46 protein-coding genes and 7 pseudogenes (2 of these 53 cut by a window edge) are annotated in these 57,400 nt (G+C 70.5%); 29 read left to right on the top strand and 24 right to left on the bottom strand.

The features are described from left to right. Both KHP12_RS49540 and KHP12_RS49545 read right to left on the bottom strand, forming a co-directional pair. Window positions 1-1,201, bottom strand: the 5' portion of a protein-coding gene (locus KHP12_RS49540; RefSeq protein ID WP_143678353.1) for a sensor histidine kinase. It extends 203 nt beyond the left edge of the window; the window shows 1,201 of its 1,404 coding nt (coding positions 1-1,201); it begins with the start codon at window positions 1,199-1,201; the stop codon falls past the left edge of the window. Window positions 1,202-1,264: 63 nt separating this feature from the next. After that, entirely contained in the window at window positions 1,265-1,942 is a 678-nt protein-coding gene (locus tag KHP12_RS49545) for a response regulator transcription factor (RefSeq protein WP_086884860.1), read from the bottom strand. Between the two features lie 237 nt (window positions 1,943-2,179). Between KHP12_RS49545 and KHP12_RS49550 the strand changes: the two genes are divergently transcribed. The 5 genes from KHP12_RS49550 (at window position 2,180) to KHP12_RS49570 (ending at window position 6,994) form a co-directional block, all read left to right on the top strand. Then, window positions 2,180-3,370, top strand: coding sequence for an AbrB family transcriptional regulator (locus tag KHP12_RS49550; RefSeq protein WP_086884859.1), 1,191 nt, complete (start codon window positions 2,180-2,182; stop codon window positions 3,368-3,370). A 170-nt stretch (window positions 3,371-3,540) separates the two neighbouring features. After that, complete coding sequence (locus KHP12_RS49555; protein ID WP_086884864.1) at window positions 3,541-4,209, top strand: DedA family protein; 669 nt, start codon at window positions 3,541-3,543, stop codon at window positions 4,207-4,209. 28 nt (window positions 4,210-4,237) lie between these two features. Next, the gene (locus KHP12_RS49560; protein ID WP_244203258.1) at window positions 4,238-4,975 is read left to right on the top strand and encodes a phosphatase PAP2 family protein; all 738 of its coding nucleotides are present in this window, start codon (window positions 4,238-4,240) and stop codon (window positions 4,973-4,975) included. Next, the gene (locus KHP12_RS49565; protein WP_086884858.1) at window positions 4,944-5,606 is read left to right on the top strand and encodes a response regulator transcription factor; all 663 of its coding nucleotides are present in this window, start codon (window positions 4,944-4,946) and stop codon (window positions 5,604-5,606) included. The genes KHP12_RS49560 and KHP12_RS49565 overlap by 32 nt, the downstream gene beginning before the upstream one ends. Then, entirely contained in the window at window positions 5,603-6,994 is a 1,392-nt protein-coding gene (locus tag KHP12_RS49570; protein WP_086884857.1) for a sensor histidine kinase, read from the top strand. Before KHP12_RS49565 ends, KHP12_RS49570 begins: the two co-directional genes overlap by 4 nt. On the opposite strand, the gene KHP12_RS49575 is transcribed toward KHP12_RS49570, so the two are convergent. The 5 genes and pseudogenes from KHP12_RS49575 to KHP12_RS49595 form a co-directional block, all read right to left on the bottom strand. Continuing rightward, a complete protein-coding gene (locus KHP12_RS49575) occupies window positions 6,975-7,301 on the bottom strand; it encodes a COG4705 family protein (protein ID WP_244203257.1) in 327 nt (108 codons plus the stop codon). The two genes, KHP12_RS49570 and KHP12_RS49575, sit on opposite strands and share 20 nt — an antisense overlap. 35 nt (window positions 7,302-7,336) lie before the next feature. Continuing rightward, window positions 7,337-7,723: pseudogene (locus tag KHP12_RS49580) on the bottom strand (hypothetical protein); the annotation flags it as partial. A 52-nt stretch (window positions 7,724-7,775) separates the two neighbouring features. After that, window positions 7,776-9,062 carry a TRAP transporter large permease subunit gene (locus KHP12_RS49585; RefSeq protein ID WP_086884855.1) on the bottom strand — a complete coding sequence of 429 codons (1,287 nt, stop codon included), beginning with the start codon at window positions 9,060-9,062 and terminating at the stop codon, window positions 7,776-7,778. Beyond that, window positions 9,050-9,675 (bottom strand): annotated as a pseudogene (locus KHP12_RS49590) (hypothetical protein). The gene KHP12_RS49585 and the pseudogene KHP12_RS49590 overlap by 13 nt, the downstream one beginning before the upstream one ends. Further along, a pseudogene (locus KHP12_RS49595) lies at window positions 9,676-10,692 on the bottom strand (hydantoinase/oxoprolinase family protein); the annotation flags it as partial. It lies immediately after the preceding pseudogene. 212 nt (window positions 10,693-10,904) lie between these two features. Here KHP12_RS49595 and KHP12_RS49600 point away from each other — a divergent pair. Beyond that, the gene (locus tag KHP12_RS49600; RefSeq protein WP_086884854.1) at window positions 10,905-11,711 is read left to right on the top strand and encodes an IclR family transcriptional regulator; all 807 of its coding nucleotides are present in this window, start codon (window positions 10,905-10,907) and stop codon (window positions 11,709-11,711) included. A gap of 42 nt (window positions 11,712-11,753) precedes the next feature. Here the strand turns inward: KHP12_RS49600 and KHP12_RS49605 are convergent, their stop codons facing one another. Then, window positions 11,754-13,112: an MFS transporter gene (locus tag KHP12_RS49605; RefSeq protein ID WP_245009937.1), complete on the bottom strand. Its 1,359-nt coding sequence runs from the start codon at window positions 13,110-13,112 to the stop codon at window positions 11,754-11,756. A gap of 235 nt (window positions 13,113-13,347) precedes the next feature. On the opposite strand from KHP12_RS49605, the gene KHP12_RS49610 reads away from it, so the two are divergent. The 6 genes from KHP12_RS49610 to KHP12_RS49635 are packed head-to-tail and all read left to right on the top strand — an operon-like array spanning window position 13,348 to window position 18,615. Next, window positions 13,348-14,238: a DUF6282 family protein gene (locus KHP12_RS49610; protein WP_086884852.1), complete on the top strand. Its 891-nt coding sequence runs from the start codon at window positions 13,348-13,350 to the stop codon at window positions 14,236-14,238. Further along, window positions 14,239-15,174, top strand: coding sequence for a cupin domain-containing protein (locus KHP12_RS49615; RefSeq protein ID WP_244203256.1), 936 nt, complete (start codon window positions 14,239-14,241; stop codon window positions 15,172-15,174). Beyond that, window positions 15,171-15,959, top strand: coding sequence for an HpcH/HpaI aldolase family protein (locus KHP12_RS49620; protein WP_211834778.1), 789 nt, complete (start codon window positions 15,171-15,173; stop codon window positions 15,957-15,959). The genes KHP12_RS49615 and KHP12_RS49620 overlap by 4 nt, the downstream gene beginning before the upstream one ends. Before the next feature lie 37 nt (window positions 15,960-15,996). After that, window positions 15,997-16,896 carry an LLM class flavin-dependent oxidoreductase gene (locus KHP12_RS49625; RefSeq protein WP_167442708.1) on the top strand — a complete coding sequence of 300 codons (900 nt, stop codon included), beginning with the start codon at window positions 15,997-15,999 and terminating at the stop codon, window positions 16,894-16,896. A 22-nt stretch (window positions 16,897-16,918) separates the two neighbouring features. After that, window positions 16,919-17,860 (top strand): 3,5-dioxohexanoate:acetyl-CoA acetone transferase, encoded by a 942-nt coding sequence (kce, locus tag KHP12_RS49630; protein ID WP_086884848.1) that lies wholly within the window; start codon window positions 16,919-16,921, stop codon window positions 17,858-17,860. Next, the gene (locus tag KHP12_RS49635) at window positions 17,857-18,615 is read left to right on the top strand and encodes an SDR family NAD(P)-dependent oxidoreductase (RefSeq protein ID WP_037951895.1); all 759 of its coding nucleotides are present in this window, start codon (window positions 17,857-17,859) and stop codon (window positions 18,613-18,615) included. The genes kce and KHP12_RS49635 overlap by 4 nt, the downstream gene beginning before the upstream one ends. Before the next feature lie 81 nt (window positions 18,616-18,696). Here KHP12_RS49635 and KHP12_RS52185 read toward each other — a convergent pair whose 3' ends face one another. From KHP12_RS52185 to KHP12_RS52195, 3 genes and pseudogenes are all read right to left on the bottom strand, one after another. Then, window positions 18,697-19,920: a hypothetical protein gene (locus KHP12_RS52185; RefSeq protein WP_276328669.1), complete on the bottom strand. Its 1,224-nt coding sequence runs from the start codon at window positions 19,918-19,920 to the stop codon at window positions 18,697-18,699. Then, the gene (locus KHP12_RS52190; RefSeq protein ID WP_246644182.1) at window positions 19,917-20,177 is read right to left on the bottom strand and encodes a hypothetical protein; all 261 of its coding nucleotides are present in this window, start codon (window positions 20,175-20,177) and stop codon (window positions 19,917-19,919) included. The genes KHP12_RS52185 and KHP12_RS52190 overlap by 4 nt, the downstream gene beginning before the upstream one ends. Before the next feature lie 33 nt (window positions 20,178-20,210). After that, window positions 20,211-21,457 (bottom strand): annotated as a pseudogene (locus tag KHP12_RS52195) (alpha-glucuronidase family glycosyl hydrolase); the annotation flags it as partial. A 461-nt stretch (window positions 21,458-21,918) separates the two neighbouring features. On the opposite strand from KHP12_RS52195, the pseudogene KHP12_RS49645 reads away from it, so the two are divergent. Both KHP12_RS49645 and ltrA read left to right on the top strand, forming a co-directional pair. Then, a pseudogene (locus KHP12_RS49645) lies at window positions 21,919-23,121 on the top strand (IS110 family RNA-guided transposase). A gap of 601 nt (window positions 23,122-23,722) precedes the next feature. Next, a complete protein-coding gene (gene ltrA / locus KHP12_RS49650) occupies window positions 23,723-25,189 on the top strand; it encodes a group II intron reverse transcriptase/maturase (protein WP_086885609.1) in 1,467 nt (488 codons plus the stop codon). A 346-nt stretch (window positions 25,190-25,535) separates the two neighbouring features. Here the strand turns inward: ltrA and KHP12_RS49655 are convergent, their stop codons facing one another. The 3 genes and pseudogenes from KHP12_RS49655 to KHP12_RS49665 form a co-directional block, all read right to left on the bottom strand. Beyond that, window positions 25,536-27,071: a carboxylesterase/lipase family protein gene (locus tag KHP12_RS49655; RefSeq protein ID WP_167442573.1), complete on the bottom strand. Its 1,536-nt coding sequence runs from the start codon at window positions 27,069-27,071 to the stop codon at window positions 25,536-25,538. 582 nt (window positions 27,072-27,653) lie between these two features. Next, window positions 27,654-28,960, bottom strand: a pseudogene (locus KHP12_RS49660) (IS701 family transposase). Between the two features lie 155 nt (window positions 28,961-29,115). Then, the gene (locus KHP12_RS49665; protein WP_211834779.1) at window positions 29,116-30,729 is read right to left on the bottom strand and encodes a PucR family transcriptional regulator; all 1,614 of its coding nucleotides are present in this window, start codon (window positions 30,727-30,729) and stop codon (window positions 29,116-29,118) included. 330 nt (window positions 30,730-31,059) lie between these two features. On the opposite strand from KHP12_RS49665, the gene hisD reads away from it, so the two are divergent. Next, complete coding sequence (gene hisD, locus KHP12_RS49670; RefSeq protein WP_086882800.1) at window positions 31,060-32,388, top strand: histidinol dehydrogenase; 1,329 nt, start codon at window positions 31,060-31,062, stop codon at window positions 32,386-32,388. Between the two features lie 213 nt (window positions 32,389-32,601). Here the strand turns inward: hisD and KHP12_RS49675 are convergent, their stop codons facing one another. Continuing rightward, on the bottom strand, window positions 32,602-33,339 hold the full coding sequence (locus tag KHP12_RS49675) for a putative quinol monooxygenase (protein ID WP_211834781.1): 738 nt from the start codon (window positions 33,337-33,339) through the stop codon (window positions 32,602-32,604). 136 nt (window positions 33,340-33,475) lie between these two features. Here KHP12_RS49675 and KHP12_RS49680 point away from each other — a divergent pair, with 136 nt between their 5' ends. Beyond that, window positions 33,476-34,453 (top strand): helix-turn-helix transcriptional regulator, encoded by a 978-nt coding sequence (locus tag KHP12_RS49680; RefSeq protein ID WP_086882798.1) that lies wholly within the window; start codon window positions 33,476-33,478, stop codon window positions 34,451-34,453. 60 nt (window positions 34,454-34,513) lie between these two features. Here KHP12_RS49680 and KHP12_RS49685 read toward each other — a convergent pair whose 3' ends face one another. Then, on the bottom strand, window positions 34,514-34,780 hold the full coding sequence (locus KHP12_RS49685) for a dihydrofolate reductase family protein (RefSeq protein ID WP_086882797.1): 267 nt from the start codon (window positions 34,778-34,780) through the stop codon (window positions 34,514-34,516). Between the two features lie 294 nt (window positions 34,781-35,074). On the opposite strand from KHP12_RS49685, the gene KHP12_RS49690 reads away from it, so the two are divergent. The 6 genes from KHP12_RS49690 to KHP12_RS49715 all read left to right on the top strand — a co-directional run bounded on the left by KHP12_RS49690 (window position 35,075) and on the right by KHP12_RS49715 (window position 42,812). Then, window positions 35,075-36,127, top strand: coding sequence for a fatty acid desaturase family protein (locus tag KHP12_RS49690; protein WP_086882796.1), 1,053 nt, complete (start codon window positions 35,075-35,077; stop codon window positions 36,125-36,127). Between the two features lie 252 nt (window positions 36,128-36,379). After that, a complete protein-coding gene (locus KHP12_RS49695; protein WP_086882795.1) occupies window positions 36,380-37,387 on the top strand; it encodes an Lrp/AsnC family transcriptional regulator in 1,008 nt (335 codons plus the stop codon). 106 nt (window positions 37,388-37,493) lie between these two features. After that, window positions 37,494-38,450, top strand: coding sequence for a polysaccharide deacetylase family protein (locus KHP12_RS49700; RefSeq protein WP_086882794.1), 957 nt, complete (start codon window positions 37,494-37,496; stop codon window positions 38,448-38,450). After that, window positions 38,447-39,772, top strand: coding sequence for an MFS transporter (locus KHP12_RS49705; RefSeq protein WP_086882793.1), 1,326 nt, complete (start codon window positions 38,447-38,449; stop codon window positions 39,770-39,772). The genes KHP12_RS49700 and KHP12_RS49705 overlap by 4 nt, the downstream gene beginning before the upstream one ends. Then, entirely contained in the window at window positions 39,772-40,593 is an 822-nt protein-coding gene (locus KHP12_RS49710; RefSeq protein ID WP_086882792.1) for an SDR family NAD(P)-dependent oxidoreductase, read from the top strand. Before KHP12_RS49705 ends, KHP12_RS49710 begins: the two co-directional genes overlap by 1 nt. Then, window positions 40,590-42,812, top strand: coding sequence for a M20/M25/M40 family metallo-hydrolase (locus KHP12_RS49715; protein ID WP_086882791.1), 2,223 nt, complete (start codon window positions 40,590-40,592; stop codon window positions 42,810-42,812). Before KHP12_RS49710 ends, KHP12_RS49715 begins: the two co-directional genes overlap by 4 nt. A 116-nt stretch (window positions 42,813-42,928) precedes the next feature. On the opposite strand, the gene KHP12_RS49720 is transcribed toward KHP12_RS49715, so the two are convergent. The 4 genes from KHP12_RS49720 to KHP12_RS49735 all read right to left on the bottom strand — a co-directional run bounded on the left by KHP12_RS49720 (window position 42,929) and on the right by KHP12_RS49735 (window position 46,649). Continuing rightward, window positions 42,929-43,939 carry a hypothetical protein gene (locus tag KHP12_RS49720; protein ID WP_211834782.1) on the bottom strand — a complete coding sequence of 337 codons (1,011 nt, stop codon included), beginning with the start codon at window positions 43,937-43,939 and terminating at the stop codon, window positions 42,929-42,931. A gap of 305 nt (window positions 43,940-44,244) precedes the next feature. Further along, a complete protein-coding gene (locus tag KHP12_RS49725; RefSeq protein ID WP_211834783.1) occupies window positions 44,245-44,694 on the bottom strand; it encodes a leucine-rich repeat domain-containing protein in 450 nt (149 codons plus the stop codon). A 430-nt stretch (window positions 44,695-45,124) separates the two neighbouring features. Continuing rightward, window positions 45,125-45,643: a ribonuclease FAU-1 family protein gene (locus KHP12_RS49730; RefSeq protein WP_208653032.1), complete on the bottom strand. Its 519-nt coding sequence runs from the start codon at window positions 45,641-45,643 to the stop codon at window positions 45,125-45,127. 55 nt (window positions 45,644-45,698) lie between these two features. Continuing rightward, window positions 45,699-46,649 carry a GlxA family transcriptional regulator gene (locus tag KHP12_RS49735; RefSeq protein ID WP_086882293.1) on the bottom strand — a complete coding sequence of 317 codons (951 nt, stop codon included), beginning with the start codon at window positions 46,647-46,649 and terminating at the stop codon, window positions 45,699-45,701. Between the two features lie 71 nt (window positions 46,650-46,720). Between KHP12_RS49735 and KHP12_RS49740 the strand changes: the two genes are divergently transcribed. The 7 genes and pseudogenes from KHP12_RS49740 to KHP12_RS49770 all read left to right on the top strand — a co-directional run. After that, window positions 46,721-47,548 carry an alpha/beta fold hydrolase gene (locus tag KHP12_RS49740; RefSeq protein ID WP_211834784.1) on the top strand — a complete coding sequence of 276 codons (828 nt, stop codon included), beginning with the start codon at window positions 46,721-46,723 and terminating at the stop codon, window positions 47,546-47,548. A gap of 77 nt (window positions 47,549-47,625) precedes the next feature. Next, a complete protein-coding gene (locus KHP12_RS49745) occupies window positions 47,626-48,984 on the top strand; it encodes an IS4 family transposase (RefSeq protein ID WP_246643314.1) in 1,359 nt (452 codons plus the stop codon). Between the two features lie 158 nt (window positions 48,985-49,142). After that, window positions 49,143-49,406, top strand: coding sequence for a hypothetical protein (locus KHP12_RS49750; RefSeq protein ID WP_037952080.1), 264 nt, complete (start codon window positions 49,143-49,145; stop codon window positions 49,404-49,406). After that, entirely contained in the window at window positions 49,378-49,902 is a 525-nt protein-coding gene (locus KHP12_RS49755) for a DUF6879 family protein (RefSeq protein ID WP_037951916.1), read from the top strand. The genes KHP12_RS49750 and KHP12_RS49755 overlap by 29 nt, the downstream gene beginning before the upstream one ends. Window positions 49,903-49,920: 18 nt before the next feature. Beyond that, the gene (locus tag KHP12_RS49760) at window positions 49,921-50,769 is read left to right on the top strand and encodes a helix-turn-helix domain-containing protein (protein WP_086882295.1); all 849 of its coding nucleotides are present in this window, start codon (window positions 49,921-49,923) and stop codon (window positions 50,767-50,769) included. A 222-nt stretch (window positions 50,770-50,991) separates the two neighbouring features. Continuing rightward, the gene (locus tag KHP12_RS49765) at window positions 50,992-51,423 is read left to right on the top strand and encodes a DUF6415 family natural product biosynthesis protein (RefSeq protein ID WP_086882296.1); all 432 of its coding nucleotides are present in this window, start codon (window positions 50,992-50,994) and stop codon (window positions 51,421-51,423) included. Window positions 51,424-51,441: 18 nt separating this feature from the next. Continuing rightward, window positions 51,442-51,939: pseudogene (locus KHP12_RS49770) on the top strand (LuxR C-terminal-related transcriptional regulator); the annotation flags it as partial. A gap of 161 nt (window positions 51,940-52,100) precedes the next feature. On the opposite strand, the gene KHP12_RS49775 reads toward KHP12_RS49770, so the two are convergent. The 4 genes from KHP12_RS49775 to KHP12_RS49790 all read right to left on the bottom strand — a co-directional run. After that, the gene (locus tag KHP12_RS49775; protein ID WP_086882298.1) at window positions 52,101-55,352 is read right to left on the bottom strand and encodes a bifunctional [glutamine synthetase] adenylyltransferase/[glutamine synthetase]-adenylyl-L-tyrosine phosphorylase; all 3,252 of its coding nucleotides are present in this window, start codon (window positions 55,350-55,352) and stop codon (window positions 52,101-52,103) included. A gap of 822 nt (window positions 55,353-56,174) precedes the next feature. Beyond that, the gene (locus KHP12_RS49780) at window positions 56,175-56,501 is read right to left on the bottom strand and encodes a hypothetical protein (protein ID WP_143678033.1); all 327 of its coding nucleotides are present in this window, start codon (window positions 56,499-56,501) and stop codon (window positions 56,175-56,177) included. A 45-nt stretch (window positions 56,502-56,546) separates the two neighbouring features. Further along, entirely contained in the window at window positions 56,547-56,981 is a 435-nt protein-coding gene (locus tag KHP12_RS49785; RefSeq protein WP_086882300.1) for a nuclear transport factor 2 family protein, read from the bottom strand. Further along, window positions 56,978-57,400: the 3' end of an aldo/keto reductase gene (locus KHP12_RS49790; RefSeq protein ID WP_372455289.1), read on the bottom strand. 546 nt of this gene lie beyond the right edge of the window; only the last 423 of its 969 coding nucleotides appear in the window; its start codon lies beyond the right edge, outside the window — the gene reads right to left on this strand; its stop codon occupies window positions 56,978-56,980. The genes KHP12_RS49785 and KHP12_RS49790 overlap by 4 nt, the downstream gene beginning before the upstream one ends.

Genomic DNA, 57,400 nt, shown 5'->3' on the forward strand with positions numbered 1-57,400 from the left:
AGCGCTCGAAGATCCGCAGCCGGTCCGCGGCCGGGATGCCCGATCCGTCGTCGCTGACGGTGAGTTCGACGGTGCCTCCGCGTTCGCCCAGGGTGACCCGTACCCGCTGGTCGGCGTGGCGGTGGGCGTTGTCCAGCAGGTTGCGTATGACACGGCGCAGTGCCTCGGCGTCGCCCCGCACCCGTCCGCCCGAGACGCGTCGGGCGTCGATGTCCGCCCTGGCCAGGGAGCGCTGCCTGCGGACTTCGGTCAGGACCACCTCGTCCAGGTCGATGATGGGCGCGGCCTGGGACCGCGGCCGGGCGGGATCCTCACTGCGGGCCAGTGCCAGTAGCCCCTCGACCAGATCGTGCAGCCGTACCGTGTCCTCCAGCAGGGCGGCGGCCATCCGCGGGTCCCGGTCGGGGTCGGGGTAGCTGGACATGACCTCGAGCTGGGCCCGCAGGGCGGTCAGCGGGCTGCGCAGTTCGTGCGCGGCGTCGGCGATGAAGCGGCGCTGTGCGGCGGAGGCGTCGTCGAGGCGGGTGAGCATGTCGTTGAGGGTGACGCCGAGCGCGTGGATCTCGTCCTGGCAGGCGGGCAGGTCCAGGCGGCGGTGCAGATCGGTCGCGGTGATGTCGGCGGCCTGGCGGCGCAGGGTTTCCACCGGGCGCAGGGTGCGGCCGGCGGTGAGCGAGATCGTCCACGCCACCAGCGCGGTCAGCGCGGGCACCCCGATCACCAGGCCGGTGGTCAGGCTGGACAGGGTGTGCTCGGCCTGGGCCAGAGACACCCCCACGACGATGGTGGAGGGGCGGCCGTCGACGCGGATCGGCCGGGCCAGTACGCGGAAGTCGCCCCCGTCTCCGATGTCGAGATCGCGGAGGGTGGTGGGGTGCCCCGCGAGCACCTGCCGGGGGAGGGGGGTCGGGAAGCCGCTGGGACTGCCCGGGCGCGTGTCGAAGTCGGAGCTGGCCCGCACCTTCCCATGGGCGTTGAGCACTTCGACGACATCGGCGTCCCCGCCGTTGGAGGGAATGAGGGAGCCCAGCCGGTCGTGCCGGATGAGGGATGTGACGTCGGCCAGCCGCTGGTGGCCGGTGCTGTCCCGGTCGCGCCACATGGACTGCTGGAGACCGAGCAGCAGACCGAGGCCGGCCGCGACCATCGCGATCGCGACGACCATCGTGGCCCACATGGTGACCCGGGTTCGCAGGCTCATCTTCCGGGTGACCTGCCGCAGCCGGCCGGATGCCGGCGGCCGGATGGGAAGGCGCCGGGACACTCAGCCGCCCTTCGCGTCCAGCCGGTAGCCGATGCCGCGCACGGTCTCGATGGCCGACCGTCCGAAGGGGGTGTCGATCTTGCGCCGGAGGTAGCCGACGTAGACCTCGACGATGTTGGGGTCGCCCTCGAACCAGGTGTCCCAGACTTCCGCGAGCAGATTCGCCTTGCTCACCACCGTGTCGGGGTGGCGCAGCATGAATTCCAGCAGTCCGAACTCGCGCGGCGTCAGGTCCAGGCGCTCGTTGCCCCGGCCGCATCGGTGGGCGGCAGGATCCAGCCAGAGATCACCCGCACAGAGTACCGGTGACTGCTGTGGGTCGGTGCGGCGCAACAGCGCGCGGATATGGGCCAGCAGCACCACGAACGAGAACGGCTTCGTCAGATAGTCGTCCGCGCCGAGGTCGAGAGCGTCCGCCTCGTCGTACTCCCCGTCCTTGGCGGTCAGGATGAGCACCGGGGTGGTGATGCCAGCGGCGCGCAGGGTCCGGCAGACGTCATAGCCGTTGCGGCCCGGCAGCATCAGGTCGAGCACGATCACCGCGTAGCCGTTGTGCCTGATCAGGCCGAGGGCCTTCGCGCCGTCCTCGGCGATGTCCACACTGAACCCCTCGGCGCGCAGACCGCGGTCCACGGCGGCGGCGATGTTCTGCTCGTCCTCGACAACCAGCACCCGCATGCGACATCACCCCATGATCGTACCGACGGGTCGGCCGGACGACTGATCCTCGGTTGCGAGTCTAGAGGCCGGACCGCAGGTCGGCCGCGCGTCTCTCAGCGGGCTCTCAGGGGCCTCTCAGCGCTCACTCAGCGCTCTCAGCGTGTGCACAGGCCGTACCCGACACAGTGGAGAGTGCCTGCTTCGCGCAGGCGTCGAGTTCAACGGACCCGCACCATCCGACGAAAGGCGCCCATCGTGGCACCGACTTCCGCGCCGCTGCGCACGGACGTACGTCCGTCCCCCACCGCCGGTAGCGCGCCGAAGCCTGCCCCGCGCATCTTCGGGCCCCGCGTCCCCCGCCCAGCTCCCACCGGACTCTGGGCCCTGATCGTCGCCGGGGGATTCGCCGCGGGCCTCGCGGCAGACGCCTTCGGTGTTCCCGCTCCCTACCTGCTGTCCTCGCTCCTGGTCGGCGCCGTCCTGGCGTTGTGCGGAGTGGTCCGCGACCGGCTCCCGGCACCGGCCCACCGGGCCTCGCAGGCGCTGGTGGGCGCGCTCATGGGTAGCTACCTCACCCCGTCCGCCCTCGTCTCCGCCGCGCCCGTCGCGCTGCCGCTGACCGTGGTCACCGCGGCCACCATCGCGCTGAGCGTCGCGGTTGCCTGGTTCCTGGCCCGCGGTGGCCGTATCAGCCGGCCCAGCGCCGTTCTCGGCATGGTGCCCGGCGGTTCGGCCGCGATCGTCACCTGTGCCGATGAGCTGAAGGCCGATGTGCGGCTCGTCGCCTTCACCCAGTACCTGCGCGTCGGTCTCGTCGCCACCACAGCCCCGCTGGCGGCCCACTGGCTGACCTCCGCGTCCTCGGCGGCCGGCGGTCACCCGGCCGCGGGTGGCGGCGCCGGAACCGGCCTCCTCCCCGTGGTCGCCGGGTCGGACCAGCTCACCGGCCTGTTCACCCTCGCCGTCATCGCCGTCGTCGGCTCCTGGGCCGGTCGGCGGCTGCGGGTGCCCACGCCGTTGCTGATCGGGCCGATGCTGGTCGCCCTGGCCGCGACGCTCAGTGGCGCCGTGCCCGGCTTCGCGCCCGTCGGGGTGCTCCAGAACGCCGTCTTCGTCCTCGTCGGTCTCGACGTGGGCGTACGGTTCACCCGCCGGACGCTCGTCAGCGTGCGGCGCCTCCTGCCCCCGATCCTGGTCTGCATGGCGGTCGTCTGCCTCGGCTGCGCCGGGCTGGCGTGGGTTTTCGCCGGGGTGACGGGCACTCCGATCATGGACGCCTACCTCGCCACGACCCCCGGGGGAATCAACGCGGTCCTCGCCACCGCGGTCTCCTCCCACGCGGACGTCGCGCTGGTCTCGACCGTGCAGAGCCTGCGGCTCCTGGCGGTCATCCTGGTCACGCCGGTGATCGCCCGCCTGCTGGCGTCGCGGTGGTCACAGCCGTGACCACGGTGCTCGCCCGCCGGTCGTTGGCGCGGGATCGGCAGGGTGGGGGGAACGACCTCCGCACTGCGAGCGTCTACAGTAATGTAGATCGTCTACGGGCTTGTAGTCGGATGTGGGGTTATGCGCCCGGTCGTCCGTAAGAAGTCGTCCCGGAGAAAGGGCTCATGCCGATGACCACACCCGCATGGCTGTCATCCCCGTTGGCCGTCAACGTGCTCGACGCGCGGTCTCTGCTGGCCGCTTTCGGCGTGCTGGGCGTCGGCATGGTGATGTTCGCCGAGACGGGGCTGCTGATCGGCTTCTTCCTGCCGGGTGACTCCCTGCTGTTCACCGCGGGCCTGCTGTGCACGGGCAGTGGCGGACACGGCGTACGGTTGTCGCTGGGGCCGCTGCTGGTCGCCGCGGCGGTGGGTGCGCTGGCCGGCTCACAGTGCGGCTATCTGATCGGCCGCAGGGCAGGTGGCGCGCTGCTTGCCCCCGGTCGTTCCGTCCGGCTGCACGAGGGGATGCGGCGGGCGGAGGATCTGCTGGGGCGATACGGGTATGCGAAGGCGATCGTGCTGGCGAGATTCGTGCCGGTGGTCCGGACCGTGCTGAACCCCCTGGCCGGGGCGCTGAACGTGCCGGTCCGGCTCTTCACCGTATGGCAGGTGATCGGCGGGCTGGTGTGGAGCGTCGGGCTGACGCTCGCGGGGTACGCCCTGGGCTCCTCGATCCCGAATGTGGACCGCTATCTGCTGCCCTTGGTCGCGCTGATCGTGGCGGTGTCGCTGATTCCGCTCGGCGTGGAGCTGCACCGGAGTCGCAGGCACACGAAAGCGGAGGAGGCCGGTGGATGATCCCGTCTTTCGGCGGAGCGGTGGCTTCGTGAACCGCGAGGACGCCACCGGACTGGCCGGAAGCGCCGCTCTGGGCGCGTGGACGGGCCTGGGGGCGCTGACCATGGTCGTCGTGGCCGCCGCCGGTGCTCCGCTGTGGCTGGACAACGGCCTCCTCGGATGGTCCGTCGGCCACCGCCCGGATGTGATGCGGACCCTCGCCCGCGGAGTGACCGACACCGGGACCGGCGTCATCCCGTATATGCTCGCCGCACTTGCCGGCCTTCTGGCGGCACGAGCCGTGCGGCACCGGCTGCTCGCCGCCGCGTTCTGTCTCGCCTGTCTCGGTGTGGGGCAGGCACTGCGGAGCGGAATGATGGAACTTGTCCACCGCTCCCGCCCCCCGCGGGGCGACTGGGCGGCGCACGCGAGCGGCTGGGCGTTCCCCTCGGGACACGCCACCACGGGAGCCCTGGCCGCCGGGCTGCTGATGGTCGCGCTGACCCTGCGCGCCCCGCGCGGAGCGACACCGTTCAGGGTCGTCATCGGCTGCTGGGGCGTGCTGGTCGGGCTGACCCGTGTCTACCTCGGGGTGCACTGGTTCACGGACGTTCTCGGCGGCTGGCTGTTCGCCGTGGGCTGGCTGGGGGCGTGCCTGTATGCCGCGGGCCGATGGCTGCCCGCCCCCTTCCTCACCGACACCGCTTCCTTCCCCACCAACACGGGCCCCACCGCCAAGAGACCGCCGGAGGACCATGCGCCGCAAGATCCTGATCGTCGAGGATGACCACGCCCTGCGTGACGTGCTCCGCCGCGGTCTGTACGACGAGGACTTCGACCCCGTCCCGGCCACCGACGGCGCCACCGCCCTACGCCTGGTCAGCACCGAGATCGCCGCGGTCGTCCTGGACATCGGCCTGCCCGACGCGGACGGACGGGACGTATGCCAGGCCATACGCGCGGGCGGGTTCCACGCCCCGGTCATCTTCCTGACCGCACGGCACCACCTCACCGACCGGCTGTCAGGCTTCTCGGCCGGGGGCGACGACTACTTGCCGAAGCCGTTCCACCTCGCCGAGCTCGCCGCCCGGCTGCGGGCGGCGCTCAAGCGGGCCGCGCCCCCGTCGGCCGCCTCGGCCGGGGCTCTGGCCCTGGACGCGGTCCGGCACAGCGCGACGGTGCACGGCACCCGGGTCGCCCTGTCCCCGACGGAGTTCCGGCTGCTCGCCACGCTCGTCGCCGCGGACGGGGACCTGGTGCGCCGCCGTGATCTGGTCAGGGCGGGCTGGCCCGAAGGCGGACACGTCAGTGACAACACCCTGGATCAGTATCTGACCAGGCTGCGCCGGAAACTACGCGAGACGGGCAGCGGCCTGACCATCGCCACCGTGCGCGGGATCGGGCACCGTCTGTCATGAGATCGGTCCGGCACCGACCGGTGCTTCGCGCCCTGGCTCCCCGTACCCTGCGCGGACGGCTCTCGCTCGTCGCGCTGACCACCGCCGCGCTGCTGATCACGGCGCTGACCGTCGTATTCAACACCGTGGTGGAACGACACCTGCGGCACCAGGCGGACGACGAGCTGCGGGCCCGGGCGACCGCCGTCGCCGCGACCGTCGACACCAGCGGCCCACAGGCGCGCGTCCTGGAGACCGCCAACGACCAGCTGCTGGACACGAACGTGTGGATCTACGCGGACAAGCGCCTGCTGGAGAAGCCGCCCGCCACCGCGGACGGCAGCCCTCTCACCCGGACCGCCGGCCGGCTCGCCGCGCGGGGGGCGCCCGACTGCGCGACCGTCCACGCCGAGGGCCAACGGTCCGTCCGCCTGTGCGCCCGGCCCGTGTCCGGTGGCGATGTCACCGCCACCGTCGTCACGGCCCTCGACCTCGCCCCGTACCAGAGTTCGGCCGACACGCTGCTCATGGGATCGCTGATCCTGGACGCGGTCATGCTCGTCTGCGCCTACGCGCTGACACGTCTCGCGGTCGGCCGGGCCCTGCGCCCGGTGCGGACGATGACCGACCAGGCCACCCAGTGGAGTGCCGTGGCCTCCGAGACACGCTTCAGCACCGGGGGAGGCCCGGTCGAACTGGCCCGTCTGGGCACCTCGCTGGACGCGCTGCTGGACCGCATACGCGCCGTGCTGCGTCATGAGCAGCAACTGACGGGGGAGCTGTCCCACGAGCTGCGCACGCCGCTCACCCGGATCATCGCCGAACTCGACTGGTGGCGATCCAGGCCCCGCTCGGCCGCCGAGACCCGCGCCACTCACGAGGTGATCGACGAGGCCGCCCAGTCCATGCGAACCATCTGCGACACGCTCCTCCTCGACGCCCGCGAGAACGTGGCCGAGACTTCGACAGCTCCCGGCACGGCCGCTGTCGCACCCGTCCTGCGCCACATGACCCAGCGCCTCGCCACACCGGCCCAGGTGAATGCCACGGTCGAGATCGGGGACGCACGACTGGAGGCAGGAGTGACACCGGCCTTTCTCGAACGTGTCGTCAGCCCGCTGCTCGCCAACGCCGTCCGCTACGCCTGCTCCACCGTCACCGTGACGGGACGGCGCACGCCCGGTGGTGTGGCGATCGACATCACCGACGACGGATCGGGCGTACCGGAGGCGTTCGTCGGCGAGCTCTTCCAGCCGGGGCGGCGCGCCGACCCCGACGACGGCCACCACGGAGCGGGCCTCGGACTGCCGCTCGCGCGCCGCCTGGCCCGCTCCGCGGGTGGCGAGGTGTCCTACGACGCCGGGCACGCGCCCGGGGCGCGATTCACCGTCACCCTGCCCGCTGGCTGACCGGCTCCTGCTCCGCGGTCCGCGAGCCGGAGGTCCGGCGCTCCTGCACGTGGGCGTAGGCCATCAGCCCGAAGAGGATGGCCAGCACTCCGATGACCAGGAGCGCGCCACCCGCGTAGCCCAGGCCGGAGCTGTCGGACAGGAAATCCCCCATCGATGTGCCGAGCGTGTTCGACACGAGGATCGCCGACCAGAACAGGGCCTCACCCCGGAAGGTGACGATGTCGCGGATCTGGAAGGTCATTCCGCTCGCCTTCCACGCCAGGAAGATCGCCAGCAGGATCGAGATCAGGATCGCCGCGCCCACTGGATAGCCCAGGCCGAGGCCCTGCGGGCCCCAGCCGAGCAGTGCGGGGCCCACTTGTTGGACACGATCGGGTTCGCCGGGTACTCCGTGAACGGGCCCTCCAGAGAGTTGCCGTAGGCGAGGCAGATGCCGCCGGGTGCGTCGTGCGGCGCGTAGTAGAGGTAGTAACGGCCGAGCGGCGACACCAACTTGTCGTAGACACCGCGCACGGTCGGGAAGATGATCTCGCCCGTCTGGTTGTACGTCAGCTGTGACGGCGTCAGCAGCGTCCGTACGTAGGTGTAGTCGGGGAAGCCTCCGGGCGCGGCCGACGCTACCTGCGCTACCTGCGTCGACAGGCCGCCGAGGGTGAGCGCGGCGCCGGTGACGGCGGTGGCGCGCAGAAACATACGACGATCCGGGCCGGACTGCGGCTCTTGCATGATCGGCTCCTGAGGTCGGTTGCTGTTCGGAGGGGTTGATGCCGGAAGGACGTCACAGTTGGGTCGCGGCGGTGACACACAGGCCACCGAGCGCCACGGCCCACACATACGGAAGCGTCCGCACCATCACCTGTTGCGGTGAGACGCCCGCGTACTGGGCGGCCCACACGGTCTGGGTGCCGGTCGGGTCGGCGACTCCGAAGACCTGGTTGTACGAGGTGGCCATGCCGAGAACGGCGGCGGCCGGATAGATGCCGATGGCGATGAGGACGCCCGCGATACCGGCGCCGAGGCCGAAGACATTGAGCGGGCCGCGGTACAGGCACAGCGGCACCAGCAGCGTGAAGACCAGCACGAACAGCACCGCGTTCTGCGGGCTGACCGCCTTGACCAGCGGCTCCAGCGCGTCGACGGCACCGGGCAGCTTCACCGCGGCGAGCAGGATGCCGATCGCCACGAACAGCGTGATCGGGGGCGCCGCCACCTCGAAGCCGCCGTACAGGGTGCGCAGCAGGCGGCGGTTCATCTCGCGCGGCCGTGTCGTCGTCACCAGCGCGTACAGCACGCCCGCCAGCAGCGAGGGAATGATGGCCAGTTCGAAGCCGAGGGCCAGGACCAGCGGTACCACCGGCGTCAGCAGCGCGTACCACGGGGCGTCGCCGAGCAGCTGCCGTCGGCCGCGTGATGTCGGCCCGCCCTCGAGCGACTTGAGCGACCAGGTGTGCTCCACACCGCGCCGCCGCGACTCCACCAGGACATACGCGACCGCCGCCACCAGCGCGAACGGGAAGAGCTTCACCATGAAGCCGCGCACGATGTCCACCGGCAGTTCCAGCGCCGTGGAGAAGAACTGCCACACCGGGAGCTCGAACGGGACACCCACCGCGATGCCCATGAGGATCGTGCCGGCGGCCGTCACCTTGGGGATGCCCACCGCGATCATGGCCGGGATCCCGATGAGCCTCGCGAGCATCGCCGCGGGCGCGGACCCCGTGACCGTGCCCACGAGGGCCGACACCGCGAGGACGCCGAGCGCCACGAACACCGGCCGGTCGCCGCCGAATTCCACGATCTTGCGGACCAGGGTGGCCGCGATGCCGGTCTCCTCCAGGAGCTTGCCGAGCCACGAACCGAGCAGGATCGCGACCATCGTGGCGGCCAGCGCGGGCGCGCCCTCCTGGAGCACCGTGTCGAGCACGCTGTTCTTTCCGGTCAGCGGCGCGCCCGCGGCGAACGCGATCGCCACGGCGGGCAGCACCAGCGCGAACGCGGTGGGCAGCCTGCGGGTGAGCATGGCGGCGACGCCCGCCGCCATGAGGAGCAGAATCACGACACCCATCGATCCGTCTCGCTTTCGGAACACGCGGTGGCCAGCGCCTCGGTGAGCAGCAGGGGGCTGCGGCCGAGGCCGCAGGCAGCGCGGGCGTAGGCATGCGCGGCGAGTTCGTCGGCGCCCGCGACATGCGCGTACAGAGGACGCGGCCCGAGCCGCAGCGCGGTGTGGCCGAGCGCCCGCTTGAACTCGGCCCGGACATGCGTGTGATGGAGCCAGGCATGCGCCCGCTCGTGGGCGAGGGCCGCGGCCAGCACCGACCCCGGGGGAAACCAGTTCCGCCAGCCGACTCGGTGCCGAGCCGTTCGGCGCGGTCGACCGTGTCGACGTACACCTCGACCACCGGTGGCCGCGACCGGTACCGGGCCAGCAGCCCGGCGGCGAGCCCGCCGTCCCGCTCGACCACCCGGACCGGCAGCGGACCGGGACTCATGCGGCGTCCGAACTCCTCGGCCGCCTCGGCCCATCGGCGCAGGACCAGCGGATCGCGACCCTCGTGCGTGGGCGTCCCCGCGAGCAGCCGCACGGCGAGGTCCAGGTCGTGGCCGAGACCGTGGTCGAGACCCGTGGGCGTGGGCGTGGGCGCGGCCGATGTCGTGGCCGTGGCCGTGGTCGCCACTCATGCGCGGGACTCCACGACCGCGACCATCGGCTCGCCGGCCGCGCGCGTACGCAACTCGCTGCGGGCCAGCGCCGGCAGCGCCTCGGGTTCGAGCACTCCGGACAGATCCGCGATCCGGCCGCCCACCAGCAGGCGCACCGCGGGCGCCCGCATCCCGCCGTCGCCGTACGAGGTGGCCTCCCGCACCAGCGAGGCGAGCGCCTCGCCGGCCGCGCCCACGGTCGTCGTCCGCACCCGCGCGTCGGAGACCCCGAGCCGCACCACCCCGTCCGCGTCCACAACCCGCACCGGCTGCCGCCCCGCGCGCAGCCGGCGCCGCACCTCCGTGCCGTACACCGTGTACGCGTCCGTGCCGGCCAGGATCCGCACCCGCGCCTCCTGCGCCCTGAGGCTGGCGGCGGCCGCGCGCAGCCGCTCGGCGTCATCGGCCCGGTGCGCCCGGTCCCGCGTGCGCAGTTCGGTCGCGCCGGTGGCGACGGCCCGTACGGTGCTGGTCTGCGGGTCGACCGTCACCTCGACCTCCACACCGTCGGCCGCGGCACCCTGCGCGACGACCGCCCGCTCGGCTTCGGCGCGCACGGCGAGGATGTGCTCCTGGGTGGCGCCGGGGATGATCCGCTCGACCTGCTCGCGGACCAGCGCGAGCGCCACCCCGATCGGGCTGATGACCTCATGGTGACGGGCGACGCGCCCCTCCAGACCGGCGGCCCGGGCCAGATGCGGGGTCACGGCCGCCGCTCCGCCGCCCCCGCCCACCAGGACGGCGGTCTCCCGGCCGAACCGGTAGTCGCGGATCATGGTGTCCACGACCGCCCGCACCGACGCGGTCCCCGCGTCCAGCACGGCCCGCGCCGCGCCCGCCACATCCAGGCCGAGCAGGGCCGCGAGCGGGGCGAGCGCCGCCCGCGCCACCTCCGGGTCGCAGCGCGCGAAGTCGCCCTCGGGGACCCGGACGAGCGCGTTCGCCGCACACGTCATCGTCACGGCGAACCGGCCGCCCGCCGCGTCCTGAACTCGGGCGTGAGCTTCACCCACCGTCAAGAGCCAGGACGGAACCATTCCCACGGAACGCACACCCCACGGAGCACGCGGCGATCACCGCCGCGCCAAGCCGACGCCCGGTCAGGCGGGCCGTGGCGGGCCAGTCGACTCGGGTAGTCTGACCATCAGGTTCACTTCGTGAACATGCGTGTCAGCTCCTCGATCACCATCCGGCGGAGGCTCCCATGAGCAAGTCGACGAGGCCGTCCGATGCCGCGCGCGCGGACCGGGGCGACCAGGCCGATATCCAGGCGGTGAGCCGGGTCAGCCAGATCCTGTCGCTGTTCGAGCCCGCCACTCCGGAAGTGACCGCCGTCGAGGTCGCCGAGCGGCTCGGCCTGAACCGCACCACCGCATACCGGTACTGCACGTCCCTGGTCGCGGCGGGGCTGCTCGAGCGCAATGCCGAGGGCAGCTATGTGCCCGGCGGTCTGCTGCTGCAACTCGGCGCCTTCGCCATCGGCCACCGCAGTGTCATCAATCTCGCCCCGCGCCATATGAGGGCGCTCGCGCGCGCCACGCAGTCGACCGTGGTGCTCAGCCTCTGGGGCCTCACCGGGCCGGTGGTCTCCCGGGTCGAGGAGAACATCTCCGCCGTGGTCGTGGTGTCCGTGCGGGTGGGCAGCCATCTGCCGCTGGATTCGGCGCAGAGCAAGGTCTTCCTCGCCTACCACGCCGACCAGTTGTCGATGGAACGGCTGATGGCGAATCTGTCGGGCCAGGCGCGGGAGGAACTGCGCGCCGACGTCGAGCGGGTTCGCACTGTGGGCCACTGCTCCGCGATGAGCACTCCCGGTGTCGTCGCGGTGGGGGCGCCCGTGTTCGACGAGGACGGCATCTGTGCCACGATCGCGATCGTCGGCCCGGACAACACCCTGTCGATGTCCGACGACACCCCCGAGCTGAGTGTCGTCGTCGACACCGCGCGTGCGCTCACCCACGAACTCGGCGGCCACTACCGGCCCGACGACCTCGGCCGGCGGGCGGTGTAGGGCCGCGGCGGGGCGCACGGGGCCGGGCCGGGTGGCGCCGGGTCAGGCCAGTTTCGGGATCGTGCTGTCGTCGGCCATGTCGACGTCCCTGGTCTCCGGGCCGAGGAAGCCACCGAACGCGATCAGTGCGCCGGCGAGCGCGATCAGGACGGCAGGGGCGAGGTGCGAGGGCATGAAGCCGTCGAATTGCCGCAGATAGAACTGGTAGAACGCGGGCGCGATGAGCGCGAGGCTGTACCCGACGCCATAGCCCGTGGAGCGGATGCTCGTCGGGAACCGCTCGGTCAGATACGCGGCGATCGGGCCGAACGTGCCGACGGTGAAGACGCCGATCATGACACCCCAGCCGAGGGCGGCCCCCAGGCCACCGTCGGAAACCATGAGCAACGCGTATGAACCGGCGCCGATCACCATGACCGACAGACCGTAGCCGATGTAGAACCGCCGCCTCCCGACGCGCTGGGAGAGCAGTCCGAACAGGGGGTAGGACAGCGCGGCGGAGGCGTTGATCACGAGCATGGTCAGTGTGACCTGCTTGCTCGACAGCAGAAGGTGCTCCTTGAGCTGCCCGGGGGTCACGGCGGCCTCCATATTGGTGGCCAGCCAGGTGCCGGTCATCAGCACGAACACCTGGGCCAGCGATTTCGGGTAGCGCACCAGCAGCCGCGCCAACGGCAGTTTGTGCCGCGCCCCGGTGTACTCGGGCGGCGGCTCGTGCACCTGCGTGAGGTAGTAACGGAACAACAGGGCCGCCAGCAGCGCGCCGGCCACGAAGGGTATCCGCCAGCCCCACTGCACATAAGCGCTGTGCAGTCCGGCGGACGGCAGCGCTTGCAGCAACAGCAGGGTGAGCGCGGCGATCATCGCGTACGCGGCGGGGGAGGTCGCGGTGATGAGCGAGGCGTTGAGGCCGCGCTTGTGCCGTGGGCTCCACTCCATCGCCAGGGGCACCGCGGTGGTGTACTCACCGCCGAGGAAGATCCCGTCGATGAATCTCAGCGCGATCAGCAGGCCGACCGACCATGTCCCGATCGTCTCGTGGCCCGGCAGACACGCGGTGATCAGCGTGATGATGCCGAAGCCGCCGACCGCGACGAGTGTGGTGCGCTTGCGGCCGACCGTGTCGGCGAAGTGGCCGAAGATGATCGCGCCGAGCGGACGGCCGATGAGCGTCGAGGCGAACACCAGCGATGCGAGCAGGGCCGTGGTGCTCGCACTCAGATGCGCCGACTGGAAGTAGTCCGTCGCGGGCGCGAGCACGACGATCGGCAGATAGATGTCGAACTGGTCGACGAAGTAGGCGAACGCCCCGCCACGCACCGCGGCGCGCGCCTTGGCGGTGTCCGGACCGTGCGGGGTGTTCGGACCGTGCGGGGCGTTCGGGCGAGCGTCGTCGTCCAAGGCCGCCGAATGCTGCTCTGCGGGGGGCAGTGGGGACATCGCGTCCTCCGGGATCGATTGCTGGCTGCCCGCAGCTCTGAGGTGCCACATGCGGCGCGCTGCGAACTGCGTGTTCACGAAGCGAACTGATGGCTACCCTAAAGTTGTGACTTGCGTCGCACAAGACTGCTGCAAGGGGTTGACTCGCGGTCTACAGTGAAACAGGAATTCACAATGCGAACCGAGGTGGTCTCCTATGAGGGAACGTCCTGCCATCGCCGCCGTCCTGGACGGACTGGTCGACATGCATGTCCACTCCGGCCCCAGCCCGTTTCCCCGTCGCTTCGACCACGTCGAAGCCGCGCAGGACGGTGCCCGGATCGGGATGCGCGCCATGGTCGCCAAGTCCCACCACCACAACACCCAGATGGACATCCTGGCGATGAGGGGACGCCTGGACGGAGTCGCCGCGTCCGCCTACGGTGGCATCGCGCTCAACAGCACCGTCGGCGGTCTCAATGTGCACGCGGTGCGCATGTGTCTGCGCATGGGCGGCAAGGTCGTCTGGTTCCCGACCATCTCCTCGGGCCGGCACATCGACTGCCACCCCGAGGACGGGGCGTTCCCGACCACCACCGTGCCCCTGACCCTCGAACGCATCGACATCGTCGACGAGAGGGGTGAACTGAAGCCCGAGGCGGCCGAGATACTCGACGAGATCAAGGAGCAGGAAGCCGTCGTCAACGGCGGCCATATGTACCCCGAGTACATCCGTACGCTGTTCCGGGCCGCGAAGGACCGCGGCATGACGCGGATGGTCGTCAGCCACCCCGACTATGTGATCGGCGCCGACCCCGAGCTGTGCCGCGAGCTCATCGCACTCGGCGCGTTCATCGAGCACGAGGTCGGCATGTACGACCCCGAGGGGACGCAGAAGAGGGATCCGAAGCGGCTGCTGACCTGGATCGAGGCGCTCGGCCCGGAGCACACCGTACTGGCCTCGGACTTCGGGCAGGCGATCAACCCGAAACCGGTGGACGCCTGGTTGCGGGTCGCCGGGGCGCTGCTCGACCTCGGCCTGCCGGAGAAGGACCTGCGGCGCATGGTCCGCGACAACCCGGCCCATCTGCTCAACCTCGACAGCTGAGTGACAGCCGAGCGAAAGGACACCACGGTGTACGAGAAGGACGACCCCCGCTCCTCGCTCGCGACGGCGACCGCGCCACGGCCGGACAGCGGCGCCGCGATAGCCGCCGCGCAATACTTCGATCTGCACCGCCTCGCCCCGCCCGGCGCCGCGACACCGGACGCCCGTACCGCGGTCGTCCGCGCTCAGAACGTGGTGCTGGTGCACACCGAGGCGCGGGCCGGAGACGACCTCGACAACGGGACGCTCGACGGTGAGCTCGCCGTGGTGGTCACCGGCGCCTCTCCCGCCTTCACGGTGGTCACCGGCGGCGGCACCACACGCATCGACGCGCCCGGGCTCGTCGTGGTCCCACCCGGTGGCTCGCGGATCACTGTGCACGGCGACGGCCCGCTGATCCGCCTGGTCGAGGCCGGCGAGCCGGCGTGGCGGGACCGGGCCGCCAACGCCGAAGCGTACGCGGAAGACCACCCGCGCGTCGCACCGCTTGAGCGGTGGCCGGAGCCCGTCGGCGGACCCGCCGTGCGATTTTACCCGCTGGCCGAGGTTCCGGATGACCCGGCACGGTTCGGCCGCATCTTCCGCACCCGGTCGTTCATGGTCAACTTCCTGCCCGAACTGGACGGTCCGCGTGACCCGCGCAAGCTCTCACCGCACACCCACGACGACTTCGAGCAGCTGTCGCTGGCCGTACGGGGCCAATATCTGCACCACATCCGCACCCCCTGGCTGAGCGACAGCTCCCAGTGGCGCGACGACGAGCATGTGCGGCTCGGTAGCCCGTCCCTCGCGATCATTCCGCCGCCCACCGTGCACACCTCCGAAGCCGCCGATCCCGATGTGAACCAGCTGATCGACATCTTCAGCCCGCCACGCACCGACTTCTCGGAGAAACCCGGCTGGGTGCTCAACGCCCACGACTACCCGATGCCATGAGCGCGCCACGACGCACCGGCGCCGGGCTGTTCGCACAGGACCGCGCCACCACCCCGCTCGGCACCTGGCTGAAGATCGCCTCGGGTGAGCCGGTCGAGATCATGGCGTACGCCGGGTTCGACTTCGTCGTGATCGACCTGGAGCACGCGCCGCTGGACCTCCAGACCGCGTACCGGCTGATCAACTCGGCCGCCGCGCTGGGCACGGTGCCCCTGGTACGGGTGCCGGACACGACGGCCTCGACGATCCAGAAGATCCTCGACGCGGGGGCCATGGGCATCCTCGTACCCCACGTCGACACCGTCGAGGAGGCCGCCGCCGTCGGGCGGGCATGCCGGTTCCCGCCCCACGGTGTGCGCGGCGCCGGCGCCACCAGCCGTGCCGGAGCGTGGGGGCTCCGCCCCGGCGCCGACTACCTGGCCACCGGCAACGACGACGTGCTGTGCATTCCGCAGCTCGAAAGCGTCGAGGCCATCAGGGCCGCACCGCGGATCCTGGCTCTCGACTCCGTCGACGCGGTGTTCGTGGGCGCCGCGGACCTTTCGATGTCGATGGGTTCCACGCCCGCCTCGCCGGAGGTGCTCGAACTCATCGCCTCCGCGCGGGAAGCCGCGCACACCGCGGGAAAGCCCTGCGGGCTCGCGTTCGGCGGCGCGCCCGAGCGTGCCGCGCGGGCGGTGCTCGACGGCTGTGACTTCGTCCTGCTCAGCAATGACACATCGATGCTGGCGGAGACCGCGCGCGGGCTGGTCACGGCGTTCCGGGAAGCGGAGGGTCGCCCATGACGCTCTCCTTGCCATGCTCGGGTTCGGAGGGTCACCGATGACACTCTCCTTGCCGCGCTCGGCGCTGTCGATCGCCGAGCTGGACGACCTCGACCACGGGGGAGCGGTGCGCTTCCTCCGCCTACTGGAGGAGGCCGGCCATCCTATGGTATGGATCCCCGAGGTCGCCGGGCGCGAAGCGTTCACCACCGCCGCGCTCGCGCTCGGTTCGACACGACGGATGGTCGTGGGCAACGGCGTCGCCCGCGCACTCGAACGCGTGCCGAAGTCCGCGGCCTCGGCGGCGCGGGACCTCGCTGCCGGCTATCCCGGGCGCTATGTGCTGGGGCTCGGGGTCAGCGGCGCGGTCCGCGAGCGGGGTGTCGGCCCGTTGCCGTTCCTCCGCCACTACCTTGACGAAGTCGACGCGACCCTCGCCCGCCGCGGCGGCGGGGTGGCGGTGCCGCGGGTGCTCGGCGCGTACTCGCCCCGGATAACCCGCCTCGCCTCCGAACGTGCCGACGGCCTCATCACCTTCCTCGTCACACCGGAGCACACCCGCTGGGCGCGCGAGACGATCGGGGACGATCCGTTCCTGTCGGTCGTCCAGTGGGCGGTGGTGGGCCGCGACCGCGCCGCCGCCCGCGAGGTGGCACGCAGGCGTCTCGCCTACTACCTGACGCTGCCGCACCAGATCGCGAAGCTGACCCGGCTCGGGTTCACCGAGGCCGACCTCACCCCGCCAGGGTCCGACCGGCTCGTCGACGCCCTCGTCGTCCGCGGCACACCGGAGCAGGTGCGCCAGGCGGTACGGCGGCAGTACGACGCGGGCGCCACGCAGGTCGCCATCAGCCTGGTCGGAAGGCTGGACGACGCCAAGCTCGACGCCTACCGGGCGCTCGCCCCCGCACACCATCCGCCCCCGCACACCAACCGAACGACGGGAGAGGACACATGACCACCACCGAGGAGAACAACTGATGCGGGCGGCCGAGAAGGTCATCATCACCACCGCGGTGACGGGCTCCGTACACGTGCCGTCCCAGAGCCCCTACCTCCCGCTGTCCGCCGAGCAGGTGGCCGAGGCAGCGCTCGAGGCGGTCGAGGCCGGATCCGCCGTCGTGCATCTGCACGCCCGGCAACCGGACGGGCGGCCCACGTTCGAGCCCGAGGTCTTCGAGCGGATCGTCGGGCGGATCACCGCGCGGACCGACGCCGTCATCAACATCACGACCGGTGGTTCGCCGGCGATGACGATGGAGCAACGCCTGGCGGCGGCCGTCCGGCTCCGGCCCGAGCTCGCGTCGATGAACATGGGCTCGATGAACTTCGTGTACTCGGGGATGGCCGACCGGGTGACCGACTGGAAGCACGACTGGGAGCGGCCCCATGTGCTCACGTCCTACTCCCGGCCGTTCATCAACACCTTCGAGACGATCGAACACGCCTTGCGCACGCTCGGCGAGTCCGGCACCCGGTTCGAGTACGAGTGCTACGACATCGGACACCTCTACTCGCTCGCCCACTTCGCCGATAGGGGCCTGGCCAAGCCACCCCTGCTGATCCAGGGCGTGTTCGGCGTCCTCGGCGGCATCGGCGCCGATCACGAGAACCTGGACCACATGGTGCGCGTCGCGGACAAGCTCTTCGGCGACGACTACTCCTTCTCCGCCTTCGCGGCCGGCCGCGACCAGATGCGGTTCGCCACCCACAGCGCCCTGCTCGGCGGCCATGTGCGCGTGGGGCTCGAGGACAGCCTGTGGATCGGCAAGGGGCGACTCGCGGGGAGCAACGCCCAGCAGGTCAGGAAGATCCGCTCGCTCGTCGAGGACGCGGACCGACAGATCGCCACACCGGCCGACGCCCGGGCGATGCTCGCGCTGCGCGGCGTCACGGACATCGACAGGAGCACGGTCTCATGAGCACTCCGCCACTCGCCGGCAAAGTCATCCTCCTCGTCGGGGCGAGCGCGGGAATCGGAGCCGACGCCGCACGCGTCCTCGCGGAAGACGGCGCCGCGCTCATGCTCGTCGCACGCACCAAGGAACCGCTTGCCGCGCTCACGGAGGAACTCGCCTCCGCCGGACACGACGTGGCCTTCACGATCGGAGATGTCTCCGACGTGGCGAGCGTGACCCGCTTTGTCGACAACACCGTCGCACGGTTCGGCCGTCTCGACGGGGCGTTCAACAACGCCGCGATGACCCAGGGCGGGCGCCTCGACGCGGTCCCGGAAGCGGACTTCGACCGGATCATGGCCGTGAACGTGAAGGGCACCTGGCTGTGCGTCCGCGAAGAGGTGCGCGTCATGGAGCGGCAGGGCTTCGGCTCGATCGTCAACGTGAGCAGCATCGGCGGTCTCCGCGGCAGCTCCGGCATGGGCGCGTACCAGGCCACCAAACACGCGGTCATCGGCCTGACCCGCACCGCCGCCCATGACTTCGGACCCCTCGGAATCCGGGTCAACGCGCTGGCCCCCGGCCCGACCGAGACCCCGATGCTCGCCGAGACACGGCGTGCGATCCCCGGCGGCGTGGAGGCCCGGATCGCCGCCACTCCCTTGCGCAAGGTCGGCACGGGACGGGAGGTCGGAGCGAGCGCGGCATTCCTCCTGAGCGACCGCGCCAGCCACATCAGCGGAGCCGTCCTGCCGATCGACGGAGGGCTCTGCGCCTGAACCGCCCGCAACCCCCGAACCGCCCGGAACCCCTGTGCCCACGCGGGCGCGCCCGGACACGCACCCGGTGCACGATCGCGGCTAGACCCCTTCCCGGCCGTCCGCCAGTACCACGCAGGCGCTGAGATGCCAGGTCTCGTCCTCCTTGGAGGACAGCTCCAGGTCCACCTCGCGTCCGGAGGCTCCGCCGTCCAACGGGATCCGGAGCCAGGTGAACTCCCGGCCGTCGAGCCGCTCGCTCCGGGCCTTCTCGACCCCGTCCACCCGGACGATCAGCGACCTGTTGAAGGTGTTGGGGCCGCCGGTGAGCAGATGCGCGGTGCAGCGCCCGGCCGGCAGCGTCAACCGCAGTACGGCCGGTGCGCTGTCCCGTACGTAGTCCCGGCGGACCACATCGAACAGTCCGGTGTCCGTGGCGTCGGGCGCGTTGCCGACCCAGCCGAACCCGGCGCCCTCGTGCCAGCCGGTGGCCGGCGACAGACGGGTGTAGTCCTTCAGCACCGGCGCCGAGGCGGGCCCGGCGTCCAGCGCGTGGACGCAACGCGCGGCGGGTGGGACGACCACGACCCTGGCCAGGCTGCGCAGCGAGGAGTCCAGCACCGGCACCGCGCCCGACCTCGGGAGCGCGTGCAGGGTGGCGAGCGCGGGGGCCGGGGGCGGCACCACGGTCATCCTCACCGTCTCGCCCTCTCGCGAGGCCACGTAAGCGGTCGCCTCCTCGGACCGCCAGCCCTCGGGAACGTCCAGCGTGGTCACCGTGCGCAGCCCGGAGCCCGTCGCGTTGACCACCCGCACCGGAAGCTCGTTGCGCTCCCCGCCCAGCAGCGCCGTGTCGGCCGGGGCGACGATCGCCTGGAGCCAGCCGCCGCGGTGCTCATCGCGGATCCGGCTCAGCTCGAACCAGTAGGCGGTCAGGGTGTCCCGCCACTTGGCGGCCTCGGTGAGCTGCTCCCCGAACTGGCGGTGCACCTGGGTGAACCGCCGGTGGTCGACCCGGCGGCGCAGCCCCTCCCAGTCCGTGCGCATCTCCGCCACCCGCGCCGCGCCGGAGAAGTGCGTGTCGTAGATGTGCTGGATCACGGTTTTGCCGCTGTCCAGCCGGTGGCTGTACGGGACGTGGTGAAGGAAGAGGAGCAGCTCCTCGGGGCAGTTCGCCAGCGACTCGTAGGCGTCCCGGGTCGCCGGAGCGTACAGCTCGGTGAAACCGTCGCCGGTGGCGGCGGTGCGGTCGTAGCCGATGCCCTCGCGGTCCGACTTGTGGAACTGGGTGGTCGTCGTCGGGCTGGGGTCGAAGTGCCCGGTCACCGAGCCGTCCGGCGGATGGGTGAGATATCCCGTGCCCAGCGGCGAGGTGTAGTCCTCTCGTAGGTGCGCCAGGAGCCCAGCAGCAGGGCGGAGACGGTCTCGACGACGTACGGGTCGTTGCCGAAGGTCATCCGGGTCCACTCGTCGGCCAGATCCCGCGCGGACAGGTCCGGGTTCCAGGAGAGCCGTCCGTAGCCGTGGGTGTTGGCGGCGGCCAGGTGTGAGCCGGTCCAGTTCCTGGCATCGCCGAAGTTCATCACACCGGCGAATCCGAAGTGCGCGTTGGAGTGCACCCGGCCGGTCACGACCCGGGCCACGGTGCTGCCCTCGCCCGCCTTGAGCGTGTCGAAGTCCAGGACTTCCCGCCACTGCGGGACCAGATAGCACAGATGGGTGGCGTGCCCGGTGTACTCCTGCGTCACCTGGAGCTCGATCATCGAGTTGGTACGCGGCAGCGAGCCGAAGAGAGGGTGGGCGGGCTCGCGGACCTGGAAGTCGATCGGCCCGTTCTTGATCTGGACAATGGTGTTGTCCGCGAACTTCCCGTCCAGCGGTGTGAAGTCGAGGTACGCCTGCCGGTCCCACTTCGCGTCACTGTCGTGTACGAAGGCCCGCCACATCACGACCCCGCCGTACGGTCTCAGCGCGTCCGCCAGCAGGTTGGCACCGTCGGCGTGGGTGCTCCATAGTCCAACGGCCCGGGGCGGCCCTCGGAGTTGGCCTTCACCAGGAAGCCGCCGAAGTCCTCGATCCTGCCGTAGATCTCCTCGGCCTTCCTCGTCCACCAGCCGCGCACCCCCGGGTCGAAGGGGTCGGCGGTGTCCAGCCCGCCCAGGTCGATGGGGGCGGCGAAGTTCGCCGTGACATACAGCGCCACTCCGTAGCGGCGCAGGACACCGGCCAGCGCGGCCAGTTTGGTCAGGAACGGCTCGGCGAGGTAGTCCGCGGGCGTGTTGACATTGTTGATCACGGCGCCGTTGATGCCGAGCGAGGCCAGGACACGTGCGTAGTCCGTGTACCGGTCGTCGAGCCGCGGCAGCTCCTCCCAGTCGAAGAAGGACCGGCCCGCATAGCCGCGCTCGATCGAACCGTCGTCGTTGTCCCAGCGGTTGGCCATGCGCAGCGGGGCGGCCGGGCGCTCCGTGAGGTCGACACGCTCCAGCGGCCGTCGGGTCTGTACGAGGCGCAGCAGATGGAACGCGCCGTAGAGCACACCCCGGTCCGCGTGGGCCGCCACCACGGTGACGTCCGTGCCGCGCCGGGTGACCCGGCGGACGACGTAGCCCTCGTCGCCCAGCTCGGCCAGGTCGGCCGCGGGGACGAGCTCGCGGATCAGGGCGGAACTCGCCGGGGTGCCCACCACGAGTGCCGCGCGTGCGGGGGCGCTGGTGCGTGGCCTCACCCGGGTGCCGAGCAGCCCGCTGAGCCCGCGTACCAACTCGTCCACCGCCGACTGCTGTAGTGGACCGCCGCCTCCCTGCCAGACCAGGGTTTCTAACCCGGCCCGGTACCGCTTGAGTTGAGCGGGATCCGCCACCTGCCGGTACCGAAGCCACAGTTCGTACCCGTCCTCGGCGGGCAGCGCCCCCGCCGGCGCCTCGGTGTTTGGAATTCGCCTAATACTCCAGTCTGACTTCGTGATCTATCCAGTGGGTTCGTTGGCGGTGCGGCGTCGGTAGTGGCTGCGGCGGGCTGTTGCCTGGTGGCGTCTGCGCCAGAGGGACCAGCTCAGCAGCCAAGTCGCCTTCGCGGTCCTGCGAGAGGGCCGCTGGCCTCCGGGTCCGGTATGGCTGTTGCCCCCTGTCGAACCGATGACCTGGGGGGTGGTGCCGCCGGGCCCGAGAGGCGCCGTGGGAGACGCTGATGAGAGGCCCGACCACCGCCTGGCCCGGCGCAATGCCCGGCCGCTTGCGGGCGGAAGGTCTGCATAACGTGGATGCGCGCACACGGCGCCGATGCCCTGGCCAGCACCGCACGAACCCCGTTCGGGAGGATGGGTTGGATGACATCGACGACGTGGGCGTCTTCCTCGGCCTGGACGTCGGCAAGAGCGCCCATCACGGCCACGGCCTCACCCCGGCCGGCAAGAAAGTCTTCGACAAGCAACCGCCCAACACCGAACCGAAGCTGCGGGACGTCTTCGAGAAACTGTAGGCCAAGTTCGGCACCGTCCTGGTGATCGTCGACCAGCCCGCCTCCATCGGCGCCCTCCCGTTGACGGTCGCGCAGGACACCGGCTGCAAGGTCGCCTACCTGCCCGGACTCTCGATGCGGCGGATCGCCGACCTCTGCCCGGGCGAGGCGAAGACCGACGCCCGCGACGCGGCCGTGATCGCGGACGCGGCCCGGACCATGCCGCACACCCTGCGCTCGCTGGAACTGACCGACGAGATCACCGCCGCGCTGACCGCACTGGTGGGCTTCGACCAGGACCTGGCGGCCGAGGCCACCCGCACCTCCAACCGGATCCGCGGCCTGCTCACCCAGTTCCCCCCAGCCCTGAGCGCGTCCTCGGCCCGCGCCTGGACCACCCGGCCGTGACCTGGCTGCTGGAACGCTACGGATCCCCCTCCGCCCTGCGAAAAGCCGGACGCCGCAGACTGGTCGAGGTGGTGCGCCCCAAGGCCCCGCGCATGGCACAGCGGCTGATCGACGACGTTTTCGACGCCCTCGGACGAGCAGACCGTCGTGGTCCCGGGAACCGGCGCCCTCGATATCGTGATCCCGTCCCTGGCCCGATCGCCCGGCGCCGTCCACGAACAACGCCGGGCCACAGAAGCCCAGATCAGCGCCCTGCTGGAGGCTCACCCTCTTTTCAAGGTCCTGACCTCGATGCCGGGGATCGCGGTCAGGACCGCAGCCACCTTGCTGGTCACCGTCGGCGACGGCACCAGCTTCCCCACCGCCGCCCACCTCGCCTCCTACGCCGGCCTCGCCCCAACCACGAAATCCTCCGGGACCTCGATCCACGGCGAACACGCACCCAGAGGCGGAAACCGGCAACTCAAACGCGCGATGTTCCTGTCCGCGTTCGCCGCCCTGCACGATCCCGCCTCCCGCACCTACTACGACCGCTGCCGAGCACACGGCAAGACCCACACACAGGCACTTCTCCGCCTCGCCCGACAACGGATCAACGTGCTGTTCGCGATGCTCCGCGACGGCACCTTCTACGAACCCCGCACCCCACGCCTCGCTTGACGAAACACATAGGTGCGCCGTGAAGCGTGTGCTGTTCGAGTGGCGGTGAAAGGACGCCACCGCCGTCCTGTCGCAGCAGGGCGGTTGAAGCTGAGGGCAGCCCGACCCGGGAGGTGCCGGGGAGGGTGGCAAGCGGCCCTGACAAAGCCGGGACGTATCAGCACTGCCAGATGGTGCGGGTCCGGCAAGCGAGACGGAAAGGAGTACGCGAGGAACCGGCGTTGACGCCTCCTTACTCGTCACCAGCTCGAACCTGGCGGATCTGGGCTGGATGCGGTGCGTCCCTGTCTCCATGGAGATGGGGAACTTCCCGGGCGGTTGCTATGTGTCGTTCGGGGAGGCCACGGCGAAGTGCTGCGGGGTAGTCGTGGTGATGCCGCGGGGGTATAGCCGGGCTCCTACTCCGTCGATCGAACAGCATGTGAACACGGGAACCGTTCCGGCCCTGACCTGCAACAACGCATCCAGCGAGGATGCAGGCTTGGCCCACCGTCGGCCGAACGGGCCGGGACGGGGCGGAGCCGCCGTAGTACTCCGCGCCGGGGAGAGCCCGGCACATGGGGAAGGGCGGCAGCGGAATCGAGAAGGGAAGGAGGCTGCAATGCCGAAAGAAGCGCCGCTGAACAGTGGTGCACCGGAGACCCCGGTGGGGTCTCACCAGCGGGTATCGGGGATGCAGGCCAAACTTCACCGTTGGGCGGCGGCCGATCACGGCCGCAGGTTCGACGATCTGTTCAACCTCGTGTGCGACCCAGCGACGCTGCTCGTGGCGTTCGAACGGGTCGCGGGAAACAAAGGGGCCAAAACGCCCGGAGTGGACGGCCTCACCGCCGTCAACGTCGAGCACGAGATTGGCCCTCACGGGTTCCTGGAGGATCTTCGACACGCACTTAAATCGGGTGAGTTCCGCCCGCTGCCGGTACGCGAACGCAAGATCCCCAAGCTCGGCGGCAGCGGGAAGGTGCGCAAGCTCGGCGTCCCGACCATCGCCGACCGGGTGGTCCAGGCGGCCCTCAAGCTGGTGCTGGAGCCGATTTACGAGGCCGACTTCAAGCCGGTCTCCTACGGCTTCCGGCCCCTGCGGCGGGCACATGACGCGATCGCCGAGATCCACTTCTACGGCACCCACGGCTACCGCTGGGTCCTGGACGCGGACATCGAGGCGTGCTTCGACTCGATCGACCACACGGCCCTGATGGACCGGGTGCGAGGACGAGTCAAGGACAAGCGCGTGCTGCGGCTGGTCAAGGCGTTCCTCAAGGCCGGCGTCCTCACCGAGGACAACAACCGCGAGGACACCCTCACTGGCACCCCTCAGGGCGGCATCCTCTCCCCGCTCCTGGCGAACATCGCCCTGTCGGCGCTCGACGAGCACCTGACCAGGCCATGGGAACCGGACGGGGAGATGGCCACCAGCCACCTGCGCAGGCGTCGCCGCGCAACCGGACGTCCGAACTGGCGAATCGTCCGCTACGCGGACGATTTCGTCGTACTGACCGACGGTGAACGCGACGACGTCGAAACGCTACGCGAGGACATCGCCGAAGTGCTGCAACCACTCGGCCTTCGCCTCTCCGAGGCCAAGACTCGGGTGGTGCACATGTCGGACGGGTTCGACTTCCTTGGGTTCCGCATCCAGTGGCGCCGCAAGCGAGGAACGGACAAGTGGCACGTCTACACCTTCATCGCTGATCGGCCCATCCGGCAGCTGAAGGACAAGATCCGTGCTCTGACGAACAGAACGTCGCAGCAGAACCCCAGGGACGTGCTGATCAGGCTCAACCAGATCATGCGCGGCTGGGCCAACTACTTCAAGCACGCGGTCTGCAAAGCCACCCTGAGCTCCCTGGCCAGCTTCACATGGCACCGGGTGATCAGCTGGTGGATGGCGCTGCACCGCTGGAAGTGGAAGGAAGTCCGCCGACGCCTCACCGACCACACCGGACGGTGGCAAAGGCCCTCGGCTGATGGGATCGAACTGTTCGACCTCCAGGCGGTGACGGTCACCCGCTACCGCTACAGAGGCAACAGGATCCCCAACCCCTGGACACGTCTCAACCACGCCTGAACGGCAGAGTCTGTGGAGAGCCCGGTACTCGGAGACGGGTACGCCGGGTTCGGCGAGCGGCACGGAGAAACGGACCGGTGGCAACACCGGCACCGCGCTCCGTGCCGACTCAACAGGCACCCCCCCACTGCACGGCGTCACGCGGTCCACCTGACGCATCACGCTCATCGACCTCACGGAGACCGCCCCTTTTTCGCCGCGTCGCCGACCAGGCGCGCTCGGCAGCCGATCTTCATACAGGAAGGGCCTTCCGTCACGGGCCGGCAGGAGTCTTGGTAACCCCGTCTCGTGACCGGAAGGCCATTCTGCTTGCCAAAACCCTTTGCGGTGTCAGATTCCTACCGGGTCACCTGGCTCCCAGGGAATCCCAGAAGTCGCATTGGTTTGCGGCTGCATATTGCTTGTCGGAGATCACGGTCTGGCCATGTGTATCGACGAGCGCGACAGCCTTGGGGTGCGACTGACTGTATGCGGGCCACGTTGTGCCTTTGGGGCCGTTCGGATTTCCCGTGCGGGCGAAATTGGTCCAGGCCGTCATCAGCCGGCGAGAAAGGGCGGCCTGTTGCTGGTTGAGTGGATGGCTCATTCCGAGCGATCCGCCGTGAAATCCGGGGAATAGGTACTGGATGTCCGCAGTGTGGTCGGCCAGCGGTTCGAAACCGGGCATTGCCGGCAGCAAGGAAGGTGCCGTGCGATCGTCGAACTGATAGGCGTAGACGGTGGCCGCCTTTGATATCGGGGCAAGCCGCTTACGCGTTGCACACTGGAAGAGAATTCCACCCTGCGTCCCGATGGCTGCAATGGCACGCTGAGGCGTCGCATAGTCTGCGAGCGGATAGCGTGCTCGAATCTCGGTGATCAGATGAGGATCGCCGTTGGCGCGGTCCGCGACGAACGCGTCGTAATCGGATTCGGTCAGGGGCGTCGTACGGCCTGAGGTGTAGTACTGGACACCCGTCAGGAAGTTCCACTCATCACGCGTGGAACTGCTCAGCACTGGAACGGCCGTGAAGCGTCCCGCTCGGAACGACGCCAGCAGCCCCGCCGACGGAACGATCTTCCCGTCGGCGACCACCCCGTCCGTGGTGGGGTACTCACCTGCCACGCCCTGTACCGCCATGAGACGCTCGACCGGCAGCTTGCGAAGACAGGCAGCCGATTGTGCGTTGTTACCACAGCCAGCGTCCGTCGAGAACCGTACTCCCAGGGCTTCAGCTTGCGTCAGCGGCGCGGGCTCTTCGACCCCGCTTTCCATGATTGCGCGCTGGAACAGGCCCCGGGCCAAGGGTGACACCATGTGTGCCTGCACGTCGAAAGAACCGGCCGACTGCCCGCCGATCGTCACGTTTCCCGGATCGCCTCCGAAAGCGGCGATGTTGGCCCTCACCCAGCGCAGTGCCATCTGCTGGTCCAAGAGGCCGTAATTAGCGAACAGGTGGCCTTCGCGGTCGAGGCCCGGGTGAGCTAGCCAGCCGAGTACGCCGAGGCGGTAGTTCAGTGTGACGACAATCGTGTCGCCCGTTTTGACGAGGCCGCTGCCGTCGTATGCATCGCCGGCACCGGTGAAGTTGCCACCGCCGTGAAACCAGACGATCACCGGACGCCGGTGATCGGGCCTGGAAGTCTCCGGTGCGAACACGTTCAGGTAGAGGCAGTCCTCATTGTTGTTCGGCGGCCCCGCGAAGGTTCCCAGAGTGTTGATCTGGGCGCACGCCGGACCGAACCGGCTGGCGTCCCGGAGGCCGGTCCAGGCTGGCTGTGCTACTGGAGGCCGCCATCGCAGGTTCCCCACCGGCGGCTTGGCATAGGGGATGCCGCGAAACTGGACCGTGTCGTTGGCTCGGACCCCGTGCAACGAACCCGCGGGCGCATCGACACGCACGTGGTCGCCCGTCCGTGCCTGTACCGACGTCGGAGGGCCGACACACATCGCCAGCACGCAGAGTCCTATACCGACTACTCTCCGAACAGTAATTCTTAGCACACGCAATTCCCTTCTGATGGAGCTTCCTGCTGAATCATCAGGCGCGGCGAGGAAGGCACGGCGGGACGCCCTGAAAATTGCACTTCGTATTTTCCGATCCCGGACGGCTCGCCGTGGCGCGCACTACCCCGCCCAGGCCGGTCTTCGGTCGCATACATGCGGGTCGCAGGCACAAGCGAAGCGACAGCATTCTGGATTCCGTCCGGACTGTCGTAACGGTCGAAATGCACACCATGCAGGTGTTGTTCTCGCCCGCTTTGCGGAGTCGGCCCGCGGAGGCAGGCGTCAGGATTCACACCCCCTGGGTGCAGGAGTACCGGCCCGCATCGGTGAATTCGACGGGCGCACTCCACGGTAGGGCCGGCCATCCATAGAAACAAATTAATAATATGACTGCTAGGCATTGGCAGTGTCTATGGTGAGCCCCCAAAGGCCCCGAACGGGTCCGCGTCACGCGTCGGCGCGCCACCGCTTGTTCGCCTAGTACTCCAGTGCGGTTTCGTGATCTATCCAGTCGGTTCGTCGCTGGAGCATCGTCGGTAGTGGCTGCGCCGGGCTGTCGCTTGGTGTTGTCGCCGCCAGTCGGACCAGTGCAACAGCGTGGCCGCTGACACGGCTGGTGGGTTGAAGAAGGCGAGTAGGTGTCGGATCTCCGGGACGGTCAGCTTGATCGCGGGGTGATCGCTGGTGAGATGGGCCGGCTGGGCGGGTCGCGCGTGGGCTGAGCTGGCGGCGACGGCGGTGAGGAAGGCCAGGGCGAGCATGACGAGGGTGATGTGCCGGTGCCACGAAGTCCAGTTGCGGACTTGGTAGTGGTCGAGTCCGACCTGGCTCTTGGCGGCCTGGAAGCACTCCTCGACGCTCCAGCGGACACCGGCGACGCGGACGAGTTCCGCAAGGGTGACGGTGGTGGTTGACCAGCACAGGTAGAAGGCGAGTTCACCGGTCGTGCGGTTGCGGCGGATCAGCAGGTGGCGGTGGCCGCCGGTGCCGATGTGGATCCAGGCCCAGTCGTAGTAGCGCGGCCCTTTCGCACCAGCCCCGGCGCTGTGCCGCTGCCAGGCCGTGGCGGGCAGACGTTCGGCGACGGTGTCCGCGCGGATGGCGGTGCGGCCTGCGTTGATCCGTACCCGCGCCGAGCAGGCAACGGCCATGACGTAGCCGGTGCCGCGCGTTTCCAGGGCGGCGCGAAGCTGCGGGTCCTGCCCGTAGGCTTCGTCCCCGGTCACCCACCGCGCCTCCACCCCGGCCTCCAGCGCGGCGGCGATCATCTCCCAGGCCAGGCGGGGTTTGGTCCGGAACTGTACTTCCTGGGGTATCCCGGCAGCGTGGCGGCGCTCGGAGTCGGCGCACCACGAGTGCTCAGGCAGGTAGAGCCGGCGGTCGATCAGCGTCCGCCCCCGGCTGGTGGCATAGGCGAGAAAGACCCCGACCTGGGCGTTCTCGATGCGTCCTGCGGTGCCGGTGTACTGGCGCTGCACCCCCGCCGAGGCGTGGCCCTTCTTCACGAAACCGGTCTCGTCCATGATGAGCACGCCGCCGTCGGTGCCGAGGTGCTCGACGGCATAGGCGCGGAGGTCGTCACGGACGGCATCGGCGTCCCAGCGGGCGTAGCGCAGCAGCCGCTGCATCGACCCCGGCCGCGCGTGACCAGCCTGTTCCGCCAGCTGCCAGCAGTTCTTCCGTTCCGCCGTCGACAGCAGCCCGAGCAGATAGGCACGGGCACTCGCCCTCGGCTCAACCCGGCCGAAACGTCCCGCGATCCGGGCCATGGCCTGGTCGAACATCTCCCGCCAGTGAGCAGGGTCTACGCTATGGCCCGCGGCCACCGCACGATCTTCGTTTGTCCACACACCAACCGATGATCACGCGGTGGCCGTACCCGTGCCCAGCCGCGTCCGCGACAAGATCGCGAAACCAGACTGGAGTACTAACCGAGCGATCAGGTCCTCCGCGTCGGGCCGGGAGGCTGGAGCTGCTGGCCGGACTCCACGAGATCCAGTGCTCGTAGCGCGAGTGAGAGGCCCCCGCGGACCTCGGGGTCGTCCACTGATCTGCCGAGCAGGCTGTTGAGTCGCTCGATGCGGTAGTAGAGCGTGCGGCGCTGGATGAAGAGGGTCTCCGCCGCGCGGGACTTGTTGCCGTCCGCGGCGAGGTAGGCCCGCAGGGTCGGCAACAGGGGGTTCGCCTCGGTCGCGTCATGGCGCAGGAGCGGCCCGAGTTCGTCGTCGACGTATCGCCTGAGCTCCGGGCCTTCGGCGAGCGCGACGAGCAGACGCAGGACGCCGAGCCGGTCGAAGTGCAGCGCTGTGGGCTTCTCGCGGGTGGCGGCGACGGAGGCTGCGGTACGCGCTTGCCGTGCCGCATCCGCGAGCCGACGGGCCGGACCGCTGCGACTGACGCCGGCTCGGGCCCCGCGGGTGTCCAGTTCGTCGGCGAGCTGTTGCGCAGACAACTGTTTCGTCAGACCGACCACGGCGAGGACGTGATCGCCGATGTCTGCTACGACGGCGGGCGCCTTCAGGGATTTCAGCGCGGGTTCCAGCGCGGCCTCCGCCACGCCGTCCGAGTCGGGCTCCTTGCACAGTACGACGACGGCGAGAGGCCGGTCCCGCAGGTCACGGCCCACCCGCAGCGCCCGGTCGACGAACTGCTCACCGGTGATGTCGCCAAGGAGCAGCCGATTGATCAACGAGCTCTGCCGGTGCGAGGCCCGGACACCGCTCTCCCGGTCTCCGAGCAGCGCGATGGCGATCGTGTCGGCGGCCCGGTCGAGGGCGTAGGCATGCACACCGGTCAGCTCGCCATCGCCGTGGAAGACATGGATCCAGCCCCATGCCTCGCCCCTGAGCACGATCATGCGTCGGGTGCAGCCCGGCTCGTCGTGGGACTGGACCATGGAGGACTTGTTGTGCTGACCCCCAGGGGTACCGGCCTGGTGGGCCATCCTGGCGTGCAGGCCCCAGTTCCGCATCAGCAGATCGGTTTCGGTCGTTCCGCCGGCGTAGGCCACGACCTGGTGATCGGTGTCCTCCAGAACCACGGGGGAGCCGACGTTATGGGCGAGCGCCTCGGCGAACGAAACATGGTTGCGGCTGGCGAGCAGGAGCTGGATGAAGTCCGCGTTGAGACGCTCGAACGCGACAAGATCGGAGTTCCGTTCATCCGCGATCAGCTCGTGTACCTGGGCGGACACCTCGACGAACGGCAGTTCGTCCGCCAGGCCGATGAGGGGGAAGCCGAGCCGCTCGGCCTCGTCGATCATTGCTGGGGGCATCGTGGTGAAGGCGCGACCGCTGAGCTCGATGACGAGTGCCGAGGCGCCCGCCGCACTCACCTCGCGGATGTAGCGCCGCTGCTCACTCGCGGTCCGGCCGGCACCCAGGCCGGCGGTCAAGAGCAGCTCGCCACCGGTCAGGAACTGACCGATGTCGGGGATTTCCACCGGGTGGACCCAGCGGATCGTATGGCCCAGGTTCTTCTCGCCCGCGTATACGCGGACGGTGGTGCGGCTGAATACCTCCAGCTGCAAGGCGGCTGCTACTGACAGAGCCATGACTGACCTCTTTGGAACCAAGGGGGAGATTGCCCGCTGCGCGGACCGATCAGCCGTTACACGGATCATGCATTCTGGTGGCGCAGTCTTGCACATGCTGTGTCCGCCTTGTAGGCCCGCGGTCGACCATGCCAGGGAGCCGCCGCCAGGAGTGATCTTCCGTGGTCGTGAACACAGTGTGCAGAGCACCTGGGATCTCATTCTCATTGTGTGTCTGTGATGCGGTGGCGCGCCACGGCGAGACTTGCTCTCGACAGCGCTACCGGTGCCTCATGGCGGCAGTGCGGGAGCGCCGAGAATCCGTTGAACCACCTGCGAGGAGACCCAGCCGTGCCCGTCGTACTCAAGTCCGCGGCGTCCAAGAACACTGTGCGCAGCAGTCGTCCCGATGTCGTCGACACCGTGGCTGAGGTCATCGCGGACGTGCGCGCCCATGGTGACGAGGCCGTCCGCCGCTACTCGATGAAATTCGACGCCTGGGACCGGGCCTCGTACCGGCTCGGTCCCGACGAGATCAGGTCGATCGTGTCCGGGGTCCCCACGAGCGTCCTGGAGGATCTGCGGTTTGTGCAGCGGCAGGTCCAGAATTTCGCTCAGGCGCAGCGCGACTCCGTGCATGATTTCGAGATTGAGTCGCTTCCGGGTGTTTACCTCGGCCAGCGCAATATTCCCGTGACCGCGGCAGGCGCTTATGTCCCCGGTGGCCGGTACCCGCTCACGGCGTCGGCCCACATGACCATCGTCACGGCGAAGGTCGCCGGTGTGGAACGGGTGGCCGCCACGACCCCGCCCAATGAGGGAGCCCCGCCGCCCATCAGCGTCACCGCGATGCACCTGGCCGGCGCCGAGGAGATCTATGTGCTCGGCGGTGTGCAGGCCGTGGCCGCTCTCGCGCTGGGGACCGAGACGATCGACCCGGTCAACATGGTGGCCGGTCCCGGCAACGCGTATGTGGCAGAGGCCAAGCGGCAGCTGTTCGGCGAGGTCGGCATCGATCTGTTCGCGGGCCCCACCGAGGTGCTGATCGTCGCGGACGAGACCGCGGACCCGTTCACCATCGCCGTGGACCTGCTCAGCCAGGCCGAGCACGGCCCCGATTCCCCCGCGGTGCTCATCACCACATCGCGCGAGGTCGGCCTGGGCGCCATCGAGCACATCGACGCGCTGCTGCCCGGTCTGCCGACCGGCAGGGTCGCCGGCGCGGCCTGGCGTGACCACGGTGAGGTGCTGCTGGTGGAGAACCAGGAGGAGGCATTCGCCCTGGCCGACACCTACGCCAGCGAGCATGTGCAGATCTTCACCGCCGAGCCACGGGACGCGCTCGCGGGGATGCGGGACTACGGGGCGCTGTTCCTCGGCCAGGACACGTGCGTCCCGTATGGCGACAAGGTCATCGGTACCAATCATGTCCTGCCGACGCTGGGTGCCGCCCGCTACACGGGCGGTCTGTGGGTCGGGAAGTATCTCAAGACCGTCACCTACCAGGAGATCCGCGACAAGGACAGCAGCGCGATGCTCGGTGAGCTCTGCGGGCGGGCCTCGCGGCTGGAGAACTTCGAGGGACACGCCCGCTCCGGCGATCTGCGCGCCGCACGCCACGGCGGTGCCGCCCTGCCCTGGGCCGACCACGACGTACGCCTCGGCGACGCAAGGGCGTAAAGCCGTGACCGCCTCCCGCTTGTCCGCCTTCCCGCGCACCGGATCTCCAGCGAGCAGAGCTGGGATGCCGGAACCCGATCAGTTCGACGATCCGGCCCTGGAGCGGTTCGAACCCTTCCCTGCCCCGCGATCGGCCACGAACCCTCCGTCCGGGAAGCGGCCGACGCCCGTGAGGTACTGAGAAGCTGCCCCCGTGCTGCCCGCTTACCCGGGTCAGGGGAGGAGCGAGCGGCTGGTGGGTGCCAGTCTCAGTGTCCGGGGGACCGCCGTCTGTTCTCTCCCGATGCTCGTCAGGATTTCCCGGGCGCGGGGGTGGACCCGCATCTCGGCCATGTGCCGGCGATGCGCCCTTTCGTCGGGGTAGGAGGTGAAGACGACGGCGGCGTTCTCTCCGGTGCGGACCGGCAGCCTGGCGAAGGTGTTGTGCGCCGTCTCGGTGGTGAGGGCGGCCAGTGGCGCGGGTCCGGTCTCGTGGAGGACGGGCAGAAGGCCGTGCCGGATGAGTGCGATGCCCTCGGGCTGTCCGGGAGGGAAGGACCACACGGTGGCGGACACGAATCCCTCCGGTGCCGGCGCCCCGGGTCGGGTCCGGTGGGAGGGGCGGACGGTGAAGCCGCTCCCGGCCGTCAGGGGCCGTAGCAGCAGCACATTGTCGGAGTCGGCCATGGTGGCGTTGGCCTGGGGGCCGTGTTCTGCCCAGACGGGTCCGTCGTAGAAGGCGGTCAGCGCATGGTGCCGTACCGTCATGTCCTCGAACCCGCGCAGCCAGACGAAGCGGTCCGGCTCGTCCAGGTCCCGGAACTGGCCGAGTACGAGCATCCCGGTCTCTTCCTGGGTTTCGATGAACTCCCGGTCGAAGAGTTCGATGAGTTCCTCACGCCGGCCGGGGCGCAGCGTGTACTGGCGAAGCTCGATCACAGCAGGGCTGCTGACGGCGTCGATGGGGGTCATGTGGGGACTCCTGCCCGGGCGTCTTTCTCCAGGTGTGCCACGTCCGGCCGGTTCGGTCGGTCGGGGCCGGACACCGGCTGACGCTAGGGGAGTGGTGTGCCACGTGCTGTCAGGGTTTCCGGGCAGAATTGCGTCCATGTCCGCCGGCCGGTTGCTGTCGCTGTTGTTGTTGCTGCAATCCCGCGGCCGCGTCTCCGCACGCGCCGTCGCCAGTGAGCTGGGGGTGTCCGTGCGGACCGCCTACCGCGATCTGGCACGCCTCCAGGCCGCCGGTATCCCGGTCTACGCCGAGCCGGGCCGTGGGGGCGGCTATCAGCTGCTCGAGGGCTATCGCACGCGCCTGACCGGAATGAGCGAGGGCGAGGCGAGGGCGCTGTTCTTCGCCGGACTGCCCGGCCCGGCCGCTGACTTGGGCCTGACGGCGGAGGTGAGCGCCGCGCGGCTGAAGCTCCTGGCCGCGCTGCCGGCCGGGCTGCGTGAGGAGGCGGCGCGGACCGCGGCGGTGTTCCACCTGGACGCCCCCGCCTGGTACCGGGAACCCGAACCGACCCCGCACTTGGCCGTGTTCGTCGACGCGCTGCTCACCGGGCGTACGGTGGAGGTGCGCTACCGTCGCTGGCGCGCACCGCAGGAGGTCGGCCGCCGCCTGCGTCCCTACGGCCTGGTGCTCAAATCGGGTATCTGGTACCTCGTGGCCGCCGGGGAGAGCCGGATCGCCACCTACCGGGTCGCCCAAGTCCTCGACGCGGTCCCGAGCGAGGAGCGGTTCGACCGGCCGCAAGGATTCGACCTGGGCGCGTACTGGACCTCCTACCTCGAGGATTTCCAGGCACGCCGCTACACCGGCACCGCCACCGTCCGCCTGTCCCCGCGGGGACGCCGGCGCCTGCCCGACAATGTCCCCCCGGAGGTGATCCGGGCAGTGGACTCCACCGCGGTCCCCGTCGGCGACGACGGATGGGTCGAGGCCGTCATCCCGACCGAGAGCACCGACCACGCCTGCGGCGAGCTGCTGCGCCTCGGTACCGACATCGAGGTCCTCGCACCGGCCGGACTGCGCCAGGCCATGACGGCCACTGTGGGCGCACTCGCCCGGACGTACGGACTCCACTGACCGTGGGCCCCGCTGCGGCGGGGAAGATGGGGCCGGGCCGCGGCGGTTGCGCTCGTGCGGCTAGCTTCTCGGCTCGTACCGCATCGCCACCGCGCCCGAGCCGAACTCCAGCCGGCTCACGAGCTTCAAGTCGACATGCTTCGACAGTCCGGCGAACAACGTCGGCCCGTGGCCCGCGAGCCTGGGCTGAACCACGAACTCGTACTCATCGATCAATCCCAGCTCCGTCAACGGCGGCCGCCACGCCTCCTCCATCATTTCGTACGTCACCCGGCCGAAGAGAAGCGCATCGGCCTGGTCGAGGTTCCCGGCGTGGTGACGATGCATCTCTTCGTCCGGAACGATCGCACGGTGATCGCAGCACCCGTCCAATGTGACGTATTGATGGAGTACCGAAGGGGCCGCATTTCGCAAGAGTACCGCCGCTGCCGGCACCTGACACGATCGTGGCCGGTGGCGGCCGGGGCGTAGGTGTCGCTGAGGTGTCGCCAACCCCCCTTCGGGATCCTGGGGCTGGCCCCCGTGCGGCCGGGGTGTTGACACCATGGCGCCGCATGGCCCCCGGTCCGTACGTTTAAGCAGGTCAGAGCCCTGCTGACCGATTCAGGACCGGAGCCCTTCATGTCTCAGGCCACCGCGCCGTCCCTATCCACCGCACCCGTCGGCGCCACCGCGCAGCAGGGGAGCGAGTTCACCCCCCTGCTGCGGAAGGTCAGGGGACGGGGGCTGCTGGAGCGTCGCAAGGGCTGGTACGCGCGGATGATCAGCGTGAACCTCCTCGCCCTGGCGGCCGTGGTGACAGGGTTCGTCCTCGCCGGGGACACCTGGTGGACGCTGCTGCTCGCCGTGCCGCTCGCCATCCTGTCCGCCCGTACCGCCTACGTCGGCCACGACGCCGGGCACGCCCAGATCGCCGTCGGCCGCCGGGCGAACCGCGCCATCGGACTCCTCCACGGCAATCTGCTCCTGGGCATGAGTTACGCGTGGTGGAACGACAAGCACAACCGGCACCACGCCAACCCCAACCACATCGAGAAGGACCCGGACGTCGGCGCCGGCGCACTCGTGTGGACCACGGAGCAGGCCGCCGTGCGCCGCGGATTCGCCCGGTGGGTCACCCGCCACCAGGCCTGGCTGTTCTTCCCGATGCTGCTGCTCGAAGGCATCGCCCTGAAGGTGAGCAGTGTCCAGGACCTGCGGCGGCAGCCGGTGCGCGAGCGGGCCGTCGAGGGCGCGCTGCTGGCGCTGCACATGGCCGGTTACGCCGCCCTGCTGCTCACCTGCCTGCCGGTGGGCAAGGCCGTCGCGTTCGCACTGCTCCATCAGGCGCTCTTCGGGCTCCACCTGGGCATGGCCTTCGCGCCCAACCACAAGGGCATGGATATGCCCGACCCGGCGGGCGAGCGCTGGGGCCATCTGCGCCGCCAGGTCCTGACCTCGCGGAACGTCCGGGGCGGGCCGGTCACGGACTGGCTCCTCGGCGGGCTGAACTACCAGATCGAACACCACCTCTTCCCGAACATGCCCAGGCCCCACCTCAGGCTCGTACAGCCCCTGGTCCGGGAACACTGCCGCGACCTCGGCCTCCCGTACGCCGAGACCGGGCTGCTCGACTCGTACCGGCAAGGGCTGCGGCACATGCACACGGTCGGCGGTGCGGCCCGGCCGGAGTGAGAACGCCGTCGGCCGCGGGTCCACGGAACCGTTTCCCCGGCCCGGAGGCTCTCCGGGCCGGGGAACGGTGAACTTTTTCGGATGCTCGTGTGCCGTAATCCGTCACGCTCGACGCCATCCGCGCATGCGTACCGGAACTGCGGGCGTTACCCCTTCGTAATCCCGGGCGGTGCCGGATCACCTGGCTGTGACCAGGAGAGATGCAGGATTCCGTCATTGACGGGCGGAAAAGCGCTGATTAGCGTCCGCCCCATGACCCACCGAGCTCCCGCGGACACCATCGACGACCTGGACCGCCGTGTCATCGCGGCGCTCCAGCTCAACGGTCGCGCCCCGTGGAGCGCGGTGGCTCGTTGGGTGGGTACGAGCGAGACGACCGCCCAGCGGCGCTACAAGGCCCTGCGCGAGCGGGGAGTGCTGCGGGTCGTCGGCAGTCTGGAGCTGGACCGCACGCGGGAGGGCTCTTCCATGCTGGTCCGGGTGCAGGCCAGGCCCGGCCGCGGGCTGGACCTCGCGGATCAGCTCGCCGTCAGCCCGGACGTGCGCTTCCTGGCCGTCGTCACCGGTGCCGCCGATCTCATCGTCGATTTCGTTGCCCGCGACAACGAGGAGATGATGCGGATGCTCTTCACCGACCTGCCCGGGGCCGACCTGATCACCAGCACCGAGGCGGTCGCCGTCATCCGTGCGTTCACCTCCGCGTCGATGTGGGACACCGGGCTGCTGCCCGCTGAGGCGGCGGCGGACCTGCGGCCCGCCACCCTCGCGTCGTCCTGCGACCGCGCCGACTGGGACCAGGCGCCAAAAGCGCTGACCGGTCTGGAGCAGGAGGTCGCCGCGGCTCTCAAGGAGGACGGCCGCGCCCAGGTCAGCACCCTGGCCCGGCACCTGGGCCACACCGAGTCCGGAGTCGCACGGGCCATGGACCGGCTCATCTCCCGCGGCATCCTGCAATTCCGCACTCTCGTCGAACCGACCCTGCTCGGGTACGACGCGGAGTTCATGGTGTGGCTGTCGATCGAGCCCGACCGGCTCGACGCCGCGGGGCGGCAGCTCGCGCGGCATCCGGGAACCAAGTTCCTGGGCGCGGCGACCGGGCGCTTCAACCTCGTCGGACACATGGTGCTGCCCCGCCGCACCGATCTGTTGCGCTACACCAGCGACGTCATCGGGGCACTGCCCGGGCTGATCGCCTCCGACGTGACATTGCACCTGGCCACCCTGAAGTACTCCTGGCACCGGATGGTCCGCCCCGTCTGACCCCGGCCGGTTGTCGGGCACACCGCCCGGTGGTGGCCCCGCCGTACCGTCGACCGCCCTCTTCCCACCGTCTCCTTCCCGTCCCCCGATCCTTGTGGAGACCACCATGCCCACAGACGACTTCGGCCTGCCCTCGGAGAGCTGGCGCTGGCCCGAACACACCTGGCGCGGCCATGTCGACGCGGTCCGCGCCGGACGGCGGCTGGTCCCCGACCGCTGGCCGGGCGGTGCCCGGGTCGCGGTCGCCCTCTCCTTCGACTCCGACCACGAGACGATCCCGCTGCGCGACGGCGAGACCAGCCCCGGACGGCTCGCCCAGGGCGAGTACGGCGCCCGCGTCGGCGCTCCACGGATCCTGGACCTCCTGGCCCGCTACGGCGTCCCGGCGACCTTCTTCATGCCGGCCGTCTCCGCCCTCGTCCACCCCGAGGAGTCCCGCGCCTACACCCGTGACGGGCACGAACTGGCCGTCCACGGATGGATCCACGAGCGCAACATGCTGCTGGGCCGCGAGGATGAGAAGGAACTCACGGCGCGCGCCCTCGACACCCTCACCACGCTGACCGGCCGGCGCCCCGTCGGCATCCGCACCCCGTCCTGGGACTTCTCGGACTCGACCCTCGACATCATGCTCGAGCTGGGCTTCGCCTACGACTCCTCGCTCATGGCCGACGACGAGCCCTACGAGATCGTCACCGAGGGCCGGCCCACCGGCCTGGTGGAGATCCCCGTCGACTGGATCCGGGACGATGCCCCGTACTTCACGATGGACCGCTACGGGTCCGTCCGTCCGCACAGCCGCCCGCGCGACGTACGGGAGATCTGGACCGACGAGTTCGACGCCGCGTACCGGGACGGCGGCGTCTTCCAACTCACCCTGCACCCGCACGTCATCGGTCACCGCTCGCGCCTCGTGGCGCTGCGCGAACTCCTCGACCACATCGCCGCTCACCCCGGCGTCTGGTACGCGACACACGCCCAGCTCGCCGACGTGGCCCGCGGCGTGCTGCACGGCCGGACCGCGGCCGGTTCCGCCGCCGACACCCCGGAGCACACACCATGAACACCGGATCCGCCACGCCCACCGGCCCCCTGCGCGAGGACGGCGCCCCCACCACGCTCCGGCTGAGCCGTGCCCAGCGCAAGGCCATCGTCGCCGGCACCATAGGCAACACCGTCGAATGGGTCGACTGGGCGCTGTACTCCATCTTCGCCAAGATCATCGCTGATGAGTTCTTCTCCAAGAGCGACGGCCCGGTGGCACTGCTGTCCACGCTCGCCGTCTTCGCCGTCGGGTTCGTGATGCGTCCGGTCGGCGCCGCCGTGCTCGGCGCCTACGCCGACCGCCACGGACGCAAGAAGGGCATGACCGTCACGGTCGGGCTGATGGCGGGCGCCGGCTTCGTCATCGCGATCACCCCGTCCTACGACAGCATCGGCATCGTCTCGCCGCTGATCCTGCTGTTCTCCCGGCTCGTGCAGGGTTTCTCCGCCGGGGGCGAATTCGGCTCCTCCTCCGCGTTCCTGGTCGAGTCGGCGGCTCGCGGCAGGCGCGCGTTCGCCGGATCCTGGCAGCAGGTGTCGGTGGCCGGCGGCGTGCTCGTCGCCTCCCTCCTGGGCACACTCGCCACCTCGACGCTGAGCGACGACGCCCTGCACTCCTGGGGCTGGCGCGTCGCGTTCATCCTCGGCGGCCTGCTCGGACTGGTCGGCCTGTGGCTGCGGGTCTCCGTGGCGGACACCGACTCCTTCGCCCAGGTCCAGGGCGCCGGCCGCACCCGCACCAACCCCGTCAAGGCCATGTTCGTGGAGCACCCCGCGGCCGCCCTGCGCGTCGCCGGCATCACCGTGGCGGGCACCCTCACCTACTACATCTGGGTCAACTACCTTCCCACGTACGCGAATCTGACCACCGGCATCCCGCTGAAGACCGCGCTGCTGTCACAGACCCTCTGCCTGGTCGTCTTCGTCATCGCGTTGCCCCTCGTGGGCGTGGTCTCGGACCGCGTGGGACGCAAGCCGACCATGGCGGCGTTCGCCGGCGGCTTCACCGTCCTGGCCTGGCCCCTGCTGCACCTGCTCGGCAACAGCTTCCTCAGCCTGTTCCTGGTCCAGCTCGTCGGCATGCTGCTGATCCTCGGCTACTCCGCCAACTGTGCCGTCATCATGGCCGAACAGTTCCCGGCGGAGGTACGCGCCACCGGCATCGCCCTGCCGTACGCCCTGGCGGTCGCGCTCTTCGGCGGCACGGCACCCTATCTGACGACCTGGCTGCACGAGAGCGGCCACAGCGACCTGCTGTGGGTCTACGTCTCGGCTGCCTCACTGATCTCCCTCGTGGTCTACCTCACGATGCCGGAGACCAAGGACAAGGAGTTCAGCTGATGACTCACGTCCTCGTCACCGGCGCCGCGGGCGGCATCGGCGGGGCGATCGCCGAGGAGTTCGCCGCCCGGGGCGCGTTCCTCACCCTCGTCGACCGCGACCCCGCCGCGCTCCGGCGGACCGGGGCACGCCTGGGAACCCCTACCGCGACCCGGGCCGCGGACCTGACCGATCCCGACGCGCCCACCGCCGTCGTCGAGGCTGCCTGGGCGGAGCACGGCCCCGTGGACATCCTCGTCAACGCGGCGGGCGTCTACCCCTCCCTCGACATGACCGACGTGGACGCGCCGGCCTGGGACCGGTTGTTCGCCGTCAACCTGCGCGCCCCGGTCCTGGCGACCGCCGCTTTCGCCCGGCTCGCCACCGGGCAGGGAAGGAGCGGTTCGGTCATCAACATCTCCTCGGGCTCCGCGCAGCGCGCCCGCCCCGGTGGAGGCCCCTACGCCAGCTCGAAGGCCGCCCTGGAGATGGCCACCCGCGCCGCCGCCCTGGAACTCGGCGCGCACGGCATCCGCGTCAACGCGGTCAGCCCCGGCTTCGTCCCGGTGGCCAGCGACTGCAACCCCGTCTCCGCCCAGTACGCCGCGGCCATCGGCACCAACCCACTGGGCCGCCAGGGAAGGCCGCAGGACATCGCGCGGGCGGTGCGCTGGCTGGCCGGCTCCGACGCCTCCTGGATCACCGGCGAGGTCCTGCGCGTGGACGGCGGATCCAGCACGGGCGCCCTCCATCTGCCCCGGATCTGGCAGCCCGACGACACCCGCGCCACCTTGTCCGGCCCCATGCCGGCGGCCGCGACCACGGAAGGACACACCCGGTGAACGACACCCACCCGGAGAGGCCCGGATACACCGTCGTCGGCGCGGGAGCGATCGGCGGCACCCTCGCCTTCGCCCTCGCCCGCGCCGGCCACCCGGTCACCGTCGTCGACGCCGACCAGACCCACGTGGACGCCATCCGCACCCACGGACTCGTCGTCGCCCGCGGCGGCACCCGCGAGAGTGTGGCGGTCACCGCCACGACCCCGGACGAGTTCGCCGGTCGCCTCGGACGCGTACTGCTGGCCGTGAAGGCACAGGCCACCGGTACCGCGCTCGACTGGATCGCGCCCCGCCTGGCCCCGGACGGCTATGTCGTCTCCCTACAGAACGGCTTCAACGAGCTTTTGATCGCCCGGCGTGTGGGTGCCGCCCGCACCGTCGCGGCCTTCGTGAACATCTTCGCCGACGTCATCGAACCGGGCGTCATCCAGGACGGCGGCGCCGGAGCCCTCGTCATCGGCGAGCCCGACGGCGCGCCGGTCAGCCCGAGGGTCCGGGAGCTGGTGGCCGACCTGAGCAGCTGGGGTCCGGCAGCGGCCAGTGACAACGTCGAGGGATATCTGTGGGCCAAAGCCGGGTTCGGCGCCATGCTCGCCGCCACCGCCCTCGCGGACGCCCCCATGGCCGACCTCATCGACCGGCACCGCCCCGCCATGGCCGCCCTGACGGGCGAGATCTTCGCCGTGTCCGACCGCCTCGGCATCACCCTGGAAGCGTTCGACGCCTTCGAGCCGCACGCCTTCCGGCCAGGAGCGGACCCCGCTGCCCGGAGCGCCGCCTTCGACCGCCTCACCGCATGGCTGCGCACCCAGACGAAGGACCGCAGCGGTATCTGGCGCGACCTCGCCGTACGCCACCGGCCCGTCGAGGCCCCCACCCACTACACCGACGTCTTCCACCACGCGGCACGCGAAAGTCTGCCCACGGCCCTGTTGCGCACGGTCGTGGACGGCCTTCGCCAACTGGAGGGCGCCGCACACGAGATGTCGGAGTCACGGCTGGACGAACTGGACCGCCTGGCCCGGGCCCCCGCACCCTCGCTTCCCCTCGACTCCGCACAGGCCGGAGCGGTCCGGCGATGGCTCGACGCCCACCGCGAGGACATGGTCGCCGACCTCGCCGCCTACACCTCCCAGGGCAGCGCGAGCGACGACATGGACGCCCTGGACACCTGCCTCGGCTGGTTGCGCGACTGGCTCGACCGGCGCCTCGGCGAACCGGACGCCGAGGAGACCCTCGCGCGCGAGGAGGCCGGAGACATCCTCGTCCGCCGCTACTCCGCCCGGGACACCACCACCCGGGACAACCGCCCGGTACTTCTCCTCGGGCACTACGACACCGTATGGCCGACCGGCACCCTCGACACCTGGCCCTTCCAGCGGGACGGCGACCGCATCAGCGGACCCGGCGTCTTCGACATGAAGGCCGGCCTCGTCCAGGCGGTCTGGGCACTGCGCGCCCTCGACGCCCTCGGCCTGCCCCGCCCGGCCTGCACCGTGATGCTGAACGGCGACGAGGAGACCGGCAGCCTCGCCTCCCGCGACGCCATCGTGGAGGAGGCACGCGACAGCAGGCTCGCCATGGTCTTCGAGGCCGCCGCCGACGGCGCGATCAAGACCGCCCGCAAGGGTGTCGGACTGTTCACCGTCACGGTCACCGGCAGCGAGGCCCACGCCGGACTGGACCCGACCGCCGGAGCCAGCGCCGTGGACGAACTCGCCCACCAGATCCTGCGCCTGGCGGACCTGCGCTCCCCGGACGCGGGCACGTCGCTGAACGTGGGCGTGGTGGCGGGAGGCACCCGCAGCAACGTCACGGCGGGGCACGCCGTCGCCCGCATCGACGTCCGCGTCGCCACCGCCGCCGAACAGCGACGCGTCGGAGCGGCCCTCGCCGATCTGCGTCCCGTCGACCCGCGGACCCGCGTGGAGGTCACCGGGGGCTGGAACCGCCCTGTGTTCGAACGGACGGAAAGCGTCGCCGCGCTCGCCGACCTGGCACGCCGGTGCGCCGCGCTGCTCGGACACGACCTGCCCGAGGCGTCGGTCGGCGGAGCCAGCGACGGCAACTTCGTCGTGGCCCAGGGCACGCCGGTCCTGGACGGTATCGGCGCCGTGGGCTCGGGCGCACACGCCCGCTCGGAGAACACCTCGGTGTCGGGCATGGTCACCCGTGCGGCGCTGGCCGCCACGGTGCTGGCGGCGCTCGCATGGGAATGAACAGGAACCCCGGCAGTCTGGAATGAACAGGAACCCTGTCGGCCCGGAATGAACAGGAACCCCGTCGGCCCGGAATGAACAGGAACCCCGTCGGTCCGGGATGAACAGGAACTCCGTCAGTTCCCAGACATCGCGTCCCTGGCGGCGATCGCGCAGACCGGACGGGTGCGGGCGGCGTAGGAGCGGGCCGCGGCGATCAGTCCGAAGCCCAGGCCGCCGAAGGCCAGTCCACCGAACAGGACCATCCAGGTGCGGCCCGCGCTGGAGGTGAACGTCCCGTCCGGTGTGATCCGCGGCAGCACATCAGCGGCGCTGAGCGGGGCGTAGACCACGAGGACGACGCCGTACACCGACAGGCCGAGGGCTGAGGCCCATGCGGGGAGGAGGGGGAGGAGCCGGGGCACCCGCCGTCCGGTGAGGAAGGGCGTCCAGCGTGGGAAGGTCTGGCCCCAGGGGTACATCAACCCCAGCAGCAGGAGGATTCCGGCCAGTGCGGCCAGGACGGTGACGTCGATGCCCACGGAGGCGAGCGCCTTGGCCACGCCCGAGCCGCCCGCGTTCTCCTCGCGCCACTTCTCCGCCGTGACGCCGAGTGCGTCGCCGCCGAGCGTCCAGACGGTCTTGACGGCTGCCCACGGCAGAAGCCCGCACATCAGCAGGTAGACCTGGATCCGGGTCCGTCGGGGGGCCGTGGAGGCGGGCGGGTGGACCAGCGGCCCGCTGCTGCCGCCGGTGTGCCCGGCCCCGCACCGCGGACACCGGCCGCGCAGCCGCCGTCGGTGGGAGAGGACGACCATGAGCAACAGGGTCAGTCCGACGGTGTTGAGCAGGACGTGGGCGAGGCCGGTGGCGCTCTCCACACCCGATAGCGAGGCCAGTGTGACGACGTACGCGGGCAGGCTTGCCATGCCGATGGCGAAGACGGGGACCGCCACGGTCAGTACCGCCGCCACCGCCACCCGGCCGCGCCGGGCCAGTGGCCGGGGGGTGGCCAGGCAGGCCCCGGCGGCCAGCAGGGCGAGGGCGGCCGGCGCGAGCTGGACGCCGGGTGGGTGGGCCACGTGCGGCGACCAGGGCACGGTGGTGCCTGCCGAGGCCCAGACCACCTGGACGGCGGCGTAGACCACGCCCCACACCACGGTGGCGTGGGGCGCCCACCTGGGCCACCGCCGCGGCCACATCCGCCACCCGGGCTCCGGGGATGTCAGCCCGGGGCCGGGGCGGGCCGGGGATCGCGCGGGGACAGCCACCGTGACCTCCGGTTTCGCGGTGCCGACAGTCAAGCCTGTCCGGGTGGGGACGGCGGGCGCATCCGTCCTGGGGCCGTACCGTCTCCGCCGTGCGGGGGAGGGCGGATGTACCTCGCGGATGACGCCCGGCCCCTCCCCGACACGTCGTCGTGGGGCCGGGCGGCTGAGGGCGCCGCGGGCGGTCAGACGCCGGAGACGGTCACTCCCCGCTCGGTGAGGGCCGTGTGCACGGGAACGGGCCGCCCGTAATACGCCTCCCACGCCATGCCGTGGGGCAACGCGGCGGTCGGGCCGGGCAGGCCGGACAGCGCGCCGATGTCCTTCAGTTCGGGCATCCACAGCCGCAGGACGCGGAGGTTCCTGTGACCGGCCAGGGGGGAGAGGTCCCGCCAGTCCACGCCCTTCACGTTGAGGTCGACGACGACCGCCCGGCAGCGGTGCAGGTTGAGCCGGGTCAGTTCGGTGAGGCGGCCGATCGGGGTGAGGTCCTCGATGCCCGCGCAGCCGTTGAGGTCGAGGTCGGTGAGGCCGGTGAGCTCGCCGACCTCGGTGAGGTCCGTGATCTCCTTGCAGCGGTCGACGTGCAGGGCGCGGAGCGTGGTGAGATGGCGCAGGCCGGTCAGCGAAGTCATCCGGCGCAGGCGCAGCGAGGTGCGGTTTCTCGCGCGCGAAGGCGGGGGCGACGAGGGCGGCGCAGAAGCCGTCCGGGTCGGCCGCCTCGGGCCACAGCCGTAACAGCGTTTCCGAGGAGTACCCCGCCGCGCGTTCGAACCGGGCGGCCAGGGCGAGCGCCGTCCCGTCGTCCCGGATCAGGACGAGTTCCCCGATGGCCTTGCGTATCTTGACCGGCTTGCCCGTCGCCAGCAGCTCGCGCAGTTCGCCCAGTCGGTTGTCCGAGATCATGGCACGGGACCTTATAGGCCGGGCCCGACAGCGGTCTTCGAGGACGACTGCCCGAGGACGAGGGAGCCCGCGGCGGCGGCGATGGCTGGTTCCAGGCTCAGTGCCGTGGCAAGGGGACGCCGCTGCCTCACAGCGCACGGGGCGAGACCGCGCCCCGGCCTACCCGATGAGGCCGAGCCAGTAGCGGTACGCCGAGGCGAAGGGTTCGGCGCCGTCCCCATCGCGACGGCCCGCCTCCATCAACCACTCGCAGGTCTGTCGGGCCTTGTTGATGACGCTCTGGGGGTAGCCGTAGCTCACTCGGTGTCCGACGAACTCGTCTTCGTCCTCAATGCGGGCTTCGCCGCCACGAGGCCGCACGACATCGAGATCGAGGTCCACCATGCGCAGGACCGTCCCGTCAGGTTCCCACTCGGGCGCCGTGCACACGTCGCAGTACATCTCAGGGCCCGGATCCGCACAGAATGTGGCCGTCCACCACGCACCCCGGGGGACCAACATCACGTAGCCGAACCGGCTTGTCCAGCCGCCCGTGGCCGATCTGACGGGGACACCCTGAACCGTGCCCAGCCATACGCCGTGTTCGTCTTCACCAAGCCGGGCGGCAGTCCACCGCGCGCTCAGGCTGCCGTCGTACTTCCGAATGTCGACCAGCACGGAGGTGCTCTCTGCGATCACGCCAAGACGCTAACCCGACAGCGCCGCCCAAGAGCCTCCACCTGCGTCGGGAGCGTCACGTTTCGCCGAAGGTGCGTCGGTAGGCGCCGGGTGTGGTGCCCAGGTGCGCCCTGAAGCGGCGGCGCAGGTTGACCGCCGAGGCGAGGCCGACCCGGGTGGCGATGGCTTCGACCGGCAGGTCGGTCTGCTCCAGCAGTACCCGGGCCGCGTTGACGCGCTGGGTGAGCAGCCACTGTCCCGGGCTGGTGCCGAGCTGTTCGGCGAACCGGCGGGCGAGCGTGCGGTTGGACAGTCCCGCGCGTTCGGCGAGGTGGTCCAGGGTCAGCCGGGTGCCGAGGCGCGCGGTGGCCCACTCCAGCACGGGGGCCAGGGACGCGTCCGCCTTGGCCGGTACGGAGGGTGTGGCGTACTGGAGCTGGCTGCCCTCGCGGTGCGGAGGCAGGACCATGCTTCGGGCGATCCGGGCGGCGTGGGCCGCGCCATGGTCCGTACGTATGAGGTGGAGGCACAGGTCGATACCTGCCCCGGTGCCGGCGCTGGTCGCCACGTCGCCGTGGTCCACGAAGAGCACATTGGTGTCCACCCGCACCTCGGGGAAGGCGGCGGCGAGCCGGGCCGTGCTGCGCCAGTGGGTGGTGGCGCGGCGGCCGTCGAGCAGCCCGGTCCGGGCGAGGACGAACGCGCCCGTGCAGATGGCGACGATCCTCGCCCCGCGCCCGTGGGCGGCCCGCAGCGCCTCGGTGACGGCCGGCGACACGGGTACGGCCTGCTGCTGCCAGCCGGGGATGACCACGGTGTCCGCCTCCTGTACGGCGTCCAGCCCCGCGTCGACGAGCATTGAGTAGCCGACGGTGGTCCGCAGGGGGCCGGGCCGCTCGGCGCAGACCCGGAAGCTGTAGCGGGCCGGTACGTCCGGGACGTCCGCGCCGAACACCTCGGCGGCGCAGGCGACCTCGAAGGGCGACTGCGGCTCAGTGAGCAGGGCCACTACCCGATGGAGGCTCATGGCAAGAATGTACCTGTAGACGTCTTTCTGGACTCTCGGCCGAGGGGACCGGCCCCGGTCACAGTGGTCCCATGAGTGACACCACCGGAACGGAAGTGCTGAGGACCGCGGTCCAGGTGGACGGGGAGAGCGCCAGCTACCTGACCGTGGAGCGGGACGGCCCGGCCGTGCTGCTGCTGCACGGGACGTACTGGAGCCGGGTCTGGCTGCCGGTGCTGGCCCGTCTCGCCGACGCGGGGCTGCGGCCGCTCGCGGTCGACCTCCCCGGGCTGGGACGCTCCGGAGGCGAGCTCACCCCGGAGACGGCCACGGTCCCGGCACTCGCGGACTGGGTGGCGCGGTTCGCGTCCGCGGTGGGCATCCGTGGAGCGGTCCTGGTGGCGGGCCATGACATCGGCGGCGCCATCGCCCAGCATCTCCTCGTTCACGACCGGCTGGAGGTGTCCCGGCTGGCCCTGGTCAACTCGGTCACCTACGACTCCTGGCCGGCGCCGCACGTGGCCCGCTTCCGCGGCCCGGGTGGCGCCGCGGAGGACGTTCTCGCCGCCCGCCGGCAGGCGGTGACGGCGGCGCTGGCCGGCGCCGCCACCGAGCAGCGCGTCGCGGACTACCTGTCCCCGTGGACCGACCCGCGGGTACGCCGCTCCTGGACGGCCCTGGCGGGCGCGGCCGACAGCCGCTACACCCTCGACCTGGTACCCGCGCTGCGGCGATCGGCGACGCCCAAGCTGCTGATCTGGGGCGAGGACGACGCCTATGAGAAGGTCGCGTACGCCGAGCGGTTCGCCGCGGAGATGCCGCACACCACGCTCGTACGCATCCCCGGCGCAGACCACATCCCCACGGAGAGCGCGCCCGGCACCATCGCCCGCACGCTCATCGACTTCTTCACCAGGTAGTCGGTACCCAATGCCGTTGCTTGAACTCGTCAAGCAGTTCCCAGTGACGTTGGAGGAGCGGGGTCGTTGGGCTCGGCATGCATCCTTGGGTGGGGTTGTCCGATCATGTGCGACTGGGTGTGGTGACCCGATGGGTGACCCCGGAACTGGTCGCCGGGGTGCTGGAGAAGTGCGGAGTCCGGGACAAGAAGCCCGGTGCACTGCCGGCCGGGTTCATGGTCTACTTCACGCTTGCCCTGGCGTTGTTCCAGCAGGATTCCTATGACGATGTGGCGGAGCAACTGGTGGGGGCTATTAGGGAGTTGAGCGGGAGAATCCCGAACAAGTCCTCGTTCACGCGGGCGCGCAAGCGTCTGGGACCGCTTGTCCTGGAGACCGTTTTCCGCGAGCTGGCCAGCCCGTTGGCCCCCATCGATCTGGAGGGCTCCTTCTATCGCGGGATGCGGCTGGCCGCGGTAGACGGGTTCGTGCTGGACGCACCGGATACGACGGCCAACCGGGCTGCGTTCGGCGGCCCGGCCAAGAACGGGCAGCCCGCGGGTTTCCCGCAGGTCCGGGTGGTGACACTGACCGAGTGCGGCACACATGCGCAGGTCGACGCGGCGGTGGGCGGATTCAGCGGAGGTGAGCGGGAACTGGCAATGGCTCTGGCTGGCTCGGCGAGCGGAATGCTGGTCATCATGGACCGGAACTTTCCCGGGGTCGCTTTGTGGAAGGCGTACCTCGGAGCCGGGGCGCACTTGCTGATCCGGGCCCGTTCGCCGGTGGCACATCGGCCGGTCGAGCATCTTCCCGACGGTACCTACTTGGCCAGGATGAACCTGGCCGGGCAGAAGGGCGCACACCACGCTGGGGTGCTGGTCCGGGTGATCGAGTACCGCGTCGACGGCGGCGAGGTGGTCAGGTTACTTACCGACCTGCTCGACCCGGTTGACTTTCCGGCGGCGGAGTTGGCTCGGCTCTACCATGCGAGGTGGGAGGCGGAGTCGGCGTTCCGGCAGATCAAGACCTTCCAGCGCGGGCCGGCCGAGGTTCTGCGCTCGGGAGACCCGGATCTGGTGCGGCAGGAGGTCTGGGCGCACCTGGTCGTACACCACTGCCTCACGCGGATCATCATGTCCCTGGCCGAGGACAACGGCATCGATCCGGACCGGGTCTCGTTCGTCAAAGTCCTCAAGCACACGCGGCGCAGTGTGGTCCGTCAGTGTGCGGACACACCCAAGAGGATCAAGAAGTTCCTGGCCATGCTGGCGGCGAAGGTGCACCGGAAACTCGACAACGGCGCCAGGCGCCTGCGCGAGGCGGACCGGCACCTCAAACGGCCGGACTCGAAGTACTCCTCCAAGCTGTCCTACCGGATCAACACCCGGGACCGGCAGCCGACACGGCGCGTTGCCCCCAAGGTCATCACCTTACAGCCGACGATAGTTCACTGACTTAAGCAACGGCATTGAGTCGGTACCAGGTAGTGGGTTCTTCCCGGCTCGAGGCGGCATTGACCGCTCCTTGTGGTCGCGGGACGGTCGGGGCCGCAACTCAGCAACATGCGCTCGACAAATGCGCTCGACAAATGCGCTCGACAAGAGGAGCAGTTATGACGTTACGGTTTGTCGGGATGGACCCGAATACCGGAGGCGAGGGGTCACCGACGGTGTGGGTGGAGGAGGAGAGCGCCGACCTGGTCTTGCAGGGCGAGGAGGCCGAGGGGCTCTTGAAGGAACTGATCGGCAGCACTCAGTGGGTGCCCGGGCACGCGACGGGGATCCCCGCCCACGAGCGGGTCATCCGCATCCCGGCCCATATGGTGCCGATCTTGAGGGAGGCATGCGATGTCGCTGAAGGCAAGGACGTTCGCTGACCTGCTCGCCGCCACCCGGCACAGCGCCGTCCACCTGGAGATGCGCGACCAGTACGCCGTCGGTGACGAAGCCGAGGACTACGCCGCCTTCCAGGACACCGGAGTGGCCAACACCGACCCGTCCAAGTCCTTCTGGCCCGAGTGGCTCCCACTGGTGACCGACGCCGTCGCCCGCGGCGTGACGATGCGCCGGGCGCGGATCGTCTCCGAGCCGGTCACCGACTACATCCGCTACGAGCACGCCATCACCGTGCTGAACCTGCGGGCCGGAGAGGACGTACGCTGGCTGCCCCGGCGGCACGCGAGCGACCTCGCCCTGCCCGGCAACGACTTCTGGCTCCTGGACGGCAGGCTCGTGCAGTTCAACCACTTCACCGGGAGAGGGGACTGGGTCGGCAAGGAACACACCGAGGACCCCGAGGTCGCCGCCCTGTGCGCCGCCGCGTTCGAGGCGGTGTGGCAGCGGGCCGTCCCGCACGAGAAGTACACCGTCTGAAAAGCAAACGGACAGCCCATGCCCGCATCCCCCTCCTCCAGTGCCCAAGCCGCCCGCGAAGCCCTCGCCGTGCGCCTGGCCCATCTGGCGCGGGACGCGGGGCTCACCGGGCGTGAGCTGTCCGCCCGGTGCGGCTGGCACCCGGCCAAGACCTCCCGCATCCTGCGGGCCAAGGCCGCCCCCTCCGAAGCCGACATCCGCGCCTGGTGCGCCGCCTGCTCCGCCCAGGACCAGACCGCGGACCTCATCGCCACCGCCCGCGCGGTGGACTCGATGTACCTGGAATGGCGCCGCCAGCACCGCGACGGGATGCGCCGCACCCAGCAGGACGTCCTCGCCCGCAACGCCGCCGCCCGCCTCTGCCGCGCCTACACCTCCAACGTCATCCCCGGCTTCTTCCAGACCGCCGGCTACGCCGAGGCCCTGATGCGGTCCATCACCGACTTCCAGGACACCCCCGACGACATCCCCGAGGCCGTGGCCGCCCGGCTGGCCCGCAGCCGCTTCCTGTACGAGGGCGACCACCGGTTCGTGGTCCTGATCGAGGAGTGGGTCCTGCGCACGCGGATCAGCTCCGCCGAGACCATGGCCGGCCAACTCGCGCACCTGCTCACCGTGATGCCGCTGCCCTCGGTCTCCCTGGGGATCATCCCGCTCGGCGCCCAGCGCACCGTATGGCCGCTGGAGGCGTTCTACCTCTACGACGACCACCACGCCGTCGTGGAGACCCTCACCGCAGGCATCAGCATCCGCCAGCCCCGCGAACTCGCCGACTACGCCCGCGCCTTCACCGGCCTGTCCCGCATGGCCGTCCACGGCGACGCCGCCCGCGCGCGCATCCGGGCCGCGATCGACGCCCTGAAGTGAATCCGCGCAACAATCCGCAACTTCGTTGAGACCCGTTCTCCTGCCTCCGTAGCGTGAAAGCCGACGCCACAGCCCGGGACAAGCGGGACCTGACGCGCGGACGTGAACGCCGCCACGGGCAACAGCGCCCCTTCCCGGCCCGCTCGCCCGCGCCCGCCAGGGACACCCCGCTTCCCCCGGACGGCCGCGGCGGCCACCCGGCGCACCCAGCAGCGAGGCCCGATGACCAGCACCCGCACGATCCTGCACGACCCCCAGGGTCGTCTCGAGGCGGAACTCCCCCTCGACCGGGAGACCCATCAGCGCTTGGCCGCCGCCGTCCTCGGCTGGGACGGTGACCCGATGCTGCACGAGGGTGAGTACCAGCAAATCGCGCTACAGCTGACCGTCGCCGCCCGAGCGGTGGCCGGCGACGTCCGCCGCGCCGCCGACCAGTTGCCCGCGGACGATCCGGCCCGGGTCCTCGCCGAGGACGTCCTCGAGGAATCCCGTCGCCGCCTGTCCAGATCGCTACAGGGCACCGCGCGCTGTGCACAGGACCGCGCCCGGCTGGTCCGCGCACTGTACGGGCGCCTGGACCGCCTCACCGAAAAGATCGACGGCCCCGAGCCCAGCCCTGCGGCCCCCCGCCCTCGGCTGCCTCGTGATTGCTGACCCGAGGCCCTCGCGTCCCTCCACGAGCGCACGCGGGCGGGCCGGCAGGCGTGGGGCCTTGGCGTCGAGGCCTGTGCGCGGGCCCTGGTGACCGGGGACGAGTCCGCCTACCAGGAGGCGATCGGCCTGCTCGACGACAGCGCACTGGCCGTCTACCGCGCCCGGGCACATCTGCTGTACGGGGAGTGGCTGCGCCGCCAGGGCCGACGGCGTGACGCCCGGTCCGCGCTGCGGCTGGCGCACGAGTCGCTGTCCGACCTCGGTGTGGAGGCGTTGGCCGAGCGCGCCGCGGGCGAGTTGCGCGCCACGGGCGAGAAGGCCCGCAGCCGCACGTCGAAGGCATCGGACCAGCTGACGATGCAGGAGGTGCACATCGCACGCCTGGTCGCCGACGGCGCCACCTCCAAGGAGGTGGCGGCGAAGCTGTTCCTCATTCCGCGGACGGTCGACGCGCACCTGCGCAACATCTTCCGCAAGCTCGGCCTCACTTCACGCAGGCAACTGCGGGAGCTGCCCGACATTCGTCAGCCGCATGGTGGTGGCCGCGGCTTCGTGCCCGTTCATCGACTCCGCCCACCGGCCGTTCGCATGCCGCACCCACAAAACGAGCTCCGCGCGATCCATGGCAGGGTTCATGTACCACGAGTCGGCCGGGACTGACGGCCCTGGCGAGGCGGTCAGCTGTCGTAGCCGTAGAAGAGGCGTTCCATCACGGTGCGGGCGCGGCGGGTCGTGCGGCGGTAGTCGTCCAGCATCTCGCCCACATGGCCCGGGGCGTAGCCCAAGTAGTGGGCGACCGCGGCCAGTTCGCGGGAGTCTCTGGGGAAGGTGTCGCCCGGGCGGCCGCGCACCAGCATCACCGCGTTGCGCACCCGGGTCGCCAGCACCCAGGCCTGGTCCAGGGTCTGGACGTCGTCGCCGCCGATCAGACCGGCGTCGTGTGCGGCGGCCAGGGCCCGGCGGGTGCGGGTGGTGCGCAGCCCCGGTTCCGCCGCGCCGTTGCGCATCTGTAGGAGCTGCACCGTCCACTCCACGTCGCTGAGGCCGCCGCGGCCCAGCTTGGTGTGGGTGGCGCGGTCGGCGCCGCGGGGCAGCCGCTCGGACTCCATCCGGGCCTTGAGCCGGCGGATCTCGCGGATCGCGCCCTCGCTCAGCCCCTCGGCCGGATAGCGCAGAGGGTCGATCAGTTCGATGAAGCGTGCGCCGAGGCCGGGGTCGCCCGCGACCGGCTCGGCGCGCAGCAGCGCCTGGCTCTCCCAGACCAGCGACCAGCGGCGGTAGTAGGCGGCGTACGAGGCGAGGGAGCGCACCAGCGGCCCGGACTTGCCTTCCGGGCGCAGATCGGCGTCGATGAGCAGGGGCGGGTCCACGGTGGGGAGCTGGAGCAGCCGTCGCATCTCATGGGCCACTGTGAACGCGGCGCGGGAGGCCTCGTGTTCGTCGGCACCCTCGCGGGGCTCGTGGACGAAGAGGACGTCCGCGTCCGAGCCGTAGCCCAGCTCGTGGCCGCCGAACCGGCCCAGACCGATCACCGCGAAACGCGTTGGCAGCTCATCGCCCCAGGTGTCGCGGACGGCGGCACGCAGCGCGCCCGCCAGGGTCGCGGCGGTGATGTCGGAGACGGCGTCGCCGACCATGTCGACCAGCGCTCCCGGGCTCGTGGGCTCCTCGGGCAGCGCCGTACGGTTCGAGGGGCGGGCCGGGAGGTGGGGCTCGAAGCCGCGCAGCGCGCTGGGGATGTCGGCCGCAGGTCGCGCGCCGCGCGTTAAGCGTGGCGTCGCCGGGGCGGCCGGGGCGTTGCCGCCGCTGGGCGGCGGCCAGCTCACGGTGGGCCGTTCCGCCCTGTTGGCCAGCCGCGCGCTTACGATCACGTCCGCCGCGGCCGTGCGGAACAGCTCGCGCTGGCGCACCCCGCGCGCTGCCGCGACCGCCTGTTCGGCGCCGTCGGCGCGGCCGACGACGGCCAGCACCTCCTGTTCCAGATGGGCCCGGCCGCGGGGGCGCGGCCCCTCGGGGGCGCCGAGCAGGGCGACCGCCTCGGGGGCGCGCAGCAGCAGGTCCGGCGCGAGCCGCCCGGCGGAGAGTACCCGCGCGAGGTTCTCCGTGGCGGCACCCTCGTCGCGCAGCAGCCGCAGGTACCACGGCGTCTTGCCCAGCACCTCCGCAATCTTGCGGAAGCCCAGCAGCCCGGCGTCCGGGTCTTCGGAATCGGCGAACCTGCCCAGCAGCCCGGGCAGCACCGTACGCTGGACCGCCGCTTTCCGGGACACACCGGAGACAAGGGCCTCCAGATGCCGTAGCGCGCCGGACGGGTCGGCATAGCCCAGGGCTTCCAGCCACCGGCCCGCTGCGTGCGAGCTCAACCTGGCCTCTCCGGTCTCCAGTCGTGCCACCGCGTCCAGCAGTGGCCGGTAGAACAGCTTCTCGTGCAGCCGCCGCACCTCGCGCGCGTGCCGCCGCCACGCCGCGACCAGCTCCGTCGCCGGCTCCGTGCGGAACCCCAGCGACCGGCCCAGCCGCCGCAGATCCGTCTCGTCCCGCGGCACAGGGTGGATGCGGCGCAGCCGGTGGAGCTGGACGCGGTGCTCCACCGCGCGCAGGAACCGGTACGCCTCGGCCAGCGCAGCCGCGTCCGACCGCCCCACGTAGCCGCCCGCGGCCAGCGCCGCAAGCGCGTCCAGCGTGGTGCCGCGGCGGAGCGACTCGTCCGACCGGCCGTGCACCAACTGGAGGAGTTGCACCGCTGATTCGACGCCCCGCAGGCTCCCCGGGCCCAGCTTCACCTCGCGGTCGCCCGGGCCCAGCTTCGACTCGCCGTCGGTCTCCGCGACCGGGGTGTTCTCCACCACCCGGCGGCGTATCTGCCGCACCTCCGGCACGAAGTTCTCGCGCTTCGCCGCCTGCCAGACCAGAGGCGTCAGCGCGTCCACGTACGCCCGGCCCAGCGCCCCGTCACCCGCCACCGGCCGGGCCTTCAGCAGCGCCTGGAACTCCCACGTCCTGGCCCGCCGCCGGTAGTACGCCACATGGCTGGACAGCGTCCGCACCAGCGGGCCATCGCGCCCCTCCGGGCGCAGACTCGCGTCGACCGGCCAGATGGTGCCCTCGGCCGTCACATCCGAGCAGATCCGCATCAACCGCGCGGCCAGCCGGGTGGCCGCCTGCACGGCCGTGGACTCCTCCACCCCGTCCAGGGCCTCCGCGACGAAGACGACCTCCACGTCCGGGACGTAAGTCAGCTCCCGCCCGCCGCACTCGCCCATCCCGATCACCGCCAGCCGGCACGCCGCCGCGTCCTCGGGCCGCTCCTCGGCCGCGATCTCCAGTGCGGCCCACAGCGTGGCGTCCGCCAGGTCCGCCAGCTCGGCGGCGACCTGGGTGACGTCTGTCGCACCGCACACGTCCCGCGCGGCGATCGCCAGCAGCGCCCGCCGGTACGCCAGGCGCAGCGCGTCCGACCGGGTCAGCCCCACCCCCGGCTCGCCCCAGATCCCGTCGGCCAGCGCTTGCTCGGAGCCAGAGATGGCCGGGTGCGGGGCCGCCGGCCCGTACGCCAGCGCCTGCCAGTGCCGCGGATGCCGGGCCAGATGGTCGCCCAGCGCCTCGGAGATCCCGAGCACCCCCAGCAGCCGGTCACGCATCGGCTTCGCCGTGACCAGGGTGTCCAGCAACGCCTGCCGCGAGTCAGCGTACCCCTTGTCGTCCCCGTCCCCGGGGGCCTCCGGAAGCGCCTCGACCAGCCGTACCAACCTGCGCAGCGCCAGATCGGGATCGGCGGTCGCCCCGAGCCCGTCCAGCAGCACCGGATCGCCGAACACCCCGGCCAGCTCGGGCGCGTCCAGCAGCCGCTGGGCAGCCGAGGGGTCGGTGAAACCGTGCCGCAGCAACCGGGTGACGTTGCTGCTCCTGCGTCCCTGCGGTAGGGCCATGCACGCCGCCTCCATCCCTGTCCCACATTCGCGCTCTGCCATGGCCAAGGCCCGGTGACGAGCCCTGCGCGAACGCCATTGCAAAGCCGACCCAGATCATTTCTGAGGAAAAACGATTGCTTACCGACGTCGCCGCACCGACTAGGCCGCGCTGAGTCATCATGGAATCCCCTCGTCCCCAATGTGTCTCATACCGGGTGGGCCGGATGGCCGCTTTTACGGGACCCTCCGGTCCTTTCTGTTCGGCGACTCGGCGGTCGCCGCACCCTGCCGTTGCCTGGTTGGCAAAAATGCGGTTACAGGCGGCCTTGCGATCTTCTTCGCCGCATCCTCCTGCCGGTTTTTCGGCAGATGGTTTCGCCGTTCCCCCGCATCAGGTGGAACGCCTGGATCCGGCGGCAGAAACGTAGGAGGTGGCGTTGGGGGAGGTCAAGGCGGAGGCAATAAAACGTTGAGTGATACATTGATGTGCGAACAGGGGCAAAATGGATTCGCTTGACACTGTGTCCACGAGGTTTTGGACAGAGCCTTCCTTCATTGGCGCCCGGGCCGCTTCAGCGGCTCTTTGAATCAATGTTCACCGAGTATTTATCCGTGTTTTAATGTGTGCTGGGTGTGGTAGCCGGCTCCGACCCGGCTGTCCGCGTTGGTTCCCTGCGGGCGGTAAAAGGGATTCCCGCCATGGTAAAGAGATTCCCATTGCTGTGGCCGTGCTGGTTCAGGTTCGGTGGGAGGCGAACCGGTGGGCTGTCCGGAAAGCGAGGGGCGAGACATGGCGCAATGTGGTGCTCCGGCTCGTACGAGACCGGCCTTCAGCCGCGTTCAGTTCACGATCGGCGAGTGCGCGCTGCGTGTGCGGGGCCCGCCGCGCCCGTACCGGTTGTACGTGGCCGGGCCGGGCGGCACGGCGGACCGGTCCCTCCACGATGGCTCCGCCGGTCCGGGGGCGCACCGCAGGGTCGCCTGCTCCGGCGGCGGCGCGCACGGCAGGGCAGGGTGCGCGACGCTGACCCGGTGCACCGCGATGAGCAGTTCCCGTACCGTCAGGTTCGGTTCGCCGGCCGGTATGCCGACCAGGTCATGGCTGCCGAGGAAGGCCATGACCCGGGCTTCCCGTGTGGGTGTGGTGGCGCGGTCGGAGGTGTGCATGAGGGCTCCGTCGGTCTGGGCCCCCATTGAGCCGGATCGTCCGGGTCAGCCGGCGTCGGCCAGAGGCCAGTACGAAGGGGGCGGGGTGAACAGGCGCCGCAGTTCGGCCGGTCCACAGGAGGCGTTCTCCCAGTGCTCGGCGATCCGGCCGTCGACGAACCGCCACAGACCGCAGAACGGCACGGAGATCTCGCGGGGACGTTCGGCCCGCAGCACCCCGAGAACGGTGCCGAAGTGGTCGTTGGCCGTGATCTGCTCCACGTCCATGACCAGCGTGTATTCGGTCATGCGGAGGAGCGCCTGCTCATGGGCGCGGACGGCTCTGATACCACGGCGTACCCGGGGGTCTTCAGCGGTCCGGTCCGCACGGTGCAGCACGATGTCGTCCGCGGCGAAGTCGGTGAGTCTGGTCAGATCCCGGTAGATGGTGCGCAGGATCTCGGTGTGCGGATGCTCGGCCCCCTTGGGGACGCGGGTCATCGTGCCCCTCCCCGGTGCTTCCGCACCGGCTTGGGCCGCCACGGGGTGACCGTGGCGCAGAGTGCTTCGATCTCCTCCCACTGGCTGTCGGTGAGCCGGACCTCGTCGGCCCGGAGGTTCTCCTCCAAGTGGGTCACCGATGTGGTGCCGGGGATGAGGAGGGTGTTGGACGCGTGGCGCAGCAGCCAGGCCAGCCCCAGCTGGGCTCCGGTGACCCCGTACCGTTGGGCGGCCTTGGTGAGGACGCCACCGGGGCCGACCAGGTCGCCGTGGCCGAGTGGGAACCACGGGATGAAGGCCATGCCGCGCTCTTCGGCGTATCGGAGGATCGGCTCGCCGGACCGGTCGGCGATGTTGTAGAGGTTCTCCACCGCCACGATGTCCACGATCTCGGCGGCCTGTTCGAGCTGGTCGACGGT

The sequence above is a fragment of the Streptomyces asiaticus genome, assembly GCF_018138715.1.
GTDB lineage: Bacteria > Actinomycetota > Actinomycetes > Streptomycetales > Streptomycetaceae > Streptomyces > Streptomyces asiaticus.

Excerpts from the sequence above, each read along its gene's own strand:
- KHP12_RS49680 (WP_086882798.1), top strand. The coding sequence starts at position 33,476 with ATGTCCGCCGGCCGGTTGCTGTCGCTGTTGTTGTTGCTGCAATCCCGC.
- KHP12_RS49635 (WP_037951895.1), top strand. The coding sequence starts at position 17,857 with ATGAGCACTCCGCCACTCGCCGGCAAAGTCATCCTCCTCGTCGGGGCG.
- KHP12_RS49545 (WP_086884860.1), bottom strand. The coding sequence starts at position 1,942 with ATGCGGGTGCTGGTTGTCGAGGACGAGCAGAACATCGCCGCCGCCGTG.
- KHP12_RS49765 (WP_086882296.1), top strand. The coding sequence starts at position 50,992 with ATGACCAGCACCCGCACGATCCTGCACGACCCCCAGGGTCGTCTCGAG.
- KHP12_RS49555 (WP_086884864.1), top strand. The coding sequence starts at position 3,541 with ATGACCACACCCGCATGGCTGTCATCCCCGTTGGCCGTCAACGTGCTC.
- KHP12_RS49785 (WP_086882300.1), bottom strand. The coding sequence starts at position 56,981 with ATGACCCGCGTCCCCAAGGGGGCCGAGCATCCGCACACCGAGATCCTG.
- KHP12_RS49700 (WP_086882794.1), top strand. The coding sequence starts at position 37,494 with ATGCCCACAGACGACTTCGGCCTGCCCTCGGAGAGCTGGCGCTGGCCC.
- KHP12_RS49685 (WP_086882797.1), bottom strand. The coding sequence starts at position 34,780 with ATGCATCGTCACCACGCCGGGAACCTCGACCAGGCCGATGCGCTTCTC.
- KHP12_RS49725 (WP_211834783.1), bottom strand. The coding sequence starts at position 44,694 with ATGACTTCGCTGACCGGCCTGCGCCATCTCACCACGCTCCGCGCCCTG.
- KHP12_RS49600 (WP_086884854.1), top strand. The coding sequence starts at position 10,905 with ATGAGCAAGTCGACGAGGCCGTCCGATGCCGCGCGCGCGGACCGGGGC.
- kce (WP_086884848.1), top strand. The coding sequence starts at position 16,919 with ATGCGGGCGGCCGAGAAGGTCATCATCACCACCGCGGTGACGGGCTCC.
- KHP12_RS49760 (WP_086882295.1), top strand. The coding sequence starts at position 49,921 with ATGCCCGCATCCCCCTCCTCCAGTGCCCAAGCCGCCCGCGAAGCCCTC.
- KHP12_RS49740 (WP_211834784.1), top strand. The coding sequence starts at position 46,721 with ATGAGTGACACCACCGGAACGGAAGTGCTGAGGACCGCGGTCCAGGTG.
- KHP12_RS49745 (WP_246643314.1), top strand. The coding sequence starts at position 47,626 with ATGCATCCTTGGGTGGGGTTGTCCGATCATGTGCGACTGGGTGTGGTG.
- KHP12_RS49705 (WP_086882793.1), top strand. The coding sequence starts at position 38,447 with ATGAACACCGGATCCGCCACGCCCACCGGCCCCCTGCGCGAGGACGGC.
- KHP12_RS49585 (WP_086884855.1), bottom strand. The coding sequence starts at position 9,062 with ATGGGTGTCGTGATTCTGCTCCTCATGGCGGCGGGCGTCGCCGCCATG.
- KHP12_RS49750 (WP_037952080.1), top strand. The coding sequence starts at position 49,143 with ATGACGTTACGGTTTGTCGGGATGGACCCGAATACCGGAGGCGAGGGG.
- KHP12_RS49695 (WP_086882795.1), top strand. The coding sequence starts at position 36,380 with ATGACCCACCGAGCTCCCGCGGACACCATCGACGACCTGGACCGCCGT.
- ltrA (WP_086885609.1), top strand. The coding sequence starts at position 23,723 with ATGCCGAAAGAAGCGCCGCTGAACAGTGGTGCACCGGAGACCCCGGTG.
- KHP12_RS49625 (WP_167442708.1), top strand. The coding sequence starts at position 15,997 with ATGACACTCTCCTTGCCGCGCTCGGCGCTGTCGATCGCCGAGCTGGAC.
- KHP12_RS49755 (WP_037951916.1), top strand. The coding sequence starts at position 49,378 with ATGTCGCTGAAGGCAAGGACGTTCGCTGACCTGCTCGCCGCCACCCGG.
- KHP12_RS52190 (WP_246644182.1), bottom strand. The coding sequence starts at position 20,177 with ATGAACTTCGGCGATGCCAGGAACTGGACCGGCTCACACCTGGCCGCC.
- KHP12_RS49780 (WP_143678033.1), bottom strand. The coding sequence starts at position 56,501 with ATGCACACCTCCGACCGCGCCACCACACCCACACGGGAAGCCCGGGTC.
- KHP12_RS49620 (WP_211834778.1), top strand. The coding sequence starts at position 15,171 with ATGAGCGCGCCACGACGCACCGGCGCCGGGCTGTTCGCACAGGACCGC.
- KHP12_RS49775 (WP_086882298.1), bottom strand. The coding sequence starts at position 55,352 with ATGGCCCTACCGCAGGGACGCAGGAGCAGCAACGTCACCCGGTTGCTG.
- KHP12_RS49665 (WP_211834779.1), bottom strand. The coding sequence starts at position 30,729 with ATGGCTCTGTCAGTAGCAGCCGCCTTGCAGCTGGAGGTATTCAGCCGC.
- KHP12_RS49570 (WP_086884857.1), top strand. The coding sequence starts at position 5,603 with ATGAGATCGGTCCGGCACCGACCGGTGCTTCGCGCCCTGGCTCCCCGT.
- KHP12_RS49710 (WP_086882792.1), top strand. The coding sequence starts at position 39,772 with ATGACTCACGTCCTCGTCACCGGCGCCGCGGGCGGCATCGGCGGGGCG.
- KHP12_RS49735 (WP_086882293.1), bottom strand. The coding sequence starts at position 46,649 with ATGAGCCTCCATCGGGTAGTGGCCCTGCTCACTGAGCCGCAGTCGCCC.
- KHP12_RS49565 (WP_086884858.1), top strand. The coding sequence starts at position 4,944 with ATGCGCCGCAAGATCCTGATCGTCGAGGATGACCACGCCCTGCGTGAC.
- KHP12_RS49610 (WP_086884852.1), top strand. The coding sequence starts at position 13,348 with ATGAGGGAACGTCCTGCCATCGCCGCCGTCCTGGACGGACTGGTCGAC.
- KHP12_RS49690 (WP_086882796.1), top strand. The coding sequence starts at position 35,075 with ATGTCTCAGGCCACCGCGCCGTCCCTATCCACCGCACCCGTCGGCGCC.
- KHP12_RS49675 (WP_211834781.1), bottom strand. The coding sequence starts at position 33,339 with ATGACCCCCATCGACGCCGTCAGCAGCCCTGCTGTGATCGAGCTTCGC.